Annotated in this window: 49 protein-coding genes and 2 tRNA genes (1 of these 51 running past the window's edge); 17 read left to right on the top strand and 34 right to left on the bottom strand. The window is 45.2% G+C overall.

Features of this window, described 5'->3' with window-relative positions; genetic code table 11:
• The 10 genes from RDK53_RS05525 to hutW all read right to left on the bottom strand — a co-directional run.
• On the bottom strand, positions 1 to 339 hold a 339-nt coding region (locus RDK53_RS05525; RefSeq protein WP_308513649.1), incomplete at its 3' end, for an RRXRR domain-containing protein.
• A 281-nt stretch (positions 340 to 620) separates the two neighbouring features.
• The gene (locus RDK53_RS05530) at positions 621 to 1010 is read right to left on the bottom strand and encodes a biopolymer transporter ExbD (RefSeq protein WP_308513650.1); all 390 of its coding nucleotides are present in this window, start codon (positions 1008 to 1010) and stop codon (positions 621 to 623) included.
• Positions 1011 to 1021: 11 nt separating this feature from the next.
• Positions 1022 to 1690, bottom strand: coding sequence for a MotA/TolQ/ExbB proton channel family protein (locus tag RDK53_RS05535; protein WP_308513651.1), 669 nt, complete (start codon positions 1688 to 1690; stop codon positions 1022 to 1024).
• 9 nt (positions 1691 to 1699) lie between these two features.
• Positions 1700 to 2197, bottom strand: coding sequence for a flavodoxin family protein (locus tag RDK53_RS05540; protein WP_308513652.1), 498 nt, complete (start codon positions 2195 to 2197; stop codon positions 1700 to 1702).
• A gap of 6 nt (positions 2198 to 2203) precedes the next feature.
• Positions 2204 to 2707: a heme utilization cystosolic carrier protein HutX gene (hutX, locus tag RDK53_RS05545; protein ID WP_308513653.1), complete on the bottom strand. Its 504-nt coding sequence runs from the start codon at positions 2705 to 2707 to the stop codon at positions 2204 to 2206.
• A 14-nt stretch (positions 2708 to 2721) separates the two neighbouring features.
• Entirely contained in the window at positions 2722 to 4146 is a 1425-nt protein-coding gene (locus tag RDK53_RS05550) for an ATP-binding cassette domain-containing protein (RefSeq protein ID WP_308513654.1), read from the bottom strand.
• A complete protein-coding gene (locus tag RDK53_RS05555; protein ID WP_308513655.1) occupies positions 4146 to 4916 on the bottom strand; it encodes an energy-coupling factor transporter transmembrane component T in 771 nt (256 codons plus the stop codon). The genes RDK53_RS05550 and RDK53_RS05555 overlap by 1 nt, the downstream gene beginning before the upstream one ends.
• On the bottom strand, positions 4894 to 5475 hold the full coding sequence (locus RDK53_RS05560) for an MptD family putative ECF transporter S component (protein ID WP_308513656.1): 582 nt from the start codon (positions 5473 to 5475) through the stop codon (positions 4894 to 4896). Before RDK53_RS05560 ends, RDK53_RS05555 begins: the two co-directional genes overlap by 23 nt.
• Positions 5476 to 5504: 29 nt before the next feature.
• Positions 5505 to 7646 (bottom strand): TonB-dependent receptor, encoded by a 2142-nt coding sequence (locus tag RDK53_RS05565; RefSeq protein ID WP_308513657.1) that lies wholly within the window; start codon positions 7644 to 7646, stop codon positions 5505 to 5507.
• Positions 7647 to 7650: 4 nt separating this feature from the next.
• On the bottom strand, positions 7651 to 9042 hold the full coding sequence (gene hutW / locus RDK53_RS05570) for a heme anaerobic degradation radical SAM methyltransferase ChuW/HutW (RefSeq protein WP_308513658.1): 1392 nt from the start codon (positions 9040 to 9042) through the stop codon (positions 7651 to 7653).
• A gap of 273 nt (positions 9043 to 9315) precedes the next feature.
• On the opposite strand from hutW, the gene RDK53_RS05575 reads away from it, so the two are divergent.
• From RDK53_RS05575 to fumC, 4 genes are all read left to right on the top strand, one after another.
• A complete protein-coding gene (locus tag RDK53_RS05575) occupies positions 9316 to 10236 on the top strand; it encodes an ABC transporter ATP-binding protein (protein WP_308513659.1) in 921 nt (306 codons plus the stop codon).
• Positions 10233 to 11027, top strand: coding sequence for an ABC transporter permease (locus tag RDK53_RS05580; RefSeq protein WP_308513660.1), 795 nt, complete (start codon positions 10233 to 10235; stop codon positions 11025 to 11027). The genes RDK53_RS05575 and RDK53_RS05580 overlap by 4 nt, the downstream gene beginning before the upstream one ends.
• Before the next feature lie 77 nt (positions 11028 to 11104).
• Positions 11105 to 12301: a cation:proton antiporter gene (locus tag RDK53_RS05585; RefSeq protein ID WP_308513661.1), complete on the top strand. Its 1197-nt coding sequence runs from the start codon at positions 11105 to 11107 to the stop codon at positions 12299 to 12301.
• A 230-nt stretch (positions 12302 to 12531) separates the two neighbouring features.
• Positions 12532 to 13944, top strand: coding sequence for a class II fumarate hydratase (gene fumC / locus RDK53_RS05590; protein ID WP_374041565.1), 1413 nt, complete (start codon positions 12532 to 12534; stop codon positions 13942 to 13944).
• A 3-nt stretch (positions 13945 to 13947) separates the two neighbouring features.
• Here the strand turns inward: fumC and RDK53_RS05595 are convergent, their stop codons facing one another.
• From RDK53_RS05595 to RDK53_RS05610, 4 genes are all read right to left on the bottom strand, one after another.
• A complete protein-coding gene (locus tag RDK53_RS05595) occupies positions 13948 to 14325 on the bottom strand; it encodes a DMT family protein (protein ID WP_308513662.1) in 378 nt (125 codons plus the stop codon).
• A gap of 111 nt (positions 14326 to 14436) precedes the next feature.
• A tRNA-Pro gene (locus RDK53_RS05600) sits at positions 14437 to 14513 on the bottom strand.
• 72 nt (positions 14514 to 14585) lie between these two features.
• Positions 14586 to 14662, bottom strand: a tRNA-Pro gene (locus RDK53_RS05605).
• Positions 14663 to 14686: 24 nt separating this feature from the next.
• A complete protein-coding gene (locus RDK53_RS05610) occupies positions 14687 to 15667 on the bottom strand; it encodes a polyprenyl synthetase family protein (RefSeq protein ID WP_308513663.1) in 981 nt (326 codons plus the stop codon).
• A gap of 259 nt (positions 15668 to 15926) precedes the next feature.
• On the opposite strand from RDK53_RS05610, the gene RDK53_RS05615 reads away from it, so the two are divergent.
• On the top strand, positions 15927 to 17117 hold the full coding sequence (locus RDK53_RS05615) for an amidohydrolase (protein WP_308513664.1): 1191 nt from the start codon (positions 15927 to 15929) through the stop codon (positions 17115 to 17117).
• A 49-nt stretch (positions 17118 to 17166) separates the two neighbouring features.
• On the opposite strand, the gene RDK53_RS05620 is transcribed toward RDK53_RS05615, so the two are convergent.
• The gene (locus RDK53_RS05620; protein ID WP_308513665.1) at positions 17167 to 18498 is read right to left on the bottom strand and encodes a dicarboxylate/amino acid:cation symporter; all 1332 of its coding nucleotides are present in this window, start codon (positions 18496 to 18498) and stop codon (positions 17167 to 17169) included.
• 773 nt (positions 18499 to 19271) lie between these two features.
• Between RDK53_RS05620 and RDK53_RS05625 the strand changes: the two genes are divergently transcribed.
• The 5 genes from RDK53_RS05625 (at position 19272) to proB (ending at position 23949) form a co-directional block, all read left to right on the top strand.
• Entirely contained in the window at positions 19272 to 20561 is a 1290-nt protein-coding gene (locus RDK53_RS05625) for a ferric reductase-like transmembrane domain-containing protein (protein ID WP_308513666.1), read from the top strand.
• A 262-nt stretch (positions 20562 to 20823) separates the two neighbouring features.
• Complete coding sequence (gene rplU, locus RDK53_RS05630) at positions 20824 to 21135, top strand: 50S ribosomal protein L21 (protein WP_066595037.1); 312 nt, start codon at positions 20824 to 20826, stop codon at positions 21133 to 21135.
• Positions 21136 to 21161: 26 nt separating this feature from the next.
• Positions 21162 to 21422 carry a 50S ribosomal protein L27 gene (gene rpmA / locus RDK53_RS05635; RefSeq protein ID WP_277031075.1) on the top strand — a complete coding sequence of 87 codons (261 nt, stop codon included), beginning with the start codon at positions 21162 to 21164 and terminating at the stop codon, positions 21420 to 21422.
• A gap of 300 nt (positions 21423 to 21722) precedes the next feature.
• The gene (obgE, locus tag RDK53_RS05640; RefSeq protein ID WP_302944741.1) at positions 21723 to 22826 is read left to right on the top strand and encodes a GTPase ObgE; all 1104 of its coding nucleotides are present in this window, start codon (positions 21723 to 21725) and stop codon (positions 22824 to 22826) included.
• On the top strand, positions 22813 to 23949 hold the full coding sequence (gene proB, locus RDK53_RS05645) for a glutamate 5-kinase (protein WP_308513695.1): 1137 nt from the start codon (positions 22813 to 22815) through the stop codon (positions 23947 to 23949). The genes obgE and proB overlap by 14 nt, the downstream gene beginning before the upstream one ends.
• Positions 23950 to 23965: 16 nt before the next feature.
• Here proB and RDK53_RS05650 read toward each other — a convergent pair whose 3' ends face one another.
• Complete coding sequence (locus RDK53_RS05650; protein WP_308513667.1) at positions 23966 to 24505, bottom strand: RNA pyrophosphohydrolase; 540 nt, start codon at positions 24503 to 24505, stop codon at positions 23966 to 23968.
• A gap of 107 nt (positions 24506 to 24612) precedes the next feature.
• Here RDK53_RS05650 and RDK53_RS05655 point away from each other — a divergent pair, with 107 nt between their 5' ends.
• Complete coding sequence (locus tag RDK53_RS05655) at positions 24613 to 26358, top strand: proline--tRNA ligase (protein ID WP_308513668.1); 1746 nt, start codon at positions 24613 to 24615, stop codon at positions 26356 to 26358.
• A gap of 81 nt (positions 26359 to 26439) precedes the next feature.
• On the opposite strand, the gene RDK53_RS05660 is transcribed toward RDK53_RS05655, so the two are convergent.
• Positions 26440 to 26985 (bottom strand): methylated-DNA--[protein]-cysteine S-methyltransferase, encoded by a 546-nt coding sequence (locus RDK53_RS05660; protein ID WP_308513669.1) that lies wholly within the window; start codon positions 26983 to 26985, stop codon positions 26440 to 26442.
• Between the two features lie 215 nt (positions 26986 to 27200).
• On the opposite strand from RDK53_RS05660, the gene RDK53_RS05665 reads away from it, so the two are divergent.
• Positions 27201 to 28436: a M20/M25/M40 family metallo-hydrolase gene (locus tag RDK53_RS05665; RefSeq protein ID WP_308513670.1), complete on the top strand. Its 1236-nt coding sequence runs from the start codon at positions 27201 to 27203 to the stop codon at positions 28434 to 28436.
• Between the two features lie 44 nt (positions 28437 to 28480).
• Here RDK53_RS05665 and RDK53_RS05670 read toward each other — a convergent pair whose 3' ends face one another.
• From RDK53_RS05670 to ybgC, 5 genes are read right to left on the bottom strand one after another with little or no spacing between them, the layout of a single operon-like run.
• Positions 28481 to 30007 carry a mechanosensitive ion channel domain-containing protein gene (locus RDK53_RS05670; RefSeq protein WP_308513671.1) on the bottom strand — a complete coding sequence of 509 codons (1527 nt, stop codon included), beginning with the start codon at positions 30005 to 30007 and terminating at the stop codon, positions 28481 to 28483.
• 33 nt (positions 30008 to 30040) lie between these two features.
• Entirely contained in the window at positions 30041 to 31282 is a 1242-nt protein-coding gene (tolA, locus tag RDK53_RS05675; RefSeq protein WP_308513672.1) for a cell envelope integrity protein TolA, read from the bottom strand.
• Entirely contained in the window at positions 31282 to 31701 is a 420-nt protein-coding gene (locus tag RDK53_RS05680) for a biopolymer transporter ExbD (RefSeq protein WP_308513673.1), read from the bottom strand. Before RDK53_RS05680 ends, tolA begins: the two co-directional genes overlap by 1 nt.
• Positions 31702 to 31713: 12 nt before the next feature.
• Positions 31714 to 32394 (bottom strand): protein TolQ, encoded by a 681-nt coding sequence (gene tolQ, locus RDK53_RS05685; RefSeq protein ID WP_308513674.1) that lies wholly within the window; start codon positions 32392 to 32394, stop codon positions 31714 to 31716.
• 23 nt (positions 32395 to 32417) lie between these two features.
• Positions 32418 to 32825 (bottom strand): tol-pal system-associated acyl-CoA thioesterase, encoded by a 408-nt coding sequence (gene ybgC, locus RDK53_RS05690; protein WP_308513675.1) that lies wholly within the window; start codon positions 32823 to 32825, stop codon positions 32418 to 32420.
• A gap of 244 nt (positions 32826 to 33069) precedes the next feature.
• Between ybgC and RDK53_RS05695 the strand changes: the two genes are divergently transcribed.
• The 5 genes from RDK53_RS05695 (at position 33070) to hmpA (ending at position 40824) form a co-directional block, all read left to right on the top strand.
• Positions 33070 to 35307 (top strand): ABC transporter substrate-binding protein, encoded by a 2238-nt coding sequence (locus tag RDK53_RS05695; RefSeq protein ID WP_308513676.1) that lies wholly within the window; start codon positions 33070 to 33072, stop codon positions 35305 to 35307.
• Positions 35307 to 36284 (top strand): ABC transporter permease, encoded by a 978-nt coding sequence (locus RDK53_RS05700; RefSeq protein WP_277041080.1) that lies wholly within the window; start codon positions 35307 to 35309, stop codon positions 36282 to 36284. Before RDK53_RS05695 ends, RDK53_RS05700 begins: the two co-directional genes overlap by 1 nt.
• A complete protein-coding gene (locus RDK53_RS05705) occupies positions 36281 to 37696 on the top strand; it encodes an ABC transporter permease (RefSeq protein ID WP_374041566.1) in 1416 nt (471 codons plus the stop codon). The genes RDK53_RS05700 and RDK53_RS05705 overlap by 4 nt, the downstream gene beginning before the upstream one ends.
• The gene (locus RDK53_RS05710; protein WP_308513677.1) at positions 37696 to 39510 is read left to right on the top strand and encodes a dipeptide ABC transporter ATP-binding protein; all 1815 of its coding nucleotides are present in this window, start codon (positions 37696 to 37698) and stop codon (positions 39508 to 39510) included. Before RDK53_RS05705 ends, RDK53_RS05710 begins: the two co-directional genes overlap by 1 nt.
• A 150-nt stretch (positions 39511 to 39660) precedes the next feature.
• Complete coding sequence (gene hmpA, locus RDK53_RS05715; RefSeq protein ID WP_308513678.1) at positions 39661 to 40824, top strand: NO-inducible flavohemoprotein; 1164 nt, start codon at positions 39661 to 39663, stop codon at positions 40822 to 40824.
• A 148-nt stretch (positions 40825 to 40972) separates the two neighbouring features.
• On the opposite strand, the gene modD is transcribed toward hmpA, so the two are convergent.
• The 12 genes from modD to ffh all read right to left on the bottom strand — a co-directional run.
• On the bottom strand, positions 40973 to 41812 hold the full coding sequence (gene modD / locus RDK53_RS05720) for a ModD protein (protein WP_308513679.1): 840 nt from the start codon (positions 41810 to 41812) through the stop codon (positions 40973 to 40975).
• On the bottom strand, positions 41812 to 42486 hold the full coding sequence (locus RDK53_RS05725) for an ABC transporter permease subunit (RefSeq protein ID WP_308513680.1): 675 nt from the start codon (positions 42484 to 42486) through the stop codon (positions 41812 to 41814). Before RDK53_RS05725 ends, modD begins: the two co-directional genes overlap by 1 nt.
• 5 nt (positions 42487 to 42491) lie before the next feature.
• Entirely contained in the window at positions 42492 to 43214 is a 723-nt protein-coding gene (modA, locus tag RDK53_RS05730; protein ID WP_308513681.1) for a molybdate ABC transporter substrate-binding protein, read from the bottom strand.
• The gene (locus RDK53_RS05735; protein WP_308513682.1) at positions 43204 to 43899 is read right to left on the bottom strand and encodes an ATP-binding cassette domain-containing protein; all 696 of its coding nucleotides are present in this window, start codon (positions 43897 to 43899) and stop codon (positions 43204 to 43206) included. The genes modA and RDK53_RS05735 overlap by 11 nt, the downstream gene beginning before the upstream one ends.
• 309 nt (positions 43900 to 44208) lie before the next feature.
• Positions 44209 to 46137 carry an AAA family ATPase gene (locus tag RDK53_RS05740; protein WP_308513683.1) on the bottom strand — a complete coding sequence of 643 codons (1929 nt, stop codon included), beginning with the start codon at positions 46135 to 46137 and terminating at the stop codon, positions 44209 to 44211.
• On the bottom strand, positions 46127 to 49678 hold the full coding sequence (locus RDK53_RS05745; RefSeq protein WP_308513684.1) for a UvrD-helicase domain-containing protein: 3552 nt from the start codon (positions 49676 to 49678) through the stop codon (positions 46127 to 46129). The genes RDK53_RS05740 and RDK53_RS05745 overlap by 11 nt, the downstream gene beginning before the upstream one ends.
• Positions 49675 to 53235, bottom strand: coding sequence for an exodeoxyribonuclease V subunit gamma (locus tag RDK53_RS05750; protein WP_308513685.1), 3561 nt, complete (start codon positions 53233 to 53235; stop codon positions 49675 to 49677). Before RDK53_RS05750 ends, RDK53_RS05745 begins: the two co-directional genes overlap by 4 nt.
• A 137-nt stretch (positions 53236 to 53372) precedes the next feature.
• Positions 53373 to 54086 carry a hypothetical protein gene (locus RDK53_RS05755; protein ID WP_308513686.1) on the bottom strand — a complete coding sequence of 238 codons (714 nt, stop codon included), beginning with the start codon at positions 54084 to 54086 and terminating at the stop codon, positions 53373 to 53375.
• Positions 54083 to 55120, bottom strand: coding sequence for a Holliday junction branch migration DNA helicase RuvB (ruvB, locus tag RDK53_RS05760; protein ID WP_308513687.1), 1038 nt, complete (start codon positions 55118 to 55120; stop codon positions 54083 to 54085). Before ruvB ends, RDK53_RS05755 begins: the two co-directional genes overlap by 4 nt.
• A 12-nt stretch (positions 55121 to 55132) precedes the next feature.
• Positions 55133 to 55699, bottom strand: coding sequence for a Holliday junction branch migration protein RuvA (gene ruvA, locus RDK53_RS05765; RefSeq protein ID WP_308513688.1), 567 nt, complete (start codon positions 55697 to 55699; stop codon positions 55133 to 55135).
• Between the two features lies 1 nt (position 55700).
• The gene (gene ruvC / locus RDK53_RS05770; RefSeq protein WP_066595516.1) at positions 55701 to 56303 is read right to left on the bottom strand and encodes a crossover junction endodeoxyribonuclease RuvC; all 603 of its coding nucleotides are present in this window, start codon (positions 56301 to 56303) and stop codon (positions 55701 to 55703) included.
• A gap of 2 nt (positions 56304 to 56305) precedes the next feature.
• Positions 56306 to 57671, bottom strand: the 3' portion of a protein-coding gene (gene ffh, locus RDK53_RS05775) for a signal recognition particle protein (protein WP_308513689.1). The gene runs 17 nt beyond the window's last position; the window shows 1366 of its 1383 coding nt (coding positions 18-1383); its start codon lies beyond the right edge, outside the window; it ends in the stop codon at positions 56306 to 56308.

Consider the following 57671-nt stretch of genomic DNA (forward strand, 5'->3'; position numbering starts at 1 on the left):
ACGGCTTCTTCGGCTCCGTCTCAAACAACGCCTCTTGTAGAGTGCATTGCGTATCTGCTGACCTCGATGCTGAAGATTGATAAAGTACAAAGCATGATGCCCTTTGTTTTTCTCTTCCCGCACCAGAGCAATACCTGTCTCTTTGGAACCCGGATCAATCTTGATAAGCATCGGTTGGACAGATGAGTTTTCCAGTTCTCGATCCGTCAGACGGATTGTAAACGGGAAAACCTTATGGACCCGTGCCCGTCCTTTTTTCAGGAGTGTCCTTGCTCTTGCCGGATGACAGGGCATCAGGCTCCTGCCTTTCCTATCTAATACAAATACAAATGTCGTCATAAATAAATTACCTTACGGTTACTGGACTTGTCTTCCGACTTGTCCGTTACAAACACCTTTCGGTATTGTTCCCCTCGCCAATGTTGCAGAGCGGCGTTTTGTTCCGAATCGTTTCGTACTTACCCATAGCTTGTCTGCTTTCGGAACTTTCAGGGTCCGGAGCTGAGGAAGCACCCCGGAGTGAGTCTTGAACCTCTTTGCAACTTAGTCAGCATTGCTGACTGAAGCTGGTCAACCAGACTTTTGCAAGCCTCGGGCTTTTAGCCCGGGGTGGTTGACCATTAGCCGCTAGTATTTTTTCTGGTGCCGATAACGAAACGTCCTTCCCGTTTTACTTTGGCAACATCTACGATCCAGACGAAGCTTTGGAAAGGGGCTTTTTCGTCAATCATGAGAGTAAGAAGCCCTTCAGGGTGCTCATCAAGAAAGGCAGGCAGCTCTTCCTTAGAAAGAACCTTGTCATTGCAGAGAATGGTTCCTGCTTCATTGACCTGCAGAACCAATTCCTGATTGCTTTTCTGAACCAAAGAATTTTCAGCGGCTGGTAATGTCAAATCAATGACCGGCCTGCTGAAAGTCATGGTCATGACAAAGAAAATAACAAGCATGAAAATGACGTCAATTAAAGGCGTCAAATCGACTTTCGGTTCTTCATCTAAATCATCAAACATGAATTTTGTTCCTAGGCAGAGAGGGCCTGTTTTCCACGGAGTACGCAGGAAGCCTTCGGATGTTCGCAAACAACGGAAGCTGGAGAAACAGGCTTGGCCAGTTCAATAGCTCGATAACTGTATTCCACAGCTTCAATCCTCATTTCTTTAACTTTAAGGAAAAGATAGTAGTAGGCCATAAGAGCCGGGATGGCAACCACAAGGCCCATTACTGTGGTAATAAGAGCTGTCCAAATCCCCGCAGCTAAGAGAGCAGAATCCGGTGAGGCACTTGCGGCGATGGTTTTAAAAACCTGAACCATTCCTAGGACCGTACCGAGCAGTCCAAGCAGCGGGGAGATGGCTGCGAAAAGCTTGAGCCATGTCAATGCATTATTAACCGGCTTGAAGTTTTTATGAAAGAGATAAGAGACCTCGGCGCGGATATCTTCAGAGTGAGCACTGTGAGTTGTGACGATGTCGCGCACAATACAAATCAACGGATTTGTGCTAGCTCCGAATTTGTCATGAAGTTCCTGAGAGGAAGAGCGGTCTTTTCCAATCTTGGACTTCTTGAACCGGCGCAAGACGCCTTGCAGATAAATCACATTCCAGATGGTAATGTAGCAAGCGGCGATGCCGACCAAAATCAACATCACTCCGGCGCCTCCGATGAGGTCATATATCTCTTTAAAGTTCATCTTCTCTTCCTATGCTTGCCGGGATTTGAAAATCTCAAATGCCCATTGAGCGGCTTCTCTTAAATCTTTGCTGTCCGGATGTTTGTTGGCTTCTTCCAGTCTCAGTCTGCGTTCCTCGGTCATTGGTTTTCCTGACATGCGGGTCATGATTTCAATGATTTTCGGATCGACTTTTCCTTGCCACAAACGCAGATCAAGCAAAGACGGTTTATGAATTTCATTTTTGACTTTCTGAAGGAATCTCATTCCGCCTTCATTGTGCGGATCGCCTCCGAGGGTGCCGAAAACAGCGACCGGAACCGAACCAGTGGATTCATAGAATTGCTTCCAATCATTGTCGGGAACCCCTTTGTCGCACCAAAAACCGCAGAATACTAAGTCATAGTCTTCAGCTTTTTTGTCGGTAGGAAGCTTGACGCATTCGCTATTAGGAATGGCTTCCGCAATACTTTTACCGATTTTTTCCGTATTGCCTGTAATGCTGGAATATGCAACGAGTACTTTCATATCGAATCACCTAAAAGAAGATTGAAGAGCTAAAAACTGCTCTTTTGCAGATTCGATTAATTTATGCTTTTCTCGGCCAACATAAAAGCTGTAAGCGCATTTTCCGTCTTTATCAAAGAAGGCGACAAAATGACTTTCTCTTCCCATAAACGGCATGGTGATAAACCCGATCTCAATAATGTTTTCGTATTTGAAGTGGCCTTGCAGCGGGCTTTTACCGCCCATCAAGTTGTAGTAACCCATGGCTTTTTTGCCGCAAGCCACTTTGGTTTCTACTTCAATGACGTTTTCTCCTGCAATCACGATAAATGTTGCTTTTTCCCACTGAGAAATGCTTTCCCAAACTTTTTCAAAATCTTCTCCCGGAGCAAAAGTACAAGTTTCTTTAGGCAGGTGATGTGCCGCTTCAAGGGCCGAGCAGTTCAGTGCGGAGGCCAAAGAGTCCAAAGTAACCGGACGGCCGGAGTTGATAACTTCTTGAATAACTTGCTGTGGGTCTTTATTTGTCATAAAAATCCTATAAATCAATTAATAAAAGGTTGGTTGGCAGTTTGAACTGACAGCGGTAAATGTAGAGCAGTGTCACAGATAAGATCTACCAGCTCTAAATCATGGGTAATCACAAGGACGGCTTTGCCTTCTGAAGACAGTTTCTTGAGGGCGCCGGCAATCCTTTTTAAATTGGCTCCGTCTAAGCCGCTAGTGGGCTCATCGAGAATAATGACATCTGGTTTTTTGGCAAATGCACAAGCGATAACGAGTCTTTGTTTCTGACCTCCCGAAAGAGAGTGCGGGTGGCGGTCTCTTAGCTCCTGCAGATCGAAGATGCCAAGAAGCTCTTCGGCTGCATCGTTGCCGCCTTTGCATCCGGCTGCTTCCAAGCTGGCTCTCAATTCCTCGAAGACGGTTCTCATGTAGAGCTGATGATCAGAATTCTGTAAAACAACCGCGACGTGCTTTAAGCAGTCCTTTTGACGGATTGTCTTCCCTTTAACCTGAAAAGTGCCGGATTTGGCTTTATTCAGTCCGGTAATAAGCCGTGCCAAAGTTGTTTTGCCTGCACCGTTGTCTCCGAAAATTCCACAGATGCCTTGCTGGAACTCGAGAGAAGCGTCCGTGATGATTTCAGGCTGGCGAGGATAGGAAAAACTCAGCTTAGAAATCTTCATGATAGGTTTGCCCGAAGACATTTTGGCCGGTAGAAGACGGCGCTTGTCCGTGACTTCGAGTTTTCTCAGGCCGTATTTTTCTCTAAATTCAGTATCTAAATCCGAAAAGATGCCCTCCCGAACCACTTTACCTTTTTCCAAGACGATCACTTTATCGACAACATCTTTGAGCCAGTACAGACGGTGATCTGCAATCAGAATGGCAACGCCCTGAGCTTTAAGTTTTTTGATTTCTTCGGCCAATTCCAGGGTTGCTTCCGGATCCAGGTTCCCTGTGGGCTCATCCAGGATTAAGGCCTTCAGAGGTTCCATCATGAGAGAGGCAAGGCCAACTTTCTGTTTTTGCCCTTGCGACAGTTCATGAATAGTGTTTTTAAGAAACGGTTTTAAATTAAAACGCTCTGCGGTTTGTGAGAGTTTTGTTCGGATTTCCTCCGGATGCAGCCCTTTGCATTCCGAAATGAAGGAAATCTCCTCTTCAACTCCTAAAGCGAAAAATTGGCTTTCCGGATTTTGGAACAAAGTTCCTACTCGGTGCGAAATATCGCAGAGCTTTTCCTGCAGATTGTCTTTTCCATCGATGCAAATGGTGCCTTCTACGTTGCCTCCGTAATAATGAGGACACAGCCCGTTAATCAGCCTGATAAGCGTCGATTTGCCGCATCCGGAGACACCGGTGACGAGAATTGCCTCTCCGGGACGGACCATAAAAGAAAGGTTGCTCAGGGCAGGTCTGTCGCTGTGCGGATAGGTGTAAGTTACGTTCTTTAATTCAATCATTATTTCATCAGGGCCGGTGAAATGTTCGGAAAATAAATTTGCAGAATAACGGCGGCAATAAGGACAGCCACGGTCAAAGAAACGGCGGCGTAGTCTTTCTTAGTGAAAGACTGCGGAGCCTTCTTGATGGCAGAAGTATTTGCGTTAAGACCTTTGAGTTCTGCGGCAATGCCGAGTTCATCTCCTGTTTTTAAGGCTCTGATTAAGAGCGGTGTAAAAAGAAGTCGAGTCGTCTGAAAGGGATGAATCGTCATTGTCCAAGGATTGATGCGGTAACCACGGATTTTGAGCGATTCCCAGATTTGTTTAATGTCGTTAGTAAACGTTGGAATAAAACGAACGATGACGGCGGCAGGAAGATAAATGACGAAGGGTAATTTAAGCTTCTGCAGCGAATTCAGAATCTGCTGGAGTCTGCCTGTAAAGGCTAGAGGCAATACGACATTGAGCATGGTGAACGCTCTCATGAACGGAACAGCTAAAGATTTTAGCTCCATGCCTTTTCCCATCATAGGAAGAAAATGAGCTAACAGCAGGCCGAAACAGCACGCAATGGCCATCATTATCAAGAACAGAAGGTACGACACAAGGATGAGCTTAGGCCTTCTGATCATCAGTAAATACAAAAATGACGCCCCAAAAAGAAAGCACTGTGCGTGAAGGGAAGAGATGGCTACTGTCATCACGGATGCCAGAGCCGTAATTATCATCTTGACGCGGATGTCCACTGCGTTAAGCAGAGATAAATTAGGAACGGATGAGGCCTGCATGTCGCAACTCCTTAATTGATTTGCTGCCTGTCCACAGGCCGATTAAAGAACCGATATAGCCGATGATGACTATGGGTACTACCGCAGCCATCATGGCGGGAGATTCCCGCATCATTAAAAACGAGATGCCGAGAGAGCCGAACTTGCAAAGTAAATCAAAGCAGCCGACACCCCAATAAACAGCTCCCGGGAGGTTGTTCTTCTGAATAAAACGCATCAGAAGCTCAGCCATAACAGCCGCTAAAAGCATCGGCGGAATTAAAGTTAAATTTCCGCCGAGGAGCAGGAAGTTCACAACTGAGCTGACGATGACAAAAAGGCAGAGAGTGCCGGGTCTGCAGACTTTGAAGAGCATTACCACCAGCAAAGTGGTAAAAACCATATTCTTTAGCAGCAGCGAAAGAGGATTCATTCCGCCTCCAACCATGGCAATTAGCACGGTAGAGACTTTTGCAGTTGCTGCAAAAACGCCGATGATGATAAGTTCACGGGCAGACCACCTCCCACAGAAGTCTGCTAGGCGCGATGTTCGGGCCTTTTTTAAAGTCATTGTTGTCATGATTTTCAGCGGAATAAATTACATTTTTATTAATAACGGGCTGTCAGCTTGAAGTTGAATCTTCTGCCCGGCTCGTAAATGGAAGTCTCATAACCGTAAAGCTGGTTGGTTATATTGAGAACCTCAAAGTTTGCGCTATAGGCTTGCTTGGGACCGAAGTGATAAGCGGTTGCAAAGTTCAAGGTGGTGTAGCCTGCAATACGAGTGGTTTCTTTAGTCGAGAGTGAGTACGACTTCTTCGCGGTACTGCTTCTCAAATAAGTATCCGTTGTCCATTTGCCGTTAAAGAGCGGGTAATTTGTTCGCAGACCGTAACGAGCGGTGAATTCAGGTGTACCCGAGGCGTAGGTTGAGGTACCGTCAGCCCATTCGGTTTTTCTCTTGATCCAGGACAGAGAGAAATACGGATTAAGGTTTTCCGTTGCTCTCAGGTTAAGAGAAAGTTCTGAACCGAATGTCTTTGCTTTATCGGCATTGACGTATCGACTGATCCCACTATCAGCATCACCGACGATTTCTGTAGAAATATAGTCATCGGAGAGGTTGTAAAACAAAGCCGCATCGATATCCATCAAATCAGTGCTGTAGCGGGCTCCGATTTCAAAATTATTGGACTTCTCGGGTTTGAGGTGAGGATTGCCATAGACGGTACCGCCTCCCATGCTGTTAATCAAGAATTTTTCCTGCAGGTTAGGGACACGGAATCCTTGGGCCCACTGAGCACGCAGGGAAGTGTTATCCAGGCCTTTCCAAATCAGGCCTAAATTGAAAACAGGACGGCTGTTGTTTTCGCTGCCGGGAGTCCCTGAATCATTGACCGGAGTGTTGTTGAAAATCGTGGTTCCCGCCGGAGTAGTTTTATAACCGTTTCGGAAAGAGCTTGCCTTGGAAAGTTCAGAACTGACCCAGGTATAACGTACCCCGTAATTCAAAGATAAGTCATAGGGCAGCGTGGTTTCCATCGCGGCAAAAATCGCGTTAGTCGTTTCTTTGCCCTTTACATAACGGTCTGTAACGTAAGCTTGATCAAGCATCGGGCGAGGCATTCCGGTCATTCTCATGGACATTGTAAAATCAGCCTCGGTATTTGCCGTCAAGCGATCCTGAGCAAATTCATAACCGGTAATAAGAAAGTTGTTGTCTCCTAACTGCCAATCCGCCTGCAGGCTGGTTCCTAGAGTCTTAATCCTGTTGTCAGCATGAGAATCTGTGATGACGTTTGTAGAAGATTTCGGGCTCTTCGAAGATTGGCTCACGTAGTTCTGCATCAGCTTGTGATTTTTTTGCCAGTAGCCGTCAACTCGCAATCTAGTCAGATACTCGTTGACATCTTTGACTTCGGCAAACAGGCTAATTTTGTCTCTTCTCCATTTCGGAATTTTGACGAAGAAGTCGGAATCCGGGTCGTTCTCATAGGTCCAGCTGGAAGAATTGATTTTGGAATCAAAAATGTCCGCATGCATGCCGACCGTGAAATTATCTGTCAGGTCATAGCTCAAGAAGGCACCGAGGTTCTTTTGGCGGAAGTCGGTATTCTTTTGATAACCTTTCGGAGTTTTGATGTTGCCGTGGCTTTGATAGCCGGCATCCAATTGATATTTAAATCCTTTTGCACTGCCGCCTAGGGAAACGGATTCGCTCCAGCCGTGTCCTGCACCGTTCCAGCCGACAGAAGCCTCCGCCTCAAAAGGTTTTTTAGAGCCTTTCTTGGTAATGATATTGATAACACCGCCGATAGCATCCGACCCGTAAAGTACTGAGGCAGGGCCTTTAATCACTTCAATTCTTTCAACGGAGGAAGGGTCAATGAGAAGGGCAGGGCCCGACATAGACTTATGTTCGGAGACTTTCTGGCCGTCGATGAGAATTAGGCTACGGTATTCGTTTTCTCCTCTGATTTTGATACGTTTCAGACCTTGGGAACCATCGCCTCCAACCTCTACGCCGGGAACGTCTGCTAACAGTTCTCCGATATTTCTTGCGGAAGAATCACGAATTTCTTCCGCGGTAAGCACGGAAACGCTCATCGGAATATCAAGAAGCTGCTGTTCAACTCGGCCTGCTGTAACCTTGATTTCACCGGTCTTATGCACTTCTTGGGCATGAGACAGGGACAAGTATGCGCTTAAAGTAGCGGCGCAAAGAACGCTTAGTTTGACAATGTTTTTCATGATATTAGAGAAGAGATTTAATCTGATTAAGAAGATGTTGGTTCATGCGGCCTTGCCAGAATTGGCCGGCAACCGTCAACTCATAGCGGCTTCCGATTGGGCTAAGCAATCCCGCCTGGGTCCAATTTTCTACCAGCGGTTCAAAAACGTAGAGGAGCTGAGGAGTGAATTCCGCAGCTAATCTTGACGGATCTAGGAAGTTAAGTTCAAGCTGTTCTGCAACGGCTCGGCATAATTGCCAATGCGGAGCCGGTTCAAGCATCATAGAGACCGGTTTGATGCCTTCTTCTACTGCTTTTTTCCAAGTATCCGGCGTTCTGTCCATCATATATGCATAGCCGTCAATATTGCCGCCCGCTCCCGGACCGTAAGCTAAACAGTCCGAACGAGTTTTGGCGTAATAGTTGTAGAAGTTGCGCTCTCTTGTATTTGCAGCCCAGTGGCTGATGGATAGGCGGTTCCATCCCGCTTCTCGCATGCTTTGTACTGCTTCAGCGAACATATGGGCACGAAGTTCGTGATTCGGACCGGCCGGAAGTTTTCCGTTGGCAATGTACTTAAAGAGCGGAGAGCGTTCAAAAACGCGAAGCTGATAACAGTCCACTCCGTCTAGGTTTAATTCACGGCTGATGGCGAGATCTTCTTTCCAAGTTCCCATGGTTTGGAAAGGGAAGCCGTAAATCAAATCGATAACGACAGCTGCTTGGTTGAAGCGGGTGAGGCGGCTTAGTTGAGCAATAAGCTGTTCTTTAGTCGAACGGCGGCCGACAGCTTGGCGAACTTTGGTGTCAAAAGTCTGTACGCCTAAGGAGAAACGGTTTGCGCCGCCTTGTACTGCAGCTTCCATCTTCTCTGCATCGAAGCCGGATAATCTGCCTTCATAAGTGATTTCACAGTCATTGGCCAGCGGAAGGTACTGACGAACCGCTTTAATGACGCGTTCGATATCCGCGGCTTCAAGAGCTGTCGGCGTACCGCCGCCGAAATAAACCGCATGCACCGGTTCATTTTGCTGAATAGGCTTGTCAGCCCAAAGCTGAAGTTCTTTGATAAGAGTGTCGGCGTAGGCCTTGCTTTCTTCTTTGTTTCTGTAAGGCTTGATATAAAAAAGGCAGTACAGGCACCTTGTTTCGCAGTAAGGTACGTTGATGTAGGCGACCGTCCTTCTGGTGCGTTTGCGGGAAGTCAAATCGGAAAGAGTTGACTGAACCTGAGCCGGAGCAATCGGACTGCTTTGCAGTCCGGGGTGAATATCGATAGACTCAGGAAATGCGTCGACAAGTGGATTGTCGGATATGTTGGCTTTCCAAGAAGGAGAGTCAGAGTCTTTTCTCATCATCTTGTTAAATTTAACGATCTTCGTTTTGTCCGATGAGACGCCGCTGATTACTGTCATATAGATTCTGCTTTTAAAAATGAATGAGAATGATTATCATTAAGGCGGATATTAATTGAACAATTCTATTAAGTAATTATCATTCTCATTAGAGATTTCCCTAGTAAACAGAAAGGTGGTGTATTTTTAATAAGGATAACTATATGATTCTTAACTAAAATTAGGTTAGGTAAGAATAAAGAGTGAATTTTTATATTTTAGAAAAAAGTTATTTCCAATTATTTCCTCGTTTACTCAACTAAGACTTAAGGCGGGGTTAATATTGTTTTGTATATGAGTCAAAAATTTCTTTTACCGGCTCTTTCGTTAGAAAAAGTTTCAAAAACCTTTTATCGAGGAAACGAGCCGAAACAAGCCTTGCGTGAAGCTTCCTTCACAATAGAACAAGGCGATTTTTTTGGTCTGTTAGGACCGAACGGTGCCGGCAAGAGCACGCTTATCGGAGTTCTTGCCAAGACGGTTAAGCCGAACTCAGGAACAATCAAGGCGTTGGGTTTTGATCTAGAAACGCAATGGCGTCAATTCAAAATGTGCCTGGGTATCGTCCCTCAGGAAATCACGTTTGATCCTTTTCTTACAGTTTACGACACGCTTCGTCTGCAGAGCGGCTATTTCGGTCTTCGCGGCAATCAGAAGTGGATTGAACGGCTGCTGGATGTTTTGGACCTATCTGATAAGAAAAACTCCAGTGTGATGAGCCTTTCGGGCGGAATGAAAAGACGCGTTTTGATCGCTCAGGCTATGGTTCATCAGCCGCCGGTGATTGTGCTCGATGAACCGACGGCAGGAGTGGATATCGCGCTGCGTCACCGTCTGTGGGAATTCATGGCAGACCTTAACCGAAAAGGACATACGATTATTCTTACGACACATTATCTGGAAGAGGCAGAGAAGCTTTGCCGTAATGTCGCTTTGCTTAATCATGGAAAAATTGTGACCTTAGAGAACACTCAAAGTTTGCTCAAGGAATACTCTAAAGAACGCATTTTGTTTTCTTTGCCAAGCGAACTGCCGAGGAATTTTCCTATCAATTGTACGAAGCTTTCTGACGGGTCTTACAGTACGGCCTACGGCAGTCCGGAAAACTTACACACGCTTTTAAATGAGCTTTCAAAAGCCGGCTTAATGCCGGAAAAACTTGAAATTGGAAAAGCAAATCTCGAAGAAGCCTTCATAAGGATTACAGGCAAATGACACAATTCAAAATAGACCCGAAACCATACAGCAGAGGTGCCGCTTTCCTTACCTTGTTGGAAAAAGAAGTCCTGCGTTTTAAGAAGATTGCGATTCAAACGATTTTTGCACCGATCCTCATGGCTGCTCTTTATTTGGTCGTTTTCGGGCAAGTGCTTGGAGGACGTATGCCGACTTTCGAAGGCGTAAGTTATATTCACTTCCTAGTTCCGGGCCTGGTCATGATGTCTCTGCTGCAGAACGCTTTCGGCAACAGCTCATCTTCCATGCTCTCGGCAAAAATTATGGGAAGCCTTATTTTCATTCAACTGCCTCCTTTTGCAGGGTGGGAGCTTGGATTGGCGATGATAGGAGCTTCCGTCGCCAGAGGACTGATAGTGGGAGCCGGAGTGTTGCTGGTTTCCGTTTTTTGGTCAGCTCCTCCTGTAGATCATATTTTATGGGTCGTAGTCTTTGGATTTATGGGTGCGGTTCTGATGGGCTCTCTGGGGTTGTTAGCCGGTTTGTGGGCCGATAAGTTCGATCAAATCGGAGCTTTTCAAAGTTTCGTTATTCTTCCGTTGACTTTCTTATCCGGGGTTTTCTATTCCATCCAGCAATTACCGGGAACTTTGCGTACTCTCTCCCAATTCAATCCGTTTTTCTACATCGTTGACGGATTCCGCTATGGTTTCTTTTCGCAAAGCGATTTCAATCCATGGATAAGTCTAAGTGTTGTCTCCGTATGCGCAATTGGGTCTGCGGCTTTTGCGGTTTTGCTTATGCAGCGTGGATATAAGATTCAAAAATAGGTCTTTTTGCAAAAAAGAAATAAGGCAGCGAGTAGAATTTTTTGAGATGAACTTTCACTTCTGAGATTTTAGGATAGATGCTTACCTCACTGGCACTTATTTTTCTTTTTGGTTTGGCAATCGGGGCTGCCTGCAAAGCGATAAGAGTACCTGCAATCATCGGCATGATGCTTACAGGTATTGTGCTCGGACCGCAGGCTCTCAATTTGTTGGATCCTAAAATCCTCAGCATATCGCCGGACCTCTGGAAGTTGGCGTTGGTCATCATCATTATCAAAGCAGGACTGTCCATAAAAGTCTCAGAACTTAAGCAGGTTGAACGTCCGCTCTTCTTGCTCGGCTGCATTCCGGCACTTTTTGAAATTGCTGCCTTTTTCTTTTTTGCACCCTATTTCTTCGGCATTTCGAAACTCGAAGCGTTGGTAATGGGTTCCGTATTAGCTGCCGTTTCACCTGCAGTAGTTATTCCTCGAATGGTGATGTTGACCAACCGTGCCTACGGAACGGAGAAAAGCATTCCTCAAATGATTATGGCCGGAGCAGGGCTGGATAATGTTTTCGTCATCATGCTTTTCTCCACATTTCTTGGCTTTACTCAGGCCGGACATACGGAACTCGGGAACTTCATTCAAGTGCCGATTTCGTTGGTTCTTGGAATGGTGGTCGGTGTCGGGGCCGGATTGCTGCTCAGTTGGTTCTTTGAAACCGCTTACGCTGTAAAGCACTACGTCCGGAACAGCCTTAAAGTAATGGTGGCCCTAGGGGTAGCCTTTATCCTTATTGCTCTGGAAGGATGGACCAAAGAAATTGTCAGCGTTTCGGGACTTTTTGCAGTGATGAGCATGGCGTGCACTTTGAATTTCAAAGCTTCATTTGCCGTCACCAAAAGACTGTCAGAAAAGTTCAGCAAATTGTGGTTGGCAGCTGAAGTCATCTTATTTGTGACGGTAGGGGCTGCAATTGACATCAGCTATACCCTAAACGCCGGACTCGCGGCACTTTGGATTGTGTGTATTGGGTTATTGCTCCGTTCTTTAGGGGTTGTTTTGAGCCTGCTGGGCACCAATCTCAATTTTAACGAACGACTGTTTTGCGTTCTTTCTTATCTTCCGAAAGCGACCGTGCAAGCTGCCATCGGTTCCGTCCCGTTAGCAATGGGACTTCCTTGCGGGCATCTGGTACTTTCCGTTGCAGTGGTTGGAATTTTCTTTACTTCCTTCATCGGAACCATCGCAATCGATGGGAGCTATCAAAAGCTCTTGCAGAAGAACTGATTCTCTCATCTCAATAATGTTTCTAATTTTCATTTTGATGGACTAGTTGCAATAGCGATGCTCAAATTCGCAATAAACACCTGGGCTGGTTGAGAATCGGTCCGATAAAGGTACCAAGTTTGGACTTTTTATTTAATCGAAGACTCCGGACCAAGGTAGACTCAGAAAAACATTAAAGGCGTTTGGAGATTGAGTCCAACGTTGAAATTTGTCCTGTTAGAGAGAACAAAATGATAGATTACCGCATTGAGCATGACTCCATAGGCGACATAAAAGTTGATGACAGCAAATATTGGGGAGCCCAAACGGAAAGAAGTTTTGAGAACTTCAGAATTGGTATCGAAAAGATGCCGGAATCTCTGATTCGTTCCATGCTGTATTTGAAGAAAGCCTGTGCAGAAGTTAATTATGACTTTAGTAAGCTGGATGAAAAGCGCAAAAATGCCATAGTCCAGGCTTGCAATGAATTGCTTGCCGGCGCGTTGCCCGGGAATTTCCCTTTAGCCGTTTGGCAGACGGGTTCCGGTACGCAAACCAATATGAATGTGAATGAGGTGGTCGCAAATCGTGCTACCGAAATTCTTAACGGAGATTTTCGATTTAAAGACAGACTGAGCAAAGATGAAGTTGTTCATCCAAACGATCAGGTCAATATGTCTCAGTCTTCTAATGACACGTTCCCGACCGCACTGCACATCATGACGGTTCTGGAAGTTACTGGCCGCTTGTTGCCTGCGGTTAAAACACTCCGTGAAGCTTTAAATCGTAAGGCTGAGGAATTCAAAGATTTAATCAAAATCGGAAGGACTCACCTGCAGGATGCCACACCTCTGACTTTAGGTCAGGAATTCAGCGGCTATGTTTCGATGCTTGACCATAATGCTGAACAAATCAACGCCGCACTGCGTTTTTGCCGTGAATTAGCTATCGGGGGGACGGCTGTTGGAACAGGTTTGAATTCTCCATTTGGATTCGGGACCAAAGTATGTGAAAAATTAACCGCAATGACAGGCGAGAGGTTTGTCAGCGAACCGAATAAATTCCATGCCCTTACATCGCAGGACGGTGCCGTATTTATGCATGGAGCGCTGAAGTCCTTAGCGGCTAATCTGATGAAAATTGCCAATGATATCCGCTGGCTAGGGTCAGGACCTCGCTGCGGTTTAGGTGAAATCAATCTTCCTGCTAACGAGCCGGGCTCTTCCATTATGCCCGGTAAAGTTAACCCGACACAAAGTGAGGCCATGACTATGGTCGCCGTACAGGTGATGGGAAACGATAATGCAGTTGGCATTGCAGCTTCTCAAGGTAACTTTGAGCTCAACGTATTCTTGCCGTTGATTGCTTATAACCTCGATCAAAGCATTCGTTTGCTTTCTGATGCACAGAATTCTTTTGCAGTTCACTGCGTTGAGGGGATAACAGCAAACCCGGATAAATTAAAAGAGAATGTTGAGCGCTCTTTGATGCTAATTACAGCGTTGGCACCGCTAGTGGGTTATGAAAATGCGGCAAAAGTAGCAAAGAAAGCCTACCACGACAATATTTCTCTTAAACAAGCCGCTCTTGACTTGGGAGTATGTACCGCCGAGGAATTCGATAGCTTCGTTAATCCGAGCCATATGCTTCAGCCCGGATACTAATTTTCAAACGTGGTCGCGGAAAATAAAGTAAGCCGCACCCAACATGCAAAAGGCCGCCCAGAGGTAATCCAGCTTGAGCGGCTCTTTCATGTACAGTACCGCAAACGGGACGAAGATAGACAGCGAAACAATTTCCTGAAGAATCTTCAGTTGGCCGAGAGACAAAGAGCCGAACCCGATTCTGTTGGCGGGAATCATGACTATATATTCGAAAAAAGCGATTAGCCAACTGGTAACGATGGCCACCCACAGAGGAGCGCTGCCTAGATTCTTTAAATGAGCGTACCAAGCAAAGCTCATGAAAGTGTTAGAAATCAGAAGCAGGAGAACCGTTTTAGCGACCGGCGGCATCGAGTGCCATAATTTAATTAATGTTTCCATTCTTTTTCGAATAGTTAAGCCATAGCGAGAGTGTAATTTGGAGAAATTAAGAATCGCAGATAGAAAGAAACTTTTTTACCAGACAGATTCGTAAAAGAAGTTAAGAAAGGATGGTCGGAGTAACAGGATTCGAACCTACGACCCCTGCGTCCCGAACGCAGTGCTCTACCGGGCTGAGCTATACTCCGACGCTTTTCCAAGAGGAATTCCAAGAAACTCAAATTGCTTAAGTTCCGAAAATTCTTAGAAATAAATAAAAATGGTCGGAGTAACAGGATTCGAACCTACGACCCCTGCGTCCCGAACGCAGTGCTCTACCGGGCTGAGCTATACTCCGACATTTTTTAACTGTTTAGAGGAATTATAAATCTCTCTCCACAGTCAAGGAGAGCAATTTTATCAAAGATTCTTTATAAAGGGAAGGTTTTAAGAAAGAAATTGCATCTATTCCGGAAGAAACAATTTGTTTTGCGGTGAGTACGCACTCTTCAATTGCTCCTGTCTCTTCAAGAATGCGAGTAATGGAGTTGAGATCTCCTTCGCCTCGTTTAACTGCTTCTTTAATTTCTTTGGCCTGCTCCTCTGAACATTTCCTTAATGCATAGATCAAGGGCATCGTCATTTTGCCTTCACGCAAATCTGCACCTAAGGCTTTGCCGGTTTTTCCTTCGTCTCCTCGGTAATCCAAAACATCATCAATAATTTGGAAGGCTGTTCCTAAGGCTAAGGCGTACTCGGTGAGCTTTTCCTCTTCTTCTTTGGTTGCTCCTCCAATCGTTGCCGCCATCCGGGCTGCTGCTTCGAATAGAACGCCGGTCTTTCTTTCAATGACTTCAAAGTAGCGTTTCTCGTCTACAGTGGTGTCGTGAATGTTAAGAAGCTGAATTACCTCGCCTTCGGAGACTCGATTGACGGCACCGGAGACGATTTCGCAGATTCGGAGGTTTTTAGTTTTGACCATTAATTGGAAAGCGCGGGAGTACATGAAGTCGCCTACCAGAACCGCAGCTGAATTTCCCCACTTAAAGCAAGCTGTTGGTTTTCCCCGTCTGAGATCGCTTTCGTCGACGACGTCGTCATGCAGCAGGCTGGCAGTATGGACATATTCGATCATCGTCGCTAGGAATATATGTTCTTTTCCTTGATAGCCCAGTGCTCTGGCAATAAGGATAAGAATCAAAGGTCGCATTCTTTTGCCGCCGGCAGAAACAATGTAATCACTTATCTTCTTTATCAGAGGAATATCACTTTGCAGATCGCTAAGTACCGCTTTCTCGACTTCAGCTAAATCAGAAGCGACGGGTTCAATTATCTGTTTTACTGTTTCTGCAACGTGTGACATTGCTCCTCCTCCTAGTTCTCAACCAATGCATATTACCGAATTTTTTCTGGGAGTGAAGAGGTAAAAAAGAGGTTTTGAGTCTAAGTTTGAGATTGGAAACAGAAAATATCGCAGACAAAAATTTGTTACTCTGAAATCAACAAAATCTTTAGCTTCTTAAAATCGAAGGGAATCACCTATCTATCAAATATGAATATGCGGCTCTGGCGGTTGCTACACTTCGAATTCTCAAAACCTTTTTTCTCTAGGAGCACGACTAATGACAATATTAATTAAGCCGGAACAAATGGCAGAGAGCGCAAAGATCGGCATGGATATCCGTCACAAAATTCATGAAGAACCGGAGCTTGGTCTTTGCTTACATAAAACTCAAGAGAAAATAACGAAAGCTCTTGCCTCTTTTTCTTTGAATGAAGTGTATGAGTATGTTGGAGGAAAAGATGTGACCGGCGTAGTTGCTGTTATCCACGGGACAAAACCAGGTAAAACCATCGGACTTCGCGCAGACTCCGACGCACTTCCGTTAGAAGAAAAAACCGGTGCTCCCTGGGCAAGTCAAGTCAAAGGAAAAATGCATGCTTGCGGGCATGACGGGCATGTCGCGACACTTCTGACGCTTTGCCATTATGCAGCCCAGCATCGAGATTTTGCTGGAACATTAATCGCTATTTTTCAGCCCGGAGAAGAAGGTTTTGCCGGTGCAAAACACATGATTGCTGACGGCTTGGTAGAAAGATTTGGTATCGATGAGTTTTATGCACTTCATGCCGAGCCAAGCCTTAATCTCGGCGATGTCGGTTTTATTCCCGGATACGCTACTGCAAATGCCGACAAGTTTGAAATCACCTTCAAAGGAAAAGGCGGGCACGGCTCTCGTCCTCATATGACAAAAGATCCGCTGGTGGCAGCTTGTGAATGTGTATTGGCACTCCAAACGATTGTAGCTAGAAGTGTGGATCCGATGAAAACCGCGGTAGTTTCTGCCGGATGCATTCAAAGCGGATTTGGAGATGGTCCGAGCGTCGTTCCACAAGAGGCAAAGATATCGGGAACTGCCAGATCTTTTGAACCGGAAGTTCAGGAAACAATTATTAGGAGAATGAAGCAGGTTGCAGAAGGAACTGCTCTTGCAAATGATATGGAGGCCGAAGTCCAGTACACCAAGCTTTACCCGGCGATGTTTAATACTCCTGAGCTGGTCGAAAAGGCTTCCGGTTATGCTAAAGAATTATTGGGCGAAGAGCACGTGAAGCAGTGGCATAGAACCTGCGGGGGAGAAGATTTCTCCTTTATGCTTTTAGCTAGGCCAGGATGTCTGTTCCGTCTCGGTATGAAAGATGAGAAGCACTCTGCCAGTGTTCACCATCCTATGTTTGACTTTAACGACAAGGCGATTTCTGTAGGTGCAGCAACTTTACTTACAATCGCGCTAAATCGCGCAGCTTCTTAAGGTTTCGTATACAGCAAAAGCCGCGAAAGCGGCCTTTGCTGAATAAATATTAGGCGGTAGGTTCTAGGTTTTGTGCTTTTTTGCCTTCGAGAGCTTCCAATGCTTGTTCAGCTAGATGGATGTAAGCCGGGTGAGTGTGTTTCTTAACGGTTTCCATGTCAGCCTCTTTGACCCAGTTGCCGACTACGATACAGGCAATGCCGTTGCCGATCATGTTGGTAATGGAACGTGCTTCACTCATGAAACGGTCGATGCCGAGAATCAACGCCAATCCTGCAACCGGAACATCGCCGACAGAGGAAAGAGAAGCGGCAAGGACAATGAAGCCGGAGCCGGTGACGCCGGCTGCACCCTTGCTTGTCAACAGAAGGACTGCAAGAAGAGTCAGCTGCTGGAAGAGCGTCATCTGGATGTCGCAGGCTTGAGCGATAAACACAGCTGCCATTGTCAAATAAATAGCTGTTCCATCAAGATTGAATGAATAGCCGGTCGGAATAACCAAGCCGACGACGGACTTGCTGATGCCGGCATGCTCCATTTTGACCATCATTCTCGGAAGGACGGATTCAGAAGAGGAAGTGCCGAGTACGATGAGAAGTTCGTCTTTGATATATCTCAAATAATTAATAAGAGAGAAACCATGGCTTCGGCAGATAGCTCCAAGAACTCCGAAGATGAAGATGAAACAGGTGAAATAGAAAGCACCCATTAGTTTGGCCAGAGGAAGCAGGGAAGAAATACCATACTTGCCAATCGTGAAAGCCATTGCGCCGAATGCGCCGATAGGGGCAACTTTCATGATCCAGCCGACTATCAAGAAAAGAATTTTCGAGGTTTTGTCAATTAACTGGAAAAGCTGAGATTTCTGGCCTCCCATTTTCTGTAAGGCAAAGCCAAAAAGGATAGAGAAGAATAAGACCTGGAGAATGTCTCCTGATGCAAAGGCACCTGCTACTGTTGACGGAATGATGTTCATAAAGAAGTCAACGGTAGAGTGGGAAGAAGCATGCTGGGTGTAGGCAGAGACAGCCGACATGTCTAAAGTGGCCGGATTGACATGCATCCCTGAGCCGGGGGAGAGGAGATTGACCATCAATAAGCCGATTATCAGAGCGAAGGTAGATACCACTTCGAAGTACAGGAGCGCATAGCCACCGACACGACCGACTTTTTTCATGTCTTCCATTCCGGCAATACCGATAACAACGGTACAGAAAATTACCGGAGCAATGATCATTTTGATTAATTTGATGAAGCCGTCGCCAAGAGGTTTCATCTGGGCACCAAGCTCGGGGTAAAAATATCCCAAAAGTACGCCGATAATGATGGCGCAAATAACTTGGAAGTACAGGGTTTTATATAAAGGTCTTTTACTTCTCATATAGCCCTTCTTTCGTTAAGTTGATGGGGTTGAAAGTTGCGCTTTCAAAAAAATAATAGAAGAAAATATAGGTATCTCCTCTATGGGTTAGATAAAAAATTAATAGTTTCTTACTTCTTTTAGATAATAGTTGTAGAGGTTTACCCTGACAAATAATTTAAAAAACTCCCTGAAATGGTTTGACGCTCAGTTAATTTCTAAGTAAATGGTCTGGTCGTCAAAACGAAGAACTTAGGCTCTTTTAAAATTGTGTTTAGTTGTTAAATCTTGCTTATTGTGAAATTGTTTTTATATTATGAAATAATATTTCCTCTATACAAAATGTTTTGCATATAAAGTAAAAAAATCAGTGGACATAACTGGAGAACACTCTGTTTGAATAGTTATTCCTCAGCCGGATTTCGCAGATTTCATCAGATTACTTTGCCGTCATTCCTTTACCGCGTGCTGTGTCCAACTCTCTGATGACTGGAAGAAAAACAGAATACTGTCAGCTCCGGAGTGAGAGAACAATGTCTTTCGTAAATTTCCGTGAGGCAAAACATTAATTTGAGTTTGAAAGATTTTTGAAGACACGTAATTGCTTATTGGATTGAACGTGAATCATCAAAGTATGAATTATTAAGTATCAGAATTGCCTTAATTGTTTTGCTTGGAAAATTTACGTAACCAAACAATTTTAAAATTTTCAAACAAATGGCTGATGAAAGACTTTGAATTCAAGGATTCCCATTCTTAAACTTGAATTGAAGACGTTTTGCAAGGAAAGAAAAATGATACTTACTTCAATCCTGACCATTTCACTTTTCATTTTTTGGATTCTTGGCTTGTGGTGCTTTCCGCCGAACTTTGACGCCCGCTCCTATACTCATGAGATTTTTTATATTACCGGCGCAATTGCTTGGTTGTGGATGGCCATTTGCCTTGTCATCGCTGCTCGGCCGTCTTGGATTGAAAAGGTTTTTCGCTTACCGCTCGACAGATTGTATGTTTTTCACAAATGGCTCGGGTTTGCAGCCGTTGCAATGGCCTTTGTACATTACTTTGTGAAAGACATCTTTGGTCCGATCTTAAGACTTATCTGGACGCTTCCAAAACCACCGAAAAAAGAGGTGCTCGCCGATCCAGCTTTTTGGGATTTGGTGTGGTCTATGAGCCGAACTGTGGCAAAAGAGTCTTCCGTATGGCTTACTTGGATAGCTTTGATTCTTGTGCTTCTTTGTCTAACGAAGAAGATTCCTTATAAACGCTGGCTAAAAATCCACTCTATTTTTGCTTGGGTTTTCATATTTCTGAGTTTGCATTCTCTGCGCTTGATGAAAGTGTCCGATTTTTACATGCCGTTTGGTCTAAGTATCGTTGCGATTACGGTCGTGGGATTATGGGCAAGCATCAACCTCTTAAGAAAGGGACCCGGTTGGCAAAAAAAGATAAAAGCAAGCGTTACTTCCATCTTAGAAGTTGGCAGCGACTGCATTCGTCTTAAAATGAAAACTCCTTTGGGAAAAGAGGTTCTGCCGGGACAGTTTATGTTTCTGCATCTTCCCGGGGATGAAGGCCATCCGTTTTCTATTGCGGAATTTAACAATGACGAAGTAACACTGTGGATTAAGAAGTCAGGCGACTTTACCAAGTCCCTCCTAGAGAGGTTGCACACAGGAGATATTGTCGAGGTTGAAGGTCCTTGGGGAGAGTTCATCCCGATTTTTTCGAAAGAGCCTCAGTCATGGTGTGCCGCAGGAATAGGAATTGCGCCTTTTAGTGCATGGCTGAAAGCAGCAGCCAAGAACAAACATGGTTCGATCACACTTTTTTGGACCGTTAAAGATCAAAAAGCTGCGCCTTTTGCAGAGGCTGTGCGTAAGGCAGCTGAGGAAGCGGAGGTTTGTCTAATGCTGATTGACAAAAGTCAGGCCAGACTTACGGTGAAGCAAATCATGCAAGATAAACCGGAGTTTGTAGCTTTTTGCGGACTTGCATTGCTTCAAAAGCAGCTGAGGAATGAAAATTATTCGAAAAATCTCATAATCAAACATGAAGTCTTCAACTGGCGCGACATTTAATTGTTGGCAGAAAGAAGCCTTTTGGATAAGCCGCAGACAGACTGATTTCTTCAAAAGGCTCTCGCACATGGACGGACTCAGATTTTCTTCTATTTTGTTTCTAGTGGATTTCTCGAGTTGCTAAGGATTTTTTCTATTTTTTTACTTTACTGTTTGATTTGAGAGGAAAGTTGTGTAATAATCGCACGTTCCACGAATTACTCTTTTACCACACAAAAAGGCTTCAGCAGATCGTGGACTGCATTGAAGTGAAGAGGTTTTTATGTACGCAATTATTAAGACCGGCGGCAAACAGTACACTGTTGCTGTTGGCGATAAGCTCCGCGTCGAGTCCTTGGCCGGAGAAGTAGGTTCCCAGATCGAACTTACACAAGTTCTCGCTATTAAAGATGACGCTGGTATGAAAGTTGGCGCTCCTACAATCGAAGGCGCAGCAGTTAAAGCAACTATTGTCGCCAATGGCCGTCATGAAAAAGTTCGTATTTTCAAGTTCCGTCGCCGTAAACACTCCATCAAGAGTGCCGGTCACCGTCAGAACTACACAGAACTCAAGATTGATGAGATTTCTGCTTAATTGATTTTTGATAAGAGGTATTTGAAATGGCACATAAGAAAGGTGGCGGTTCCACAAGAAACGGTCGCGACTCCAATGCACAGCGTTTGGGCGTTAAGGTTTTCGGTTCACAGATGATCAAGCCGGGCGCAATCATCGTCCGTCAGCGCGGCACAAATTTCCATGCTGGTGAAAATGTAGGCATGGGCCGTGATCACACTTTGTTCGCAAAGGCTGAAGGTAAGGTTGAATTCGTAGTTCACGGTCGCCTTAACCGTCATTATGTGAATGTTGTTCCTGTAGCTTAATCTCAGGTTCGACTCTAAAACCTCATTCCTTAGTTGGTCTGAGGTTTTTGTTTTTCTTGGAGGTTCTTTTACAGGCCTCCTTTTTGTTTTCCACTATTTCTTTTTGGTAGTGCTGCAATAATCTTGTTTGGACCATTCGAGCGGCATTGCTTCGGACTGTTATAGATCTTTCTCCAAACCGCTGCCTCTCCTCTTTTTCCGGAACCTGTGTGCACTAGAGTAGGCAAAAGTTAGGAGGCGAGTCTCATTTTTTGACTATCATTGAGAAATCGTTAAGCATATTAGAAAATTTGTTAAATCATGAAATTCGTTGATGAAGCAAGAATAGAAGTTAAAGCCGGAAAGGGCGGCAACGGCGTTGCCTCTTTTAGAAGAGAGAAATTTATTCCGAAAGGTGGTCCGGACGGTGGAGATGGAGGCCGAGGAGGTTCCATTTACGCGGTTGCAGATAGAAATATCAATACTCTTATTGATTATCGCTACACCAGAAAATTCTTAGCTAAAAACGGAGAAAACGGTCGTGGAAGTGACTGCTACGGCAAAGGCGCACCTGATATTGAACTGAAGGTTCCTGTAGGGACGGTTATTACGGATAAAAACACAGGTGAAGTCATTGCTGACTTAGATAGAAACGGGCAGCGAGCTCTGCTTGCAAAAGGAGGAAAAGGCGGTCTCGGCAATTTGCATTTCAAATCTTCAACAAACCGCGCTCCTCGCCAATGTACACCGGGAGAACCCGGTGAAGAAAGAGAACTCAACCTTGAGCTGAGAGTTCTTGCCGACGTCGGCCTATTGGGTTTGCCGAATGCAGGAAAATCTACCTTGATTTCCGCAGTTTCTAATGCAAAACCAAAGATTGCTGATTATCCGTTTACTACTTTGCATCCGCATTTGGGTGTTGTCAGAGTTGGTCCGGAAACAAGCTTTGTTATTGCAGATATTCCTGGATTAATCGAAGGTGCCTCCGAGGGTGCCGGTTTGGGACATCTCTTCCTAAGACACCTATCTAGAACCAGCCTGCTTTTGCATGTTATTGATGTTGCTCCTGTTGATGAAACTACTGATCCAATAGCAGCAGCCCGTGCCATCGTGAAAGAACTTTATAATTTCGATCCGGCTTTGGCTGATAAACCTCGTTGGTTGGTGCTTAATAAGATGGACTTAGTGCCCGAAGACGAGAGAGAAGAGGTCATTGCCAAGTACCGCAGGGAATTTGGTGATGAAACACCTATTTTCCCGATTTCAGCTGCTACCAGAGAAGGCTGCGACACTTTAGTTAAAGCTATCTCCGAAGATTTGCAGCAACAGCGGCAGATGCTAATCGAAGACTCCGAGCCTGTCATCGATGATTTCGATGAAGATGAGGAGAATGCTCAAGAAATCGAAGGCGATGAAAGAAAATAAAGAGATCTGGGAAAAAGCTAAAAGAATCGTAGTCAAAATCGGGTCCTCTCTTGTTACCAATGAAGGGAAAGGAGTGGACCAAGAGGCTATTAATCGTTGGGTCAGTCAGTTCCGACATCTCCAGGAACAGGGTAAGGAAGTGATTCTGGTGAGCTCCGGCGCCATTGCTGAAGGTGTCGTTAGATTAGGCTTTGAAAAGCGACCAACGGAAATTCATGAATTGCAGGCTTGTGCAGCAGTAGGACAAATGGGTTTGGCCCACGCGTACGAGAAGTGTTTTGCTGCTCACGATCTGGTCGCAGCTCAATTGCTTCTTACCCATGCTGACTTAGCTAACCGTGAACGCTATCTGAATGCTCGTCACACGCTTCTTGCCCTTTTGAAACTCAAAGCGGTTCCAATTATCAACGAGAACGATACGGTCATTACTGACGAAATTAAGGTCGGAGATAACGATACTTTAGGGGCGCTGACGACCAACTTGGTAGATGCCGATATTCTGGTTATTTTGACTGATCAGGAAGGCATGTTTACCGCTGATCCCCGCAATGATCCGAATGCAGAACTGATTTCACGTGCCGCAGCCGGCTCTGCCGATTTGGAATCGATGGCAGGGGGAGCTGGATCCTCTATCGGGAAAGGCGGAATGCTGACTAAAATTTTAGCCGCAAAGCGTGCCGCTAGAAGCGGGGCTTCAACCGTTATTGTCAGCGGAAGAATTCCGGATGTTTTGGTTCGCTTGTCTGAAGGTGAATCCTTAGGGACCTTGTTAGTAAGCGAATCAGAACCTCTTTCAGCGCGCCGGCAATGGATGGCGGACCACCTTCAGCTCAAAGGTTACTGCGTGATCGACGAAGGCGCAGTTCAAGCCATCAGAAAAGGCAAGAGCCTCCTGCCAATTGGTGTGAAATCCGTTCAAGGAGAATTTTTGAAGGGCGAAGTTATTTCATGTTTTGACCAAGAAGGCAAAGAGGTTGCCAGAGGCCTTTCGAATTTCTCTGCGGAGACAGCGAGAAAGCTGAAAGGAAAACATAGTAGCGAAATTGAAGAGACTGTCGGTTATATCGAACGGCAGGAACTTATTCACCACGACAATATGGTCGTAATCCAGTCAGCGAATTAATCTTAATTGGAAGGCACTATCTGCGGAAACGGGAAGTGCCTTCAACTTTTCCCCAATTCTCAGGGGGCGTCAGATCTCGATGAGAAGTAAACAAAGAGGGCGCGAACTCTAACAGAACTTTCTTGTATACCTCGCGCTTAAATTCAATAACGTCTCTTAAAGGAACCCAGTAATTGTTCCATCTCCAGGCTTCAAATTCAGGATGATTGGTGGCGTTGATGTCGATATCGATGTTTTTACCGGTAAGTTCAAGTAAAAACCAGATTTGTTTTTGTCCGCGATAGATGCCTCTGAGGTCTCGGCGAACCCAGCGTTCCGGAACGTCATAACGAATCCAGTCTTTGGTGCTGTTAATAATTTTTACCTTGTCAGAAGTTAAGCCCAGCTCTTCCCATAGTTCTCGGAGCATGGCTTCTTTAGGAGTCTCACCTCTGTTGATGCCGCCCTGCGGGAACTGCCAGGAATGTTGACGGGGTCTTTTTCCCCAATAGACCTGTTTAAGCGGATTGGCCAAAATGATGCCGACATTCGGCCGATATCCTTCTCTATCGAGCATAAACTTAAATTAAAATAAACACTTTGCGCCTGAGCATTATATATAAAGGCATTCCGATGTGATTTTTGCTCAGGTTTAAAGTTACTCAAAATATTAGAGTCCACACAATGAGAGCAAGTCAGTTTCATATTTCGACAAAGAAAGAAGCTCCTGCAGACGCTGAGATTGTGAGCCAGAAGCTCATGCTCCGTTCAGGAATGATCCGTAAAGAAGCCGCCGGTATTTACAACTATATGCCGCTGGCCGTAAGGACATTAAAGAAAGTTGAAAAAATTATCCGTGAAGAAATGGATAAAGCCGGTTCTTTGGAAATCGTTATGCCGATGGTTCAGCCCGCTGAATTATGGATGGAAAGCGGACGTTGGCAGAAATACGGCGATGAATTGCTTCGCCTCAAAGACCGTCACGGAAGAGAATTTGCACTTCAGCCAACTTCTGAAGAAGTGGTAACTGATATTGCCAGACAGGAAATCAATTCTTGGAAGCAGATGCCTGTCAACTTCTATCAAATTCAAACCAAGTTCAGAGATGAAAGGCGTCCTCGCTTCGGCTTAATGAGAGGCCGTGAGTTTGTCATGAAAGATGCCTATTCTTTTGACCGCAATGAAGAACAGGCTGTAAAGAGCTACAAACAGATGTTCGACGCTTACTGCAAGATCTTTGACAGACTTGGTTTGGTCTACAGACCGGTAAGGGCCGACTCCGGCGCTATCGGCGGCAATTTGTCTCAAGAATTCCAAGTTATCGCCGATACCGGAGAAGATGTCATCGTCTACTGCCCGGAAAGCGATTTCGCAGCCAACATTGAATTGGCTCCGGCTTTATCCGTTATCGAAAAGAGAGCTGAACCGACTGAAGAAATGAAGATGGTCGCTACGCCGGGTAAAGAAAAGTGCGAAACCATGACCGAGTATCTTGGCCTTCCTCTGACAAAGAGCGTCAAAGCTATCGTTTTGGCTATTGACCAGAAAGATGAAGAAGGTAAAGAACTTCCGGCTAAAGTCGTGCTTTTGTTAGTCCGCGGCGATCACTCTTTGAACGAAGTGAAAGCAGGCAAAATAGATATTCTTAAAGGCGGTTATCGTTTTGCCACTGACGAAGAAATCATGAAGACCTTCGGAAGCAAGCCGGGTTATTTAGGACCGGTCGGATTGCCTGAAGATGTTCCGGTTATTGCTGACCTTACCGTTGCCAACATGAGCGACTTTATTGTCGGTGCTAATAAAGAGGGATATCACATTACCGGCGTTAACTGGGGCCGCGATCTGCCTGAACCTACCCAAGTTGTTGACCTTCGCAATGTCGTTGAAGGCGATATGTCTCCGGACGGAAAAGGCAAACTGACTATGCAGAGAGGCATTGAAGTCGGGCACGTCTTCTACTTAGGAGAACGTTATTCCAAACCGTTGAAAGCTACTTACTTGGACGAAAACGGCAAGCCTCAGATTATTCACATGGGCTGCTACGGAATTGGTGTTTCTCGCCTTTTGGGTGCCGCCATTGAACAGAACCACGACGACAAAGGAATCATTTGGCCGAAAGCCATGGCGCCTTTTGAAGTTGTTATCTGTGCATTGGGGTACGACAAGAGCGAAGCCGTCAGAGAAAAGGCCGATGCTCTGTATAACAAGCTCAAAGCCGACGGCGTTGATGTCATCCTCGATGACCGTGGTTTAAGACCGGGCGTCATGTTTGCCGATTGGGAACTTATCGGAGTTCCTCACCGCATCACCATCGGCGACAAAGGACTTAAGGATGGGGTGGTGGAATACACCAACCGTCGCGACATGAATACCGAAAAAGTACCTTACGAGCAAGCCGAAGAGTTGCTCAAAGAAAAACTGAAAAATTAAAAAATCAACTGGCCTGCTACTGGCCAGTTCTCAAATATTTGAATGAAGAGGCTATTGGAAAATCCGGAGCCTCTTTTTGTTTTACCATTCGGACTTGATCGCTGTTCCTTTTGTAGGAATAGAAAATCTCGATACATCTACTCCTTCTAATCTTAGAAGAAAATTCTTTTTATCAACTCCTCCTGCGTATCCTGTTAACGATCCGTTGGCTCCGACTACACGGTGACAAGGAATGATGATCGAAATTTCGTTGTGCCCAACAGCTCCTCCCACCGCTTGGGCTGACATTTTTTCCACTCCTCTGTTGGATGCGATTTGCTGTGCAATATCACCGTAGGTTACCGTTTCTCCATACGGAATCTGAAGAAGGATTTGCCAAACCTCTTTTTGGAAAGGCGTGCCGATAATATGTAAAGGTGGCGTAAATGTTGGCTCAATTCCCGAAAAGTAAATATCCAACCAGCGGCAGGTTTCCTTTAGCGCCGGGAGGTCAGCCGGTTTGTGCTCAGGATCAAGGTTTCGTGCGAAGTATTTTTCTTTGTCAAACCATAAGCCAGTTAGTCCTTGCTCGTCGGCTGCTAAAAGAATTTTTCCTAAAGGTGAGTCGTACGTTTTGGTGTATTGCATTGTCTGACCTATAAATTTTTATTTAGAAGTTGAGGTGAGATGAAAAGCCAGTAATCTTCCATTTTAGAAGGAAGTCTCTAGGTTTGGTTTATCGAAAACCTGCAGATTTCTTTTGGGACTCATGGATGGAAATAATGCATAATGATTGACAGTCAATGGCTGGGTTCTTAGCCTTTACTTCAATTCATTCCCAAAAACAGACCAAGAGAGAACAAATGAGTGAAATTTGCCAAACATTGAAAGAAGTTCTTGAAAATCCGCAAGTCAAAAGTGCTTTGAATGCGGTTAAGACTAACTTACCTGAAACTATCGAAATCCAAAAAGAGCTTGTGCTCATTGAAGCGCCGACAGGCCACGAAGAAACACGTTCAAAACGATATAAAGAATTGCTCGAATCTGTCGGCCTGACTGACGTAGAGTCCGACGAGCATAACAATGTTTGGGGTTGGATTCGGGGTAGTGAAGGAAAAGGAAACTGTGTTCTCTTAGAAGGTCATTTGGATACTGTTTTCTCCTTCGGAGATGTCAAAGAAATTATTGAAGATGAAGAAGGCAAACTCCATTGTCCCGGAATTTGCGATGATACGCGGGCGATTGCTGCAAACTTGGCTGTAGCTAAAGCTCTTATTGATTCCGGAATCAAACCTTTTTACGACATTGTCATCGGGGCTACCGTCTGCGAAGAAGGTCTAGGCGGTATGCGCGGCATGAAATGGATTCTGGAAGATCTCTCTAAGACGAACCATATTGTTGCAACTGTTTCTATCGATGGTCCTACAGCAGTAGATTTTTACGCTAACGCTACCGGAATGGTAGATTGGGATGTTATTTTCTCTGGGCCGGGAGGACATGCATGGACGGCATTTAAAACTCCGAGTGCTATTCATGCTGCAGCCCGATCCGTTGCGATGATTAGCGATCTTTGCTTGCCGGAAGATCCGAAGACTACCATTACAGTGAGCTTAATCGAAGGTGGACAAGCTATTCATGGTATTGCTCAAAAGGCGAGCTTCAAAATCAATGCTCGCTCCAATAGCCAAGTTGAACTGAATAAGCTCAACGAAGAGCTCGTACGAATCTTCCATTTGGCCTGTGAACAAGAAAATGCAAAATACAGTAACGAGAAAGTGGTTAAGGTCAGCTATGAAAAAATTCTTGATGTTCCTGCTGGAAATCAGGATGATGACGCCTTAATTATCCAAGCGACGAAGGCTGTTACTGCGGCTGTCGGAATGGAAGCCAATTTTAAGCCCGGCGGATGCACTAACACCAATATGTCGATTGCCAGAGAAATACCTGCCGTGACATTAGGACGCGGTGGCCGAGAATTCGGCACTCATACGTTGGCTGAATGGTTTGATCCGAAAGGCGTGTATTTGTGCGAACAAAAATCAATCTTGATGTTGATGCTTCTTGCCGGTTTGACTGATGTGTCAAAGCCTATTTATTAAGATAACCAAGAAAAAATAAGAGCCTCGTGAAGAGGCTCAAATTTCTAACTATCCTTCGACTCGGTTGCCGGCTTAGCAGGCGTGCCGGTCTCAAACTTGCAGGAGATTTCCGGCATTTGCAGAATCCGAAGATCTCGCTGAGGAAAGGGAATATTGACCCCTTTTTCATTAAATTTTTTGAGAATCGCACGGCTGATATTAGATCGTAAAACAGCTGTTCCTCTTTCCGGATCTGCTACCCAGAAATATGAGGTCAAGTCAATTCCGTCATTGCCAAAGTTAGTAAGAATGGTGTAGGGGGCCGGATTAATCAAAACACGCGGCTGGCTGCGGACAATGTCGTTCATCGTGTTGATACAGTCATCGATATCGGAAGAATAGTCGACGCTGATCGCTACCGTTGTTCGGCCAGGCCCGGAGAGATAAGAAGTATTCTTCACATTGCCGGTAACAAACGACTCGTTTGGAATAATCGTGACGCTGCCGTCAAAAGCTCTAACCACGGTATAGCGGGTTTTGATATCGGCAACAATGCCTTCAACACCGGATACGGTAACTAAGTCACCGATTTTTACGCTGCGATCCAGAAGAATAATGAATCCGCTGATGTAGTTCGACGTAATTTTCTGTAAGCCGAAACCGAGACCCACACCGACCGCACCGCCGAATACACCGAGAACCGTGACGTCAATACCTACCGATGACAAACCAATCAAAATCGCAATAAACATTAAAGCGACCTTGAGGATGCGAATCAAAACGACTTTGAGGTTCGTATGCAGTCCGTTCATGGAGTTGAGCCACTTTTCTGCTAACTGTCCGAGCCATTTTGCGATGAATAAGGCTAACGCAATCGTAAAGAACGACAGCAGCATGGACCAAAGGGAAACATCCGAAGATCCTAAAGCAAACTTGGTTGACTCCAGCCATTCTCGGCACTTTGGAAGAACGCCGACAACTTGCAGTGCAACCCCGATCCATAAAGAAAAGGAAATAAAGTTTTCGAGGCTTGAGGCGGCACGTCCTGCACGGAAACTGTGATGAATGATAAAGACGCAGACTCGAATTACAACGAAAGCGCATAGAATCAACCAAACCACAGATTCGATTGGCAGCGGCTGTTGCGGCAGAAGCTTAAATAACCTTGCCGTCACCGTACTGGCGAAAATTAGAACTAAGCTGACTAACGGCCAGCAGATGCTCATGAAGAGGCTAAAGAGACCGCGCTTAATGCCTAACCAGAAAAGTTCTTCTTTTGTCTTGGCTTTTTCTGCTGAGCCTTCTTCGTCCTTAATTTCTTCAATCCGCTGAGTCTTTTCTAAATGCTCCATCGCAAGTTTTTGCGCATAGGCATTCAGAGATCTTTTCCTCAGCCAATAGAAAACCAACCAGCCGATAAAGATTGGAACGATTACGCATAAAAGCTGCCAATAAATGATGGGCTTGAAGAGTCCTTCTTCAAACATCACCATGAATTGGTCCAGAATATTATGGTCTCCCGCCAATAAATCTTCTGCAGAATGCGTAGCTTTCGCTACCTTTTGTAGTTCCAGTTCAGCTGCGGTAGGCATATTGTCACCTTCAACTTTTAATTAGATTTAGTTTTAGTTGGAAGTATCGTCAACAGGGTCAAAGTTGAGAATGATCGTTGACGGAATATCTCCCACTGCTGGTTTCGGGAAAGGATTGCAGCTGAGAATAGCTTTTTCAACGGCTTTATCGTAGGCTCCGAGCTTACTGCTCTGCAACATCTTAGGTTGACCGGTTTGTCTGCCGTTTCTCAAAAGACTGACCTCAAACTTAGCAACGTATTGTCCTCTTCTTGCACTAGCAGGAGGGTTAAATGTAATATGAGGACGGATACAGCTGCGGATGCGGTTCTCATACTGAGCCTTCTGAAAGCTAGTCATGCCGCTTCCTTGGCCCATTGCAGAACCGGATTGCCCTGACAATCTGTTAAGAAGAGCAGCTCTGCGTTTCTGTTGAGCTTCAGCTTCTGCGTGCTGACGGCTGAGTTCTTCCTGCTGACGTTTTTTCTCAGCAAGCTCAGCTTCGCGTTTTGCCTTTTCTTCAGCAATGCGTTTTTCACGCTCTTGTGCCTGACGCTTGAGTTCTTCCTGCTGCTTCGCAAGTTCTTGTTTACGGCGTTCCTCAGCAAGTTGGCGTTCTTTTTCAAGTCTCTTTTGTTCTTCGATCTTTTCCTGCTGACGGCGCTTTTCTTCCTCAATCTTCTGTTGCTCGAGTCTCTTTTGTTCCTCGATTCTTCTCTGTTCTTCCTGAAGACGTCTTTCTTCAGCCCGTTTCTGTTCTTCTATCTTTCTTTGCTCTTCAGCACGGCGAGCTTCTTCAAGTTGTCTTTCTCGTTCGAGAATACGCTGACGTTCCTCTTCTTGCTTCTTGACTTCACGGTCAAGACGTTCCTGAACGATTTCAGGATCTTCAAGAAGGTTAGCTTGAGTATCTAAGTCGGTTCTGGCAATCGGGGGTACTGCAGGTGCAGGGGGCTCTGCCGGAGGTTCAGGTTCCGGAGCGGGCTCAGGCTCAGGTTGAGGTTCAGGTTCAGGGGCCGGCTGCGGCTCCGGTTCCGGTTGAGGCTCGGGGGCTGGTTCCGGTTCCGGCGTAGGCTCCGGCTCGGCCTGTTCTTCAGCGGCAGAAGTTTCTGCGGCATTCATTGCAGAAGGCGACCACAACTCCGCGTACACAGGCCCAATCGGCTGTGATTTCCACTGGAAGGCTACAAACAATAAACAGAAGAGAAGTCCATGGGCAATCAGTGCCAAAATAAACGAGACTCCCCAATATCCTTCAGAGGATCCGTTCGGTTTGTTTGGTAAGGATGTGCTCATTAACGTATACCAGGCTCAAGTTCTAGAGAAAGTCCAATTCGATTGATGTTGGCTTTTTGGAGCTCTCTCATAACGTCAATAACTTTCTCGTAGGCAACCGTTTTGTCTGCGGCAATGACAACCGGGACCTGAGTTCCGTCTTTCTGCAAAGATTCAATAGTTGCAACAAGCGCCGGGAACTCAACCGGCATAATTTTTTTCTTGTTTTTGATAGAAAGCTTACCGTCAGGAGCGACAACGACCTCGACAATGGTGTCCGGTGTTTTTGCGGCTTTATGAACCTTCGGGAGGTCAACGATTGACGGATTAACGTATGGAGCAGCCACCATCAAAATGACCACAAGCACCAACATTACGTCAATGTACGGAACCACATTCATTTCCGCTAAAAGGCGGCGTCTGCTATTTCCTCTGGACATTGCAGACTCCTACTAGTTTTGACGGCTGAGAATGTTTTGGAATTCTTGCATGAAGCTTTCGTATTGGATGGATAAGCGATCGATAGAATAAGCAAATCTGTTGTATCCAATAACAGCAGGAATAGCAGCAAAAAGACCAATAGCAGTAGCTACCAAGGCTTCGGCAATACCCGGGGCAACAACCGCAAGAGAGGCGCTCTCTAAGTTTCCGAGACCGGTAAAGGCGTCCATAATGCCCCATACCGTTCCGAACAAACCGATGTACGGAGAAACGGAACCGATAGTTGCCAAAAGACTGAGACCGGATTCAAGACCGTCTAACTCTCTTTGGAATCGGGCTCTCATTGCACGGGCAATGCTGTCGATAAGGGTGAAGCTTCCGTTCGCACTGTCAGGTCTGGAGCGGGAGCGCAGAAATTCGGTCATACCGGAATAGAAGATTCCTTCCATCGGACCGATGGTGCTTCTATTGTCAGAAGCTGTTTCATAAAGCTGATTCAGATCAGCACCGCCCCAGAAGCGCTTATCAAAGTTTTTTGCTTCAGTTCTTGCTTTGCTGATTTGGAACCATTTCTGAAAAATTACAGTCCAGCTCGCCAAAGAGAAAATGACGAGAATAGCTAGGACGATTTGGACGACAATACTCGCACGAGTAATTAACGTGATAATTGATAAATCTGCAGTAGCTTCCATTGCAATCCTTTTTTATCCAAATCCTATTTTTGATGAAATTTTCCTGCCAAGGCATCTGGCATTAACTTAGGCCTATAAGTGTCTGAGTCTAAACACCCGCATTTTACCTGTGCAGAGATTAATAATTCATCTTTGCGCCATATTTCTTGTTCAAAAACGATAGAGGCCTTCCCTACATTGAGTGTGCGGCACTTGATTGTTAACTGGTCATCGAGTCTTGCCGGTTTTCTGTATTTGATTTCTACACCGGCTACCACAAAGATCAAATGGAGTTCTTTGAGCATTTGATCTTGGTTCCAACCGAGGCTTCTGAGCCATTCAGTGCGGGCTCTTTCAAGAAATTTTAAATAATTAGCGTAGTAAACCACTCGGGCACAATCCGTGTCTTCGTAGTAAACGCGCACCGGCCACTCAAATTGTACTAATTCCATTGCGTTTATTAGAAATCATATTTAGAAGTCTAAATTGTAGAAATCTTAACGAGAGATTCGTAATTTTTTACTAAGTCTGGGTGGTCACAATGGAGAGGAATATTATCTCGGAGTCTCTTTGATACAACCTGTTTGAAGCTGTATCAGAAGTTAATCCAGCTCATTAAAATCAAAGAGTTCTTGATAAAATCGATAGCCTCAAAGTAGGCAGTTTATTAACCAAAGACTTAATTCAAAGAAAAAGATGGCCAGAAAAAGACTATTAGCCTTAGCTGCAGCGTGTGCGATAGCTGTATTAATGCTTAGCTCTTGCGGTCCAATTCCAAATTCCGTGCATTCCGTTAAAGAATTAAGTTCTAACACCTTGTTTACACCGTTCTCCGGCCGCAGTCCGAAGCATCTGGATCCGACCAGTTCTTATTCTTCCGATGAGACGCCGTTTACTTACAGTATTTATGAGCCGCTTTATCAATATCATTATTTGAAACGCCCCTACCAGCTGATTCCCCGTGCGGCAGCTGCAGTCCCTACTCCGATTTTTTTGGATAAAGCGGGCAATGTACTTCCGGAGGATGCGCCGGCAGATAAAGTCGCCTTGAGCATTTACGAAATTCCTATCAAAAAAGGGATCTTGTTTGCTCCTCATCCGGCGTTTGCAAAAGATGAAAAGGGCAACTATGTAAATCATCACCTGTCCGAAGAGGTCACGAAAAACCTTCGTAATCCTCTGGATTTGCCGAATAAAGGAACCCGAGAGTTAGTCGCGGAAGATTATGTTTATGCCATCAAGCGTCTGACCAATCCAAGGATCATTTCTCCGATTTATGGAACGATTGTGTCTCATTTGCCGGGGTTGGAAAAATTGGCAGAGCAAGTTCGAGAATACGATAAGCAGCTCAGAGCCAATCTTCCTGCGAGCCAGCGTGACTTGCCTTTTCTGGATCTGCGCAAATTTGAACTGGAAGGGGTATCTGCCCCTGAATCTCACTTACTCAGAATAGAAGTCAAGGGAAAATATCCTCAGTTCCCGAATTGGCTGGCGATGACATTTTTTGCTCCGATCCCATGGGAGGCGGAAGCGTTCTATTCTCAAAAGGGGATGGCCAAAAACAACCTCTCTCTGAATTACTGGCCTGTGGGCACAGGACCCTATCAGTTGGTTGAGTCAATTGAAAATAGACGGCATGTGATGCAGAGGAATCCTCTGTTTAGAAAGACTGAGCTGTATCCCTGCGAAGGAGAGCCCGGCGACAAGGAAAAAGGTTACTTAGAAGATTGCGGCAAACCGCTGCCTTTTATCGATCGTATCGAGATTTCCGCAGAAAAAGAAAGTGTGCCTCTTAGGACAAAGTTTTTACAAGGCTACTACGATTCCCCGCAAATCGAGAGATTGGACAACGGCCAAGGTTTTTTAATCGGGATGGCCGACAGTAAAGAGAAGGAAGAAGAATACAAAAGTAAAAAACTTCAGTTCCCGAAGACTGTTGAGGCTCACAACACTTATTTCGGATTCAACTGGCTTGACCCTGTGATAGGGGAGGGCTCAACCCCGGAACAAAAAGAAAAGAATAGAAAACTCAGACAAGCCATTGCGATTGCGATGGATTGGGAAGAATATATTCAGATTTTTGAGAAAGGCTTGGCAACTCCGGCTCATGGCCCGCTTCCGCCCGGTCTATTCGGTCATAATCCGGAGGGTTCCGCTGGCTTCAATCCGTATGTGTATAACAAGCTTGAGGACGGGACCGTTGTCCGTAAATCTTTGGAAGAGGCCAAGAAGTTATTGACGGAAGCCGGTTACCCTGACGGCCGGAATCTGAAAACGGGAAAACCGTTGGTGCTGAATTTGGACTTCCAGGCAGCCGCCTCTCCGGGAACAAAAGCCGTTCTCGACTGGTATCAAAAACAATTCGCTAAACTCGGTATCCAGCTTGATATTAGAGCAACGGACTATAACCGTTTCCAAGATAAAGTGATTAACGGCAGTCACCAGCTCTTTTTATGGGGATGGTTGGCAGACTATCCGGATGCAGAGAATTTTCTTTTTCTGCTTTACGGACCGAACGCTAAATCTAAGACCGGAGGTTCCGGGGAGAATGCCTCTAACTATCAAAACGCAGAATACGACCGCATTTTCGAGAAGATGCGTTATATGAGCGACGGACCGGAAAAAGCTAAAGCTATCGAGCAATTAATTGCCATTGCTCAGAAAGATGCTCCCTGGACTTTCGGCTATTTTCCGACAAGTGCGGCGGCATTTCATCAGTGGGTCTATAACGGTAAGCCGACTCAAATTGTCCGTAATCATATTCAGTATTTGAGAATTAATCCGGAACTGAGAACCGAAAAAATCAAAGAATGGAATAAGCCGATTTACTGGCCTCTGTTTGGAATTGTTGTGCTTTTATCTCTCATCATTGTTCCGATGTATTTGCTTCATAAGAAACGAGAATCAATGACAGCAAGAAAGGAGAAAGCTTAATGCTGAGGTATCTTTTAAGAAGAATAGGCTACGGCTTTCTTATCCTGTTGGGCGTTAATCTCTTGACCTTCTTATTGTTCTTCGCGGTCAATACGCCCGATGATATGGCACGTCTCAACATCGGGGGCAAGCGCGTCACAGCCGAAGCCATTCAGAATTGGAAAGAGGCTCACGGCTACGATAAGCCTCTGATTTGGAATTCCAAGGCTCAAGGAACGGAAAAAGCGACAGATACTATTTTTTGGACTCATAGCGCAAGGCTAATGGTCGGCGATTTAGGATCTTCGGATGCGGGCCGAGATATTGCCTATGAAATTAAGGAGAGAGCATGGCCTTCGCTTGCTCTTGCATTGCCGACATTTTTGTTGGGAGTGATCGTTATTGTGACTTTTTCGTTGGGGTTGGTGTTCTTTAGAAGGACTAAACTCGAATACGGAGGAGTCATTTTGGCTGTTGTGATGATGTCTATTTCCTCGCTCTTTTACATCATTTTCGGACAGTGGCTGTTTTCTAAAGTCTTCAAACTCTTTCCTATCTCCGGATTTGAAACGGGAACGGCGATGATCACTTTTCTGATTCTTCCGATTGCGATTGGCGTGTTCTCCCGCATCGGCGGTGATGCGCTGCTCTACCGTTCCATGTTCTTGGAAGAAATCAATAAGGACTATGTTCGTACAGCCCGCTCAAAAGGTCTTTCGGAAACCGCGGTTCTCTTTAAGCATGTTCTTAGAAATGCCAGCTTGCCGATTATTACTTCGACGGTCGCTGTTTTGCCGATGCTGTTTCTCGGCTCTTTGATTATGGAAAGCTTTTTTGGCATCCCGGGCCTTGGAAGTTTTACTATCGATGCGATCAACGCTCAGGACTTTGCCATCGTCAGAACTATGGTATTCGTTGGTACGGTGCTCTACGTGATTGGTTTGATTTTGACTGATGTTGCCTACACCATTGCCGATCCGAGGATTAGATTGAAATGATGTTCAAACCTGTATTTCTGGCAACCGACTGCGTCCTTTTCTGCCTAATAGCGGCTTTGATTTTTTATATTTTTCACGTTCGCCGCTCTGATGAGCTGAAAATGAGATGGAGTCATGTGTTCCATTCTCCGGCGGCTTTGTGCACTTGCACGATTCTCACTGTTTTTCTGGTAGTGGCTATGATTGACTCCGTTCATTTCAGAAGCGCTATCGATACAAACGGCGGTCAGGTTGTTTACGATGTGAAGACAAACTCTCTTTTGGATAAAAGTTTAGGAAAAGCTGCCTCTGCCGAGGAAAAAACGTATTCCGAACCTTTTGCCACGAAGACGTTTGAAAAAATCTCACGCATAGAAAACGGCAAGCCCGTACGCGATTACGAGCCCTTAGCCGCAGGTGGCGCCCATTTAGCTCAAGGACAATCCAAAGCCTTAGACATAGGTAAAAGAGTCTTTTTTGGATTCAGCGCAGGCATCGCTTTGAGCCTTCTGTTATGTCTTTTGGTTGCCAAAGTTGCGGCAATAAGAAAGTCTGTGACCTTAGGCCAAGAGCTGTCGCAGTTCTTTAAGCGCAGAGATGCGATTCCGTATGAATATGTTCTGCTTCCCTTGACGGTTTTCATTATTCTGATATGTCTAGTCGCATTTCTTTGGCCGGTTTATCACGTGCTCGGCACGGATCAGACAGGAAACGACATCCTTTACCAAGTTTTAAAGTCTTTGAGAACAGCCCTTGTTATCGGATCGTTGGCGACTTTAACGACGTTACCGTTTGCAATTATTTTCGGAATCTGCGCCGGATACTTTAAAGGTTGGGTGGATGATTTGATTCAATATATCTACACGACTTTGTCTTCTATTCCGAGTGTCTTATTGATTGCTGCGGCAGTTTTGATGATACAAGTCTTTATCGACGGGCATCCTGACTTATATGAAACCGGATTGGAGAGGGCAGACCTAAGGCTGTTCATGCTTTCTTTGATTATCGGTATTACCGGTTGGGCAACGCTTGCACGGCTGCTGAGAGCAGAGACTCTACGTATTTCTCAGTTGGACTATATTCAAGCGGCTAAAACTTTCGGTGTCAGTCATTGGACAATCATGAGACGCCATGTACTTCCTAATTTAATTCACATTGTTCTTATCGTAGCCGTGTTGGATTTTTCGGGAATCGTTCTTTATGAAGCTGTACTTTCTTACGTGGGAGTCGGCGTTGATCCGACGACTCATAGTTTTGGCTCGATGATTAATGCAGGACGACTCGAGCTCTCCCGCAGTCCGGTAGTTTGGTGGAACTTGGCGGCTTCGTTTACTTTCATGCTGACGCTGGTTTTATCAGCCAATTTATTTGCGTCTGTGGTAAGAGATGCCTTTGACCCGCGTTTGGCTTTGAAAAGAAAGAGAGACAAGTAATGCTGGAAGTCAAAAATATCGTCACCGAGATTGAAACCCAAGAAGGAACCATCAGGGCTGTTGATGACTTAAGTCTGACTATTGCTCCGAGAGAAATCTACGCTCTCGTGGGAGAATCCGGCTGCGGAAAGTCAATGACGGCGCTCTCTCTTTTGCGGTTGTTGCCGGAGACGGGCCGCGTGTCATTCGGGGTTGTGACCGTTGACGGGACTGAAATCATGGGGTTGCCCGAATCCATGATGAGACATATTCGTGCGAGCAAGATTAGTCTAATTTTTCAAGAGCCCGGGCTGTCGTTGAACCCTGTCATGACAATCGGAGATCAAATCCTTGAAACGATTTATCTTCACACTTCTTTGCGTGGGCAAAGTGCTAAAAGCAAAGTGTTGGATTGGCTGAACAAAGTCGGAATACCGGAGCCGGAAAAAAGAATAGATATGTTCCCGCATGAAATCAGCGGAGGTCAGAAGCAAAGAGTGATGATTGCTCTTGCCTTAGCGGCCGAGCCCGGTTTCTTAATTGCTGACGAACCCACAACCGCCTTGGATGTGACTATTCAGGCACAGATCTTGAATCTTTTAAAAGAAATTAGAGATTCGGAAGGAATAGGAATTCTCTTAATTTCTCACGATTTAGCTGTGGTGGCGCAGGTTGCCGATAAAGTCGGGCTAATGTATGCCGGAGAAATGGTTGAAGAAGCAGAGGCCAAAAGTTTCTTTAAAAGACCTTTCCATCCATATGCAAGAACTTTGCTGCGCGCTCTTCCAGACGGAAAGCGCAAAACTGAACGGCTTGATGCTATTCCCGGGGTTGTTCCGCCGCTTACCACTGACTTTAAAGGCTGCCGCTTTGCTGAGCGCTGTTCTGAGGCAAGGGAAGAGTGCAAAACACAAACGGTTAAATTGCACGATTTAGCCGGTCATCGAGTTCGCTGCTTATTCCCTATTGAGGAAAAAGTTGTACTGCCTTTGCCGGCTTCTGCAGTAGAAACAAGGTTGGAGAAAAGGCCGGCGGTCCTTGAGCTTCAAAACTACAACGTTTGGTTTCCGAACAGAGGCTCTATCTTTAAAAAGAAGTCTTATTTCAAGGCTGTTAAAGACGTTAATTTCGCTGTGAAGAAAGGTCTGACCACGGCACTTGTCGGGGAAAGCGGCAGCGGCAAGACTACTGTGGCCAGAGGTGTGCTGCAGCTGTTGAGAGGGCAAGCATTCATTTCCGGTGAGGCCAGGTTAGAGGGCGTCGATCTCGGTGCGGTCAATGAACAGGAACTGAAAACACTGCGTAAAAAAATGCAGATTGTTTTCCAGGATCCTTTCTCGAGTTTGAATCCTCGAATGAGAGTTCAAGAAGTGCTTTTAGAAGGGCTGGAAAGTCTTCATCCGGAGCACACCCGCGGTGAAAACTTAGACCGAATTGCCGAGATGCTGAAGAAATGCGGTTTAAGGACCGACTCTCTTTATCGTTATCCGCATGAGTTCTCAGGAGGACAGAGACAGCGTCTTGCGATAGCCAGGGCCCTTGTCGTGGAACCGGAGTTATTGATTTGTGATGAACCTACGTCAGCCTTAGACGTTTCCGTTCAGGCACAGATTTTGAATCTTTTGAATGATATCCAGAAAGAGCGTGGGCTTTCTTATCTCTTTATCACGCATAACTTTGGTGTTGTCCAATATCTATCGGACGAGATTGTGGTGATGAAGTCGGGTGAAATTGTAGAGACAGGACCAGCCTCTCAGGTTTTAAATTCTCCAGCGCATTCTTATACTCAGAAACTCCTTGAAGCAGTACCTCACTTCAGGCCAAGCGTGGAATAACCTTTTTCAATATGCAAATTGGGAGGATTCTGCATTTACTCGGTTTGTTTCTGCCTGTGAAGTGTTAAGTAACGCTCTTAACAATTTTTTAAGGGAGGCAAAAAGGTTCTGGTTTACCATTAGAAAATCCTAACCTATTAGAGGAATTCTATGCTTACACAAGAACAAATCGCGCTCGTTAAAGCTACTGTCCCGGTCCTTAGAGAACACGGAGTTGCACTCACTTCCCACTTTTACAAGAGGATGCTCAGCCATAACCCGGAGCTGATGCAGGTTTTTAATCAGGGTCACCAAAGAGTAGGCGCTCAGCAACAAGCTTTGGCCGGTGCTGTTCTTGCTTACGCAGAAAATATTGAAAATTTGGGCGTACTTTTGAACGCTGTCAAACACATTGCCAATAAGCATGTTTCTGTCGGTATTCGCGCAGAACATTATCCAATCGTTGGAAAACATCTTTTGGCATCTATTAGAGAAGTCCTCGGTGAGGCTGCAACTCCGGAATTGATTGATGCTTGGGCTGCAGCATACGGGCAGTTGGCCAATGTTCTGATCGATGCTGAAAAAGCTTTGTACGACAAGCACGCTAATGAAGAAGGCGGCTGGTCAGGCTGGAGATTCTTCAAAGTCGAAGAAAAAAAACCTGAAACTGATGAAGTTACCAGCTTCACAGTGGTCCCGGTTGATCACGGCAAGATGCCGAAGGTAAAGGCTGGTCAATACGTGTCAGTCCGTGTTTACGTCAAGAAAGAAAATCTGATTCAGCCCCGCCAGTACACAGTTACTGATGCTACGAAGCATTCTTTGCGTATCTCCGTTAAGAAGATCGTCGCTGAAGATAATTCTCCTGCCGGTATGGTTTCCAACGCATTGCATCAGGATATTAACCAGGGTGACTTGGTCGAAGTTTCTTTCCCGACAGGCGAGTTCAATGTTCCGGAAGGCAATAATCCGCTTTGTTTGATCAGTGCCGGTATCGGTATCACGCCGATGCTTGCAATGCTGAAGGAGGCTGTAGCTCATAATCCTCAACGTCAGGTTACTTTCGTTCATATCTGCAAAGAGAAAAAAGACTACCCGCTTTTCGATGAAGTCGAAGCTTTATCCAAATCCGGACCTGTTGAATTAGTGACATGCGTTACTTCTAAATCCGGTCGTCCGGACGAGGCCTTCTTCACTTCCTTAGTAAAACCGAATACAGAATATCTAGTCTGCGGTCCTGTTGATTTCATGAAGGATGCAACTCAAGCCTTGGAAAAGGCCAACGTTGCCAAGGAGCACATCTTCACTGAAAAATTCGGCACCGGTGCTATCTAGTTCTCTTAAATTAACGAGGTGGAGGATAAAACAGTAACTTTGCAACTCATACCTCCTTCCAACCTAATTAATGAAATAGCCCTCAGACCTTTTAGTGGTTTGAAGGCTATTTCTGAACCTTTTGGTCTTATGAGCGCAATTGCTCGTCTTATCGGCAAGCTGTAATTTCCATCTTGATATCAAACGGTTTTCCAAAGTAAACCCAGGAAGTGACTAATACATCTACACCGGTTGCCGCAGCTTCTGCAGCATTATCTGCGTTTATTCCGCCGGCAGCGTTGATAACGAGATTTGGAAAACGTTTCTTAGCTTCCGTGACAAACTTAGCCAATGTCGGAAAATCGAATCTTTCGCACTGAACAATATCGGCACCGTATTCTGCAAATTTCATTGCATCTTCGTAATTGTCAGCCTCTACAGCCAGTTTCTTTTCCGGCTCATGAATTTTGGCTCTCCGAAAATCCTCTTCAAAGTCTTGAGAAAACACCCGATGTTGATCAAAAATCAGAATCGATTCGGAGAGACCTGCTCGATGCACGATGGCTCCTCCGGCAAGCGCGGCACTTAGAGATATTTTCTTGGTTCCCGGAAAGTGTTTTCTTGTTACGGCAACCATAACATTAGGATTAACTTTTCTTGCGGCTTCGACCATAGCTCGTACACGGCCCGAAATGCCGGATGAGTATTCCATCACATTCTGAGCGGTTTTGTAGACTGCATGGATTTGGTCTGCTTTACCTGTAGCTTCCAGCACGACTTCTCTAGCTTTTCTGATTTCGCCGTCTTCAGCCTGTAAAAGGACCTTCATTCCTGCCTTTTCTAAGAGACGAGCTGCCATAGTAACTCCGCTTACGACACCGTCTTTTTTCGGATAGCAGCGCAGACGACCCGGTTCTTTTGATATCCCAAAAGACTCTGTAGTGCAGTCATTCAAAGGAATATCTTCAGTGAGCACATTGTCGATAAAAGCATCGGAAAGATAAAACATTAAATAACCTCTTTAGATTGGACAAGGTACAAAGCGACATATATAAAACAGGCGAATCCGGCAAGAAGAAGACAGAGAAAAGTCGCGGTTTCAAAGTCTCCTCTCGAAACGGAATTGAAGATTTCCAACGAAAGAGTGTTCGTTCGGTCGGAAATATTACCTCCAAGCATCATCGTGATTCCCACTTCTCCGGACGCACGCGCAAGGCCGAGAAGAAGGCCTGCTGCAATGCTGTTGCGGATGATCGGCAGTGTGATGAAAACGAAATACTTGAGAGGTGGGGCCCCGCAAAGTCGAGCTGCATCCTCGATTTCTTTTAGATTCACGCTCTTGAGAGCACTTTGAACTGGACGGATGAAAAGCGGGAGGCCGGCGATGAATGCTGCAAGCACAATTCCGGTTTGAGAAAAGATCAATTTAATCCCGAAAATCTCATTGAAGAACCCTCCTAGCGGACTTTGTGTACCTAGTACTAAGAGGAGCAAGTAACCAAGCGCAATAGGCGGGAAAACCAACGGAAGCGTCACTAAGAATTCCGCGGCTTTGACGATGTTGTGCCGGCTTCTGGCGAACCAAAAAGCCAAAGGGGTTCCCACAAGCAGAAACAATACAAAACTGAATCCGCAAACTTTCAGCGTTAGGTAAATTGGAAAGGAGAGTTCTTCTGCGGTCATGTGAGTTATTTATCGATGCCGTGTTTGACGAGAATCTTCTTGGCTCCTTCAGAATTCAAGAAATTCAGGAATGCCTGAACATCTTTATCGTTTTCCTGACCTTTTACAACTGCAGCAACCATTTCAATCGGTGCGTAACCTTGGGTGATTTCAACGCTTCCGCCGATTTTATCTTTTCCTTGTCTGGCGGCCGTGCGATTGAGGAAGCCAGCGTCTACCTCACCTTTGCTCACATAGGCCATGACCTGAGGAACAGAAGCAATCTGCATGGTTTTGTCTTTAAGAGAAGGGATGTTTAATCCGTCAAGATATTCTTTAGCTGCACGGCCGTATATAGCTGCTTTGGGATCGGGATAGGCAAAGGTCTTGACTTTGTCGGTAGTAAGGTCCTGCGGTCCTGTAATAGCGCTTCCTTTCTTCCAGATAAAAACAAGAGGAGTATTGCCAAGCTTTTGAATCTTTGAGAATTGAACCGGAGATTTAATGCGTTTGAGAGTACCGAGATCAGAAATTACGATATTGACGCCGTTGCCAGCGGCAACCTGTGCCAACATCTGACCAATGTTGCCTCCGTAGTTTTCTACCGCTTTCTGACCGGTTGCCTGTTGGTAGGCCTTTGCAAGTTCCTTGCTCATTGGTATGTAACCTGCGCCGGTTGTGATGCTCACTTCGGCATAAGCACTGGTGCAAAGAAAGGCAGCTGCAATCATGAGAGTGTTAAATTTCATTTTGGTCTCCTAGATTCTGAAGTTTTTGAAAAATTTCTTCGGGCGAACCAATTGCTTCAATTTGCCCGGCATTGATAAAAAGTGATTCGTCGCCAACTTTTTTGGCCTCGTTGGGACTGTGGGTGATATAGAGGATAGGAATTCTGAGAACACGTGGAATTCTTCCGATGTATTCCAGAAGTTCCTTTTTTCTGACGATATCAAGGCTACTTAGAGGTTCATCAAGAATTAAAAGTTGTTCGCTTGCCAAAATAGCTCGCCCGAGAGAGACCCTTTGAGCCTCGCCTCCAGACAGTTCACCTAGCTTTCTTTTAAGAAGGCTCCCAAGATCAAGTAGATCGACGAGTTCGTCAAACTTCACTATGGATTTTCTATTGCAGTGACTGAGAGGAAACCGCATATTTTCTTCTGCAGTGAAATGAGGAAAGAGGCGGTGATTTTGGAATACCATCCCGATGCCTCTTTTTTCACACGGTAAGTTGATTCCTTTCTCAGAATCGAAAAAGATCGTATCCTCAACCTGAATGCGTCCTTTATCGGGAGAGGAAAGGCCGGCAATCAGAAGAGCAAGCGTGGATTTTCCTGCTCCGCTTTTTCCAACAACAGTTGTGACAGGTCGCGTCAGCGTTGCCTGAAAAGTGAACTTGTTGGTCCCGAGTGTCTTATCAATATCAAAGAAAATCATGCTCAGTTATCAAGCGGAGAGTTTCCGATTCCTCCTAGGTTGTCGTTATTCTTGCTGAGAATAACGATTATAACTGATGACGTCAATTCCGCTGGAAGATTTATGAATTAGAGCATATAAATTCTGCTCGTTCTGTCTAATCTTGGAAAACGCTGTTCAAAAGTACGTCCTGATAGAAAGTTAAGGAAAAGTGGCAGCAGTCATATTTCTTAAATGAGCATTGCCGAGGCGGTAAATCTAGAGAATAGGTGCACAGCTCGGTGCACCTATTTACAGAAAGGAGGAATCGAAGGGGAACTGGCAAAGGACTCAAAGATCCAGCAGTAGATTTTCAGTAACAAGAGGTTTAGCCGCCGTTGTCGAAAACTCCTTCAATCTGTAAGCTAAACCCCCGTTTCTCTTAGTTCGCGTACGAATGGAACGAGAAAGGACTTCAATACTGCTGAAAATCCAACAAGATGTTTTTGCTCTGGTCACCGCCGTATAAAGAAGCTCTCTGGTTGCCAGTCCGATTGCTTGCGTGTTTTCTGCATTATCTCCGTCGATGAACGGCATAAATACACCAATATTGTCGTATCCGGAACCTTGAGACTGATGGACAGTGATGCAGAAGCCAACGTCGTACTCCGGCAGCAGCTGAGCCTTCAAAATCTTTTTAGTATCGCCGATGTAAGCATTCCATTGCCCGGGAATTTCTTTATCTTCAAAAATAATTGCAATATCTCCGTTGGAAACTCCTAAGGAGAGGTCATTTTTTCTGACAATAATTACTTTTCCCGGATAAAACTCAGAAGAGTTATCCGGACAGTGCAGCCTTGAAAGCAGTAACTTTTGACAGTAATTATTGACTGCTTGAACGCTCATGGGGCCTTTTCTCACGGCGGCAATAGGCTTGAAAGAATTGAGCACATGCCATAAGTTTTCTAATTCTTTTTCTTCTACAACATTCTCAGATAAAAGAATATTTTGAACGGAATCCGAATATCGGCCCATGTTCTCTGCAATCCATTTTTCAGCTTCCGAAGTTAAGGCCGTTTTCGGATTCAGCTTTAAGTCAGTGCTGAGAAAAATATCCTCGGTTGTGGCTGAACCTGCATCGCCAGTCTTCTTAACAAAGGGGCCGTGATTGTTTAGAAGACGAAGAATTTCAGAAATTTGGTGCTCCTCGTCTTCGGTATTTTGATTGATGAGTTTTGATAAAGATCCGATTCCGGAGCTTCCTTTGAATCGATGGCTTTCTTTTAACTCTGTCAGAATGTCTTTAAGAGCATTGTCGGGAGAAGAGATGTCGGCGTACACCGCACCTGGTCCGACCGCAGCCAGCTGGTACATATCGCCAAGGATAATGACTCTGGTTTTCTTAGTATCGATAACATTGAATAAGTTGAATGCGATCTCACTGTCGATCATGGAAGCTTCATCGATGACGAGAATATCGCACTCTAAACAATGCGTCTCATCAGGACGGCTTCCTTCATCCGTAGGCGAGCTAAGCCACATATGGATGGTATTTGCCAGAAGCCGGTTATCTTTATAAGCTCGATCAACGTTCGGGAAAATCTTCGGCCTCTCAATTAAGCTTTCAATTAATCGGCTTTTTGCTTTACCGGTTGGCGCTGTAACATAGATTTTAGCTTCCGGCTGCCCCTCTAAGAGAGCTTCTAAAATTCGGACAACGGACGAGGTCTTGCCGGTGCCCGGACCTCCCGAAATGATGCTGAGATTATTGCTTAAAGCTTTTTGAATAGCCTGAAATTGCTCTTTGTTAGGACGGTCATAAATGTCCTGGCTTTGAAAGTAGTCGGCAAGTTTTTTGGATTCTGGGCGGATTTCGACCTTTCTGGAAGCCAATTGAATTAGCTTGCGTCCTAGAAGTGCTTCATGAAAGAAGTTGGTGTGAGAATAGATTCTCGTTTGCTTTTTTTCACTTCTGTCTATAAGAAACGGGACGGCAGGAATACCGAAGTTTCGATGAGGATTACCGCTGTAACCCGAAACGTTATATGCCAGACCGAAGTCCTCCATTATGTGGACACCGAGTTCTTTTTCCTGTGTAGGAGACAGGGCGACACATACGCCTCCTTTTTCTTCTTCCATTTTCCACAGCTGAAGGAACTTCTCTAAAGTGTCCTTCAAAAGTGTGGCGTCCTTAGAGGGATTTTTTCTAACCGCAACTCGATAAAGGGCGTTTTTAATGCCTTGAAGAGCAGCTTCTTCGGGTGTCCAATCATTCTGCATGGTTTCCTCCTTTGAGCTCGGTTTCGTATTTTTGAACTATTTCTTCGCTGTATCCGTTCCGCAGGATTTCATCCAAGCAGTCAAGTACTTCTTTTTTGGGTCTATCGAAGTAGATCCCCTGAGAAGGATTAGATGCCTTGATGCCGCGTAAAAAGAAATAAGCGGCTCCTCCTATGAGGTCATACACATCATTGCTTTTAAACCGAGTCTCCAGGTATCGCTTAAGAACTACAAGATAAAGAAGATATTGAAGTTTGTAGTGCTTTTTGTCCATCGCCTGATCAAGGAGAGACTTAGTGTAGTTAGACGGGTTCTCGTCTAGGAAATTACTTTTCCAGTCGATAACCCAGAACTTACCTTTAGCGAAAAAGATTAGGTCAATCGCACCAATCAAATAACCATTAATCTGTTCTTCACTTAAGTTCAGTCCGGGATATCGAGGATCCAAGCGGCGTAGAGTCTCTCCGAGCTGTTTGCCGGTAAGACGATGGCTGTCCTCCGAAATTGCCGGGTTAGATAAAATGAAGTCCATTTCAGCTATCTTCTTATCCGACTCTAACTGCGACAGACTAAAGTTTTCCAGCCCGGGAATTCCTTTGACGTTCATCACGTCGGTGATCATTTCGACTAAAGCTGCCGTATGGGCATCAACTGCAGATTCTAGGCTCTCACCTTCTGAAACCTCTGTCTCAATCGCATTGGAAAGAAGACGATTTTTGACGAACGGAATTAAGACATCTTCACGTTCAGGATTGCTTATATCTGCGGTTCTGAAATCTAATTCTTCAAGCAAACGGTGCAGAAAATCTCCGTATGCAGCTGCCGAAAGTTTTGGGTTTTTAAAACGCAGATTATCTTGAGCTTCGATGACTTGAACTTCTTCTTCGATTTCATCTTTAGAAGGAAGTTCGTCTATGGCTGGAGATTCTTCAGGCAGAACCTCGATACCTCTGGACAAAGCAGAGAAGCTTGTCCGGATCCATTCTGCTGAGAAAATGGGATACGCCTGACCGACCGATAGGTCTGAGGCGGTCAGTTCTTCCGTAAGTTCTTTGGTTTGAACCTGACGCGATGGCGAAGGTATCAAATCCGGATAGAGCAGGGTTGAGAAATTTCTAATTAAGGAAGCGGAATAATCGTCCGGAATAATAAAGTCGTCGGAAAGTTTTTTTGTTCCTTCTAATAATGCATCTCTCACGGGAACATTGTTTTTTTCTAACTCTTCATCAAGGGTTTTAAACAGAGTTTTGGGACCGATATATTTATCCGGCTCAAAAGAGCCAGTCAAAGCCTGGAGGGTAGAGGACTTGGTGTAATTTCCGTGCAAACCTGGGAAAGTTTCCTTTTCTCCTTTTAGCTTTGAGTATTTTGAGGTCTGTTTAAAAAACATAGGAAGTACCAACAAGGAGGAGGCCCGAGTCATAGCAACATAGAGCAACCGTACCCTTTCCATTTGTTCTTCCTCGTAGGCATAGCTTTTACCTTCTAAATAAGAACGGATTTGGGTTGCCTCGGCGAGAAATTTTCGAACTTTAACGCCATTAACAATCTCATTTACCTCAGAAACTACGTTTTTCCCTGCCATAAAAACAGTTCTCGGAAGGATGACCACAGGATATTCAAGTCCTTTACTTTTGTGAATGGTCTCTATCCTGACGAGATCAGAGTCAGACTCAAGCCTTAATGTTTCTTGATCGGCCCCATCTGAGGCTTTTCGGTCGAGCCAACGCAAAAGTCCTGAGACAGTTTTAATTTTTCTATTTTCTTCATGGAGAAGCTCAAGGATATGGCGATAGTTTGTTAATGCTCTTTGGCCGTTAATTTGAGGCAGCAGGCGTTCCTCAACTTCGAATTCTTTAAAAAGTTCTGTAAAAGCAGCGAGTACACCGTATTTTTTTGCTCTCTCATTGGCTTTTTCGATTCTTTCACGTGCAAGCAAACTTGCTTGGACATCTTCTTCAATAAGTTTTATAGAGTGGCCGAAGATTGGGGTTACTCGGGCTTTCGTCATTGCCGACAAGGATTTAGGGTTCTCCATTGCACTCAAAATAGCTGCAATGTCTTGAGCCTCTTGGCTCTCTAGAACTCGTTCGTCGCTTTGAATAATAAAACGGATCTGACGCTTGGTTAACTCTTCCATGAGTCCGTCAGCATCTTTCCTTCTTCGAACCAAAATTGCGATGTCACTGGGTTTTAATTTACGCAGGCTGGATCCCACTCTTATATCTTTTTCCAACAGTGATTTGATTTTTTCGGCAAGAAAGAAATCTTCATACTTTTCTAATACATTGACGTTAGAGGGGTCGATCTCTTGCGATGACCAGCGCCAAACTTCAAAGGAAGAGAGAGGAATAAATTTCCCATCGGACGTGCGCTCGAAAAGAGGAAGTTTGGATGAGTTGAATTCAACATCTGTGTATTGAATTTTGCTGTTTAAGAAGCTGCCGATGCCCGAAGCTGAAGAATTAAGGCCGAAGAAAGTATTGATTGAGGCCACGAGACCCGGGGTAGAACGGAAGTTTTTCTTCAGATAAAGGTGATTCTTGATGTCTTTCTTCGAATCCAAATAAGTGTCTAAATCGGCAGATCTGAAGCCGTAGATAGATTGTTTAGGATCGCCCACGAATACTACCGGAATTTGCCTTTCCGGAGCTTTTAGAAATAGTTCAGAGAAAATAGTGTACTGAAGAGGGTCCGTATCCTGGAACTCATCAATGAGGACGGCATCAAACTTCTCTCTTACAGCTTTAACGAATTCAGGATTATCAAGTCTAGCCTCCATCTCCACGAGGAGATCATCATAAGTGACAGTTCTAGCTGCTGCTTTAAGCTTTTTAAGAAGTGCAGGAGCTTCGTCTCTAAACTTTTCGAGATGCTGTTTAAAAGAAATAGTATTGTCAAAGATAATGGACTGCGAGCAGGGAGATCTCACTGACAAAGCTGAAACTCTCTCTAAAATCTTTGAAAACCCCGGGTATTTTAGGAAGCCAACTTGATCTATCAGGTTTACGTTTTTTATTTCTTTCCTGACAAAAGTGTCAACCACTTCAGAGATAAGGCCGGAAGTATCTCCGATTTCCGCATCCGAGTCTGACCTGGAAGAGAAAGAGCAGTCTTTTACCATTCTTTGACAAAAGCTATGGATGGTAAAGATTGAAGCGTCTTCGATTTTGGATAAAGCTTCGGTCACGGTCTCACGGATAGACTCCGGAGTAATTGCACCGGTTTGAACCCATAATTCAATTTGGCTTTTTAAGGTCTCATCTTCAAGTTTGTCTAATTCTTGCTTCCAACTGCTTTCATTTTGAAAGATTTCTAAGATATTCAGAAGAGCCTGCTGGAGACGGTTTCTTAGCTCAGAAGTTGCGTTTTTCGTAAACGTAACAATGAGAATTCTTTCAATATCAATTCTCTTCTCAACGATTAATCGGAGCAGAAGATGCATCAAAGAATAGGTTTTCCCGGTTCCGGCGCTAGCCTCAATCAGAATAGGTTCTGTAAGAGAAGTATGAATGGGGTCAAAGACATTTAATGTTTTCATCTTTCTTCCTTCAAAATCTGAGATTCGATGATCTGCTGAAGTTCATCAATGTCTTCCTCAAGAAAGCGGCCAACGTCCGTTGCCGTTTTCTTGGAATTTCTGGACTTAGGAAATAGTTTCGCCCAAATAGGTTTTGAGCACGCGCAGGCTGCAGTATGATCAAATCCTGTCCATAAGAGAGTCTGTGTTTTTTCTTGTGTCAGTCCGAGAGAAAAACGCCTTGAAAGATCAAAGAGACGCACCATTTGCTTAACATCTTCTTTATTTTCTTCGAAAATTACATCCGGAAGCTGATCGAGAGCTAAAAGAAAATAGTCTTCCTGCGCTGCTTCCGTTTTCGGATCCGCTACTAAACTCATCACCATGGTTGGTTTCTTTGCAGCTGTCCAGATATCCGCACGTAGTTGCAGCCTGTCAGTTTGGCTGGCTGAAGAATTGTCATCAAAAATCACATATCTATTTTGATGATCGGTATAGACCTCTAGAGGAGAATCCGTGACTTGTGTGATTCTGCAAGAAGGCTTATCAAATTTAAGGACAACTCCTTCGGTCACTGGAAAGAGTTTAAATTTTTTAATTTTTTCAAGTTTTTTGGCATGAACAAGTTCTGCATTGCTCCACGCATCGTTTGTACTTGAAAGACGAACATCTTTAATTCCGTTTAAGGGATCTAATGAACGCTGACGAGTCAGTTCATCATCACTATAACCTTCTTCTAATTCTCTCAAGTACTTCCGCTTCCTTAGGGTGAGAGATAACGCATCATTCGGAGCAAGCCAGGAAAATTCCTCTTCTTCTTGTCCGGAATAAATATCCAGCTTGTGTTTCTTCAACACATACTTATCTGGATCAGAGAGGAACTTAATAAGCTCGGAGGCCGATAAGCTCCCTTTATGAACGATAGATAGACCCAGACTGGTATCGGGAATAGGAGTTCCTCCGATAGCCGGAAGAGGTAAAGAATAATTGGCACTCCTTGCTTTCAAAATGGATTGGAGCATTGAGGAGTTTGGACTGAGCCAAGGACGTGAAGAAGTCTTCTTAAAATTTTTTTCAGAGAAGGAATTCAGAGGAAGTTTGACTTCAACAGACTCCCATAGTTCTTTCGCTTTGTCCTTTCCCTTCTCTCCGGTAAGAGCGTTCGATAAGAAGTAGTTCTTGAAATTTTGAACAACGCTCGAAGGATTTGTCTCGGTCACCGGATCTGTTCCAACCGTATAAGAAATAACTAAATTCTTTCTCGCAGCTAAAAGAATATCCAAAAATCTCGCTTTATTGTCTTCTCGGCTGTCTCTGTCGGCTCTTCTCTTGAGCTGGTCTACTCCCATGAGGTCGAACTCTTGATGGGAAGAACTGCCCGGGAAACCGCTGTTTTCATCAAAGCCGCAAAGTGCGATAACTTTAAAAGGCAACCCTCTTAATTCCTGTACGGACGAGAAGGTAATGGAACCAGTGGGTTGAGCAAGACTTGGAGTGTTTCTCAGATGAGTTTCGATAACGTTCCAGATAACGGAAAAAGGAACTTTTGTCCCTTCCTCGAGGCCTTCCTGCATAGCGCCTGATAATCTTTGTAGACTGCTTCGGAAGCTGAGAATTTCCTGCGGGGTTTCATTTGTGACGAAATACTGATTCAGCCAACCGGAAATGATTTCATGCCATTCTTGAGGCGTCTTTAAACCGCCGTCTTTGAATAATTCTTTTCTTGTCTCTTCTAAAGATTCGGACAAAGCTACAATCGTTTTGAAGAGTTTGCCGCGCCCATCTGTGACTAAGTCAAAACCGCCTTTCTCATCTCCAAATACAGGAAGAACATCTCCGAAAGTATTTTTCTCAATAGGGTTAATGAAATAGCCCATGGTCAGGCGCTCGACGGCCTGATCTAATGTTCCGTCGGATGCATCCAGATTTAAATCTTTTAAATGCTCCTGAGATAAGCCGAAGCGGAATCCAGCTGCCTTGAGCCAGGTAGATAAAACGGAAATGTCTGAGAGAGAAAGATCCCATCTTTCTAAGTTAATCGGCAGTTCAAGCCATTCTTCTAAATCTGCAGCATTGAATCGGGAGTTTAATAATTTCCCAAACCCTAAGATAGCTGCCAGAGAGAGGTAAGTATCTGCAATGGAATTGCCGATAATCTTATAAGGCAGTCGAAGGTTGTTGGGCAATGCTCCCATTACAGCTTCAATAGCAGGTGTTGCCTTTTCAATGTCCGGAACAATAACGGCAATGTCGGAGAGGTTGAGCTTTTTCTCGCCGTCTTTATTTTCGGACGATAACCGATAATGAATCCAATCGATTACTCCTTCAATTTCTCGTGGAAAAGAGGGAGCTTTAAATACCTTTAAAGACTCATCAGAAGGATCTGCTTCTGTCGGCAGCTTTGAGGAGTCCATAAATAGAATGGAGTTCTGGAATTTGTGCAGATAACTGTCCTGCGGTTGCTGGAAATAGTAGGCCTGAACATCTTCGGAAGTGAAGAGTTTTAATTCGGGCGAGAGGGGATCAAATTTTTTGCTTAAGTCTTCGATTCTTGCCCGGTTTCGTTTAATCGCCGGTTTAGTCGGTTTAGGAACCTCTTGCTCCTCGATAGCATCCGTCTCAATGACTTCTCCGTTATCCACATTCAGGAAGCGATACAAACGATCGATCATCGCTCGGGTAGACGGACTGTTGGCAGTAAGAAACTTCTGAGCTTTTTCATCCCAATCCTCTTTGCTGCTCCAGTCGAACAGTTCTATTGGCATGGACTCAAACCAATACTCCGCACAAGGGTTCATTATGTAAAGCCAGAGCTGAGGAGCATTTTTGTCTTCCGCAAAAGCTTTCAAGAAAGGCAGAAGTATCGGAGGCAGAGAAAACGGCATGAAGAAATGAAGCGATTTCCCTTTGTCTTTCGGTTCGAAATGGAAGTGCTGCAGAGTATCTTTTATTTTTAACAGGTTGTGAAGATCTTTTGTCTTTCCAGCCTTGGCGACTCTCTCCCAGAGATTCCTCTGCCAGTAATAGTCAGGTTGTTCCTTCATGGCGAGGGCTTTGTCTGCGGGCAGAGGAAAAGACTTCTCATCAATCCAATTTAATAACCAGTCCATGCGGAATGAGCCATAGGTGGCATAGAGCCGGCTCATTTGATAACAAAATTCAATCAGATTAATGTTTCGGAGTTCAGGTTCGGCGTTACGGTGAAGAAAGGTCTCAAGCCGCGCATAGGAGGTCTCTGGAACTACTGCTTTTAATTCTTCAAAGAATTTTGGGTTTTTGAGGATATTCCAAATCTGCCAGTCCAACGAAGTGCCGATGGAGCCGGGACGGAAGGTTGCACCCATGAAAGGTTTCAGCCAATCAAAAATTGAGCAAAATCTGATTCCCGGAAGAATAGAAAATTTATCTGCAAGACTGCGAGCGAGTCTGTCTTCAATGGCCGACGAAGCCGGGATAATTTCAATTTTCTCGAATATGCGGGATGGATCTCCAGCCATTGCTTCTAAGTCTTGAAAGACGTTTTCTGCCAAAGCGGCTTCTAACCCTTCGTAAACATTGCAGTAAATCGTGTGAATCATAAAGAAACCTTTTTAAAGACTTCTGTTGATGCTGAACCAAATAAGAAAAAGCAGAGTCGTCAATCCGCAAAGATGAACGGACGATCTCTACTTTCTTTTTACGCCTTAATGCGTCAAAGTATGTCTGAAGAAAGACTTTAAGCCTTTAACGGAGGTACCTCAATGCAGGAAACAAAGGGATTCTCAGAGATGCAGTCCAGCTTATATCTCTCTCCTTTGATGAGAGTGTAGTAAAGACCGTCTTTTTCAAAGTTAAAGTCAGGGTTTACTTCAAAGCCGTTTTTCTTGGCATATTCGACAAATTCCTTGCGGCTTTCGTCTACGGTCATACCGGGACGAACATAAAGCCCGACTAAATAAATGTTGGTGAAGTAGTCATTAGGTACATTCATGCGATCGTAAGCGGTGACGGCTTCGATGCTTTCTATCGTCATGAATTGCTGTCCGACCAAACTCGGTTCTTCAATTTTTTCTAACTGTCCGGCAAGAGCTTGGTAAGTCTGTCTCTTCGCTAAAACGATAATAGCGATACTGTTTTCTTCCTGCGGGTCATCGGAAATCATTGAGATGCGAGGGAAAACAGAGACCTTGCGTGTGCCGACGCAGAACAATCCGCAATGCTGAAGGAATTTGTCCGGAAAATCGGTTCGCGAAGAGTAGGCCGGATGCATGGTAATGGACGCCTGAGCAAAATTGTCAGGACAGAAATCGGCCTCTAAATCAGCAACATCATTCCATACTTGTCTGGCCTGTTCAACAAGCGTTGAGCGGTTGACCGAGAATGTATAAGGTTTATTTGCGTTCAACAGATTGTTGAGTTGGACGTCTTCGGAATTTGGATTAATGCTCATAAGTTGTCAAATAAATCAGAATAGGAACGAACGTTCTTAGTAAGGTTAAAGTGGCTGTATGCCTTTGCGGTTGCAATTCTTCCGCGAGGCGTGCGCTGCACAAAACCTTCCTTGATAAGGTATGGTTCTACCATATCTTGCAGTGTCTCGGAATCTTCTCCGACGGAAGATGCCAAGTTTTCAATGCCGACGGGACCGCCTTGGAACTTTTCAATAATGGACAGCAAGAACTGGCAATCCAGGCTGTCGAGCCCGATAGGGTCGACTTCCAGCATAGTGAGAGCTGCTTTAGCAATTTCTGCGGATAACTGTCCGTTGTGGCGTACTTCCGAATAATCGCGGATGCGCCTGAGAAGTCGGTTGGCAATTCGCGGAGTTCCGCGGGAACGCTTCGCAATTTCAGCAGCTGCTTCTTTATTGGCCGGCATATTGAGAAGCTTCATGGAACGAAGAACAATGGAAGTCAGATCTCGCGCAGAATAGTACTGAAGCTGAGAGCGGATTCCAAAACGATCGTTCAGAGGCTTTGTCAGAGAGCCGGCTCGTGTTGTGGCACCTACCAATGTGAAATGGGGAAGGTCGATTTTGATGGAGCGGGCCGCCGGCCCCTCCCCGATCATGATATCGAGCTTGAAGTCTTCTAAGGCGGGATAAAGAATTTCTTCCACTACCGGTGAAAGTCTGTGAATTTCGTCAATAAACAAGACATCATGCGGCTCTAAGCTGGTCAGCATCGCCGCAAGGTCACCGGCCTTTTCCAGGACCGGCCCTGAGGTTTGACGCAGATTCACACCTAACTCATTAGCAATAATATTGGAGAGCGTTGTTTTGCCTAAGCCCGGAGGACCGAATAATAAAACGTGATCGAGAGCCTCCCCGCGGTTCTTTGCTGCAGTAATAAAAATTTCCAGCTGTTCACGGATGGCGTCTTGCCCGACATAATCTTTTAAGCGTGTGGGACGTAAGGCTTTGTCGACAACGTCTTCCTTGGATACTTTCTCAGAGGAAACGATTCTGTCTTGTTGTTCTGTCATCTTTTAACGAATCTATTTTGCGAGTTGGACAAGGGCCAGTCTAATGCCTTCAGAGGTATCAACTCCTTCCGGCAGATTCTTCAGTGCTGCTCTTGCTTCACGTTCGTTGAAGCCGAGGGCCGTTAAGGCAGAAAGAATATCCGCCTGAGAAGAAGTTAGAGCTGTAACCGGTCCGGATGCGACGATCTTATCTTTTAACTCAAGGACAAGGCGCTCGGCAGTTTTCTTGCCGATGCCAGGAATCTTGGTCAGCAATGCGGTTTCCCCATTGGCGATGGCATTCCCGAGATCGGCAACGGACATGGAGGAAAGCATAGCCAAAGCAGTGCGGGGGCCAATGCCGGTGACTTTTAACAGCTGAAGAAAAAGTGCCTTTTCAGCTTTGGTCAAGAAGCCAAACAGAAGCTGAGCATCTTCTCTGACAATGAAAGCTGTGTATAACTGGACAGTTTCTCCGATCTCAGGAAGATTGTAGAAAGTCGACATCGGAACATCGACCTGATAACCCACACCACAGCACTCAACAACCACTTCAGGAGGGTTCTTTTCTTTTAACTTACCATTCAACGATGCGATCAATTTATTTCAATCCTCCGACTAATTTTGTCCATTGTCCTCTGACACGTGAGGAGCTCGATCCCTTTCTTGCAACTGCAGTGCCGCTGACACCAAGTTTCTTCTGTGCAGGAAGCATTCCAAGAATAATTTTTGTATTTGCGTAGCAGATCGCTGCCGCAATAGCGTCCGCCTCATCCTCTGAGAATTTCTTATCCTCACAGCGCAGGAGACGAGCGACCATTTCCTGGATTTGTTGTTTTTCAGCGGCGCCGTAACCCGTAACCGATTTCTTGATTTCTCGAGTACTGAACTCACGGCACTCTAAACCTTGAACAGCTGCTGCGCAGATAGCCGCTCCGCGAGCGTGTGACAGCAACATACTCGACTGAGCATTTGTATTCAAAAAAGTTTTTTCGATAGCGGAAACAGCAGGCCGGTTTTTTTCAATTATCTCGGCTAACCCTTTATAGATGTAAGCCAGACGCTCATAAAGTTCGCCTTTCGGGACGTTAAGTACGCCGGAGTCTACTAAGGTTATCTTTCCGGGCAGATAGGCAATCACACCGTAACCGGTGTGATTCAAGCCAGGGTCAATCCCCAGAATTTTAAGAGCCTGCGTTTCCAAGCTTAAAAGCCTCCCATGCCCGGGAAACGGCCGCCGAAGCTCTTAAAGGCGCGCATCATCTTAGCCATGCCGCCTTTCTTCATCATTTTCATCATGTCGCGGCTTTGTTCAAATTGTTTCAGCAGCTTATTGACTTCCTGCACGCTGACACCGGCTCCTGCGGCGATTCTTCTCTTTCTGCTGGCCTTGATGATTTCCGGCTTGCGTCTTTCTTTCGGCGTCATTGAGTTGATGATGCCTTCGGTACGAGCAACCATCTTATTAGCTTGCGCATCATCAATGGAGCCCGCAGCTTGAGCGAATTGAGCCGGAAGCTTTTCGATAAGAGAACTGAAGCTTCCGAGATTTTTAACCTGCGCGATTTGTTCTTTGAAGTCTTCCAAGTCGAAGTCATCGCCTTTTTTGATTTTTTCAGCGAACTTCTGAGCTTTTTGGACATCGACGGCATTTTTAACGTCTTCAACCAAGGAGACAATGTCTCCCATGCCGAGGATTCTGCCTGCCATCGCTTCCGGTTCGAATCTTTGGAAGCCGGTGAGTTTTTCACCGACACCGATGAACTTGATAGGTTTGCCTGTGACAAATCGGACGGAAAGGGCAGCGCCGCCTCTGGAATCGCCGTCAACCTTAGTTAAGATGATGCCGGTTAACGGAAGCTTTTCACCGAAGGCTTTTGCGGTATTGATGGCATCCTGACCGACCATAGCATCAACTACGAACAAGGTTTCGATCGGATGAAGATTTTTCTCCAGATCAGAGACTTCGTTCATCATCTGTTCATCGATAGCTAAGCGGCCGGCGGTATCGACGATCAGAACATCGTAGAAGTGGCGTTTGGCATAGTCCAAAGCTCTTTCGGCAATATCTAAAGGCTTTTCGTTCGGCTGGCTCGGGAAGAAATCAATCTCTGCCTGAGCAGAAACCGTCTTCAACTGTTCGATAGCGGCAGGGCGATAGACGTCGGTGGAGACCGCTAATACTTTCTTTTTCTTTTCTTTGACGAGCCAACGGCCGAGCTTACCTGCCGTAGTTGTTCTACCTGCACCCTGTAAGCCGGCCAATAAAAGTACGGCCGGAGGCTGAGTGGCAAGATTAAGTTCTCTTTGCTGCGGAGTGTCGCTGCCTCCGATAACTTCAGTGAGTTCTTTATGAACGATGCCGACTAAAGCCTGCCCCGGAGTTAAAGAACCTACGACTTCTTCGCCCAGCGCTTTTTCCTTAATGCGCTTAATGAGATCTCGAACGACCGGGATGGCGACATCTGCTTCAAGCAGGGCAATTCGAACTTCCCGGAGCATTTCCTGGGTGTTGGACTCCGTAATGCGGGCCTGGCCTGTGATGGTCTTAACAACTTTGCTAAGTCTTTGT

It is taken from the genome of uncultured Turicimonas sp., from assembly GCF_902477955.1.
Taxonomy (GTDB): domain Bacteria; phylum Pseudomonadota; class Gammaproteobacteria; order Burkholderiales; family Burkholderiaceae_F; genus Turicimonas.

What these genes read in the sequence shown, in the direction of transcription:
- hutX (WP_308513653.1), bottom strand. Translation starts at nt 2,707, where the DNA reads ATGACAAATAAAGACCCACAGCAAGTTATTCAAGAAGTTATCAACTCC.
- RDK53_RS05705 (WP_374041566.1), top strand. Translation starts at nt 36,281, where the DNA reads ATGATGTTCAAACCTGTATTTCTGGCAACCGACTGCGTCCTTTTCTGC.
- RDK53_RS05740 (WP_308513683.1), bottom strand. Translation starts at nt 46,137, where the DNA reads ATGCAGAATGATTGGACACCCGAAGAAGCTGCTCTTCAAGGCATTAAA.
- obgE (WP_302944741.1), top strand. Translation starts at nt 21,723, where the DNA reads ATGAAATTCGTTGATGAAGCAAGAATAGAAGTTAAAGCCGGAAAGGGC.
- RDK53_RS05615 (WP_308513664.1), top strand. Translation starts at nt 15,927, where the DNA reads ATGACAATATTAATTAAGCCGGAACAAATGGCAGAGAGCGCAAAGATC.
- modD (WP_308513679.1), bottom strand. Translation starts at nt 41,812, where the DNA reads ATGTTTTATCTTTCCGATGCTTTTATCGACAATGTGCTCACTGAAGAT.
- ybgC (WP_308513675.1), bottom strand. Translation starts at nt 32,825, where the DNA reads ATGGAATTAGTACAATTTGAGTGGCCGGTGCGCGTTTACTACGAAGAC.
- proB (WP_308513695.1), top strand. Translation starts at nt 22,813, where the DNA reads ATGAAAGAAAATAAAGAGATCTGGGAAAAAGCTAAAAGAATCGTAGTC.
- RDK53_RS05700 (WP_277041080.1), top strand. Translation starts at nt 35,307, where the DNA reads ATGCTGAGGTATCTTTTAAGAAGAATAGGCTACGGCTTTCTTATCCTG.
- RDK53_RS05530 (WP_308513650.1), bottom strand. Translation starts at nt 1,010, where the DNA reads ATGTTTGATGATTTAGATGAAGAACCGAAAGTCGATTTGACGCCTTTA.
- RDK53_RS05725 (WP_308513680.1), bottom strand. Translation starts at nt 42,486, where the DNA reads ATGACCGCAGAAGAACTCTCCTTTCCAATTTACCTAACGCTGAAAGTT.
- RDK53_RS05735 (WP_308513682.1), bottom strand. Translation starts at nt 43,899, where the DNA reads ATGATTTTCTTTGATATTGATAAGACACTCGGGACCAACAAGTTCACT.
- RDK53_RS05565 (WP_308513657.1), bottom strand. Translation starts at nt 7,646, where the DNA reads ATGAAAAACATTGTCAAACTAAGCGTTCTTTGCGCCGCTACTTTAAGC.
- RDK53_RS05535 (WP_308513651.1), bottom strand. Translation starts at nt 1,690, where the DNA reads ATGAACTTTAAAGAGATATATGACCTCATCGGAGGCGCCGGAGTGATG.
- tolQ (WP_308513674.1), bottom strand. Translation starts at nt 32,394, where the DNA reads ATGGAAGCTACTGCAGATTTATCAATTATCACGTTAATTACTCGTGCG.
- RDK53_RS05620 (WP_308513665.1), bottom strand. Translation starts at nt 18,498, where the DNA reads ATGAGAAGTAAAAGACCTTTATATAAAACCCTGTACTTCCAAGTTATT.
- RDK53_RS05680 (WP_308513673.1), bottom strand. Translation starts at nt 31,701, where the DNA reads ATGTCCAGAGGAAATAGCAGACGCCGCCTTTTAGCGGAAATGAATGTG.
- fumC (WP_374041565.1), top strand. Translation starts at nt 12,532, where the DNA reads ATGATAGATTACCGCATTGAGCATGACTCCATAGGCGACATAAAAGTT.
- hutW (WP_308513658.1), bottom strand. Translation starts at nt 9,042, where the DNA reads ATGACAGTAATCAGCGGCGTCTCATCGGACAAAACGAAGATCGTTAAA.
- RDK53_RS05755 (WP_308513686.1), bottom strand. Translation starts at nt 54,086, where the DNA reads ATGAGCATTAATCCAAATTCCGAAGACGTCCAACTCAACAATCTGTTG.
- tolA (WP_308513672.1), bottom strand. Translation starts at nt 31,282, where the DNA reads ATGAGCACATCCTTACCAAACAAACCGAACGGATCCTCTGAAGGATAT.
- hmpA (WP_308513678.1), top strand. Translation starts at nt 39,661, where the DNA reads ATGCTTACACAAGAACAAATCGCGCTCGTTAAAGCTACTGTCCCGGTC.
- RDK53_RS05745 (WP_308513684.1), bottom strand. Translation starts at nt 49,678, where the DNA reads ATGAAAACATTAAATGTCTTTGACCCCATTCATACTTCTCTTACAGAA.
- RDK53_RS05695 (WP_308513676.1), top strand. Translation starts at nt 33,070, where the DNA reads ATGGCCAGAAAAAGACTATTAGCCTTAGCTGCAGCGTGTGCGATAGCT.
- RDK53_RS05665 (WP_308513670.1), top strand. Translation starts at nt 27,201, where the DNA reads ATGAGTGAAATTTGCCAAACATTGAAAGAAGTTCTTGAAAATCCGCAA.
- RDK53_RS05670 (WP_308513671.1), bottom strand. Translation starts at nt 30,007, where the DNA reads ATGCCTACCGCAGCTGAACTGGAACTACAAAAGGTAGCGAAAGCTACG.
- RDK53_RS05555 (WP_308513655.1), bottom strand. Translation starts at nt 4,916, where the DNA reads ATGCAGGCCTCATCCGTTCCTAATTTATCTCTGCTTAACGCAGTGGAC.
- RDK53_RS05575 (WP_308513659.1), top strand. Translation starts at nt 9,316, where the DNA reads ATGAGTCAAAAATTTCTTTTACCGGCTCTTTCGTTAGAAAAAGTTTCA.
- RDK53_RS05550 (WP_308513654.1), bottom strand. Translation starts at nt 4,146, where the DNA reads ATGATTGAATTAAAGAACGTAACTTACACCTATCCGCACAGCGACAGA.
- RDK53_RS05560 (WP_308513656.1), bottom strand. Translation starts at nt 5,475, where the DNA reads ATGACAACAATGACTTTAAAAAAGGCCCGAACATCGCGCCTAGCAGAC.
- RDK53_RS05750 (WP_308513685.1), bottom strand. Translation starts at nt 53,235, where the DNA reads ATGATTCACACGATTTACTGCAATGTTTACGAAGGGTTAGAAGCCGCT.
- rpmA (WP_277031075.1), top strand. Translation starts at nt 21,162, where the DNA reads ATGGCACATAAGAAAGGTGGCGGTTCCACAAGAAACGGTCGCGACTCC.
- RDK53_RS05660 (WP_308513669.1), bottom strand. Translation starts at nt 26,985, where the DNA reads ATGCAATACACCAAAACGTACGACTCACCTTTAGGAAAAATTCTTTTA.
- RDK53_RS05595 (WP_308513662.1), bottom strand. Translation starts at nt 14,325, where the DNA reads ATGGAAACATTAATTAAATTATGGCACTCGATGCCGCCGGTCGCTAAA.
- RDK53_RS05655 (WP_308513668.1), top strand. Translation starts at nt 24,613, where the DNA reads ATGAGAGCAAGTCAGTTTCATATTTCGACAAAGAAAGAAGCTCCTGCA.
- RDK53_RS05610 (WP_308513663.1), bottom strand. Translation starts at nt 15,667, where the DNA reads ATGTCACACGTTGCAGAAACAGTAAAACAGATAATTGAACCCGTCGCT.
- RDK53_RS05580 (WP_308513660.1), top strand. Translation starts at nt 10,233, where the DNA reads ATGACACAATTCAAAATAGACCCGAAACCATACAGCAGAGGTGCCGCT.
- RDK53_RS05625 (WP_308513666.1), top strand. Translation starts at nt 19,272, where the DNA reads ATGATACTTACTTCAATCCTGACCATTTCACTTTTCATTTTTTGGATT.
- RDK53_RS05650 (WP_308513667.1), bottom strand. Translation starts at nt 24,505, where the DNA reads ATGCTCGATAGAGAAGGATATCGGCCGAATGTCGGCATCATTTTGGCC.
- rplU (WP_066595037.1), top strand. Translation starts at nt 20,824, where the DNA reads ATGTACGCAATTATTAAGACCGGCGGCAAACAGTACACTGTTGCTGTT.
- RDK53_RS05710 (WP_308513677.1), top strand. Translation starts at nt 37,696, where the DNA reads ATGCTGGAAGTCAAAAATATCGTCACCGAGATTGAAACCCAAGAAGGA.
- ruvB (WP_308513687.1), bottom strand. Translation starts at nt 55,120, where the DNA reads ATGACAGAACAACAAGACAGAATCGTTTCCTCTGAGAAAGTATCCAAG.
- modA (WP_308513681.1), bottom strand. Translation starts at nt 43,214, where the DNA reads ATGAAATTTAACACTCTCATGATTGCAGCTGCCTTTCTTTGCACCAGT.
- RDK53_RS05540 (WP_308513652.1), bottom strand. Translation starts at nt 2,197, where the DNA reads ATGAAAGTACTCGTTGCATATTCCAGCATTACAGGCAATACGGAAAAA.
- RDK53_RS05585 (WP_308513661.1), top strand. Translation starts at nt 11,105, where the DNA reads ATGCTTACCTCACTGGCACTTATTTTTCTTTTTGGTTTGGCAATCGGG.